Annotated in this window: 54 protein-coding genes (2 of these 54 only partly in view); 27 read left to right on the forward strand and 27 right to left on the reverse strand. The window is 71.4% G+C overall.

Annotation, left to right across the window (positions count from 1 at the left end):
* Both ACGFIO_RS03930 and ACGFIO_RS03935 read right to left on the reverse strand, forming a co-directional pair.
* On the reverse strand, window positions 1-1,255 hold the 5' portion of the coding sequence (locus tag ACGFIO_RS03930; protein WP_392821634.1) for a VWD domain-containing protein. The gene continues 545 nt to the left of window position 1, outside the view; the window shows 1,255 of its 1,800 coding nt (coding positions 1-1,255); the start codon lies at window positions 1,253-1,255; its stop codon lies off the left edge, out of view.
* Window positions 1,256-1,335: 80 nt separating this feature from the next.
* Window positions 1,336-3,489 (reverse strand): NB-ARC domain-containing protein, encoded by a 2,154-nt coding sequence (locus ACGFIO_RS03935; protein ID WP_392821636.1) that lies wholly within the window; start codon window positions 3,487-3,489, stop codon window positions 1,336-1,338.
* 84 nt (window positions 3,490-3,573) lie between these two features.
* On the opposite strand from ACGFIO_RS03935, the gene ACGFIO_RS03940 reads away from it, so the two are divergent.
* From ACGFIO_RS03940 to ACGFIO_RS03955, 4 genes are read left to right on the forward strand one after another with little or no spacing between them, the layout of a single operon-like run.
* Entirely contained in the window at window positions 3,574-4,239 is a 666-nt protein-coding gene (locus ACGFIO_RS03940) for a BTAD domain-containing putative transcriptional regulator (protein WP_392821638.1), read from the forward strand.
* Complete coding sequence (locus ACGFIO_RS03945; RefSeq protein WP_392821640.1) at window positions 4,236-5,492, forward strand: hypothetical protein; 1,257 nt, start codon at window positions 4,236-4,238, stop codon at window positions 5,490-5,492. The genes ACGFIO_RS03940 and ACGFIO_RS03945 overlap by 4 nt, the downstream gene beginning before the upstream one ends.
* Window positions 5,493-5,499: 7 nt before the next feature.
* The gene (locus ACGFIO_RS03950; protein WP_392821642.1) at window positions 5,500-6,210 is read left to right on the forward strand and encodes a VOC family protein; all 711 of its coding nucleotides are present in this window, start codon (window positions 5,500-5,502) and stop codon (window positions 6,208-6,210) included.
* Window positions 6,211-6,268: 58 nt separating this feature from the next.
* A complete protein-coding gene (locus ACGFIO_RS03955) occupies window positions 6,269-6,433 on the forward strand; it encodes a hypothetical protein (RefSeq protein WP_392821645.1) in 165 nt (54 codons plus the stop codon).
* 255 nt (window positions 6,434-6,688) lie between these two features.
* Here the strand turns inward: ACGFIO_RS03955 and ACGFIO_RS03960 are convergent, their stop codons facing one another.
* The gene (locus ACGFIO_RS03960; RefSeq protein WP_392821648.1) at window positions 6,689-7,492 is read right to left on the reverse strand and encodes an alpha/beta fold hydrolase; all 804 of its coding nucleotides are present in this window, start codon (window positions 7,490-7,492) and stop codon (window positions 6,689-6,691) included.
* Between the two features lie 303 nt (window positions 7,493-7,795).
* Here ACGFIO_RS03960 and ACGFIO_RS03965 point away from each other — a divergent pair, with 303 nt between their 5' ends.
* Window positions 7,796-8,683, forward strand: coding sequence for an NmrA/HSCARG family protein (locus tag ACGFIO_RS03965; RefSeq protein WP_392821651.1), 888 nt, complete (start codon window positions 7,796-7,798; stop codon window positions 8,681-8,683).
* Here ACGFIO_RS03965 and ACGFIO_RS03970 read toward each other — a convergent pair.
* Entirely contained in the window at window positions 8,578-9,279 is a 702-nt protein-coding gene (locus tag ACGFIO_RS03970) for a hypothetical protein (RefSeq protein WP_392821654.1), read from the reverse strand. The genes ACGFIO_RS03965 and ACGFIO_RS03970 overlap by 106 nt on opposite strands.
* Before the next feature lie 111 nt (window positions 9,280-9,390).
* Between ACGFIO_RS03970 and ACGFIO_RS03975 the strand changes: the two genes are divergently transcribed.
* Window positions 9,391-9,849, forward strand: a complete 459-nt coding sequence (locus ACGFIO_RS03975; RefSeq protein ID WP_392821656.1) for a MarR family winged helix-turn-helix transcriptional regulator — start codon at window positions 9,391-9,393, stop codon at window positions 9,847-9,849.
* Window positions 9,850-10,322: 473 nt separating this feature from the next.
* Here the strand turns inward: ACGFIO_RS03975 and ACGFIO_RS03980 are convergent, their stop codons facing one another.
* From ACGFIO_RS03980 to ACGFIO_RS04030, 11 genes are read right to left on the reverse strand one after another with little or no spacing between them, the layout of a single operon-like run.
* Window positions 10,323-10,808, reverse strand: coding sequence for a hypothetical protein (locus ACGFIO_RS03980; protein ID WP_392821658.1), 486 nt, complete (start codon window positions 10,806-10,808; stop codon window positions 10,323-10,325).
* A 4-nt stretch (window positions 10,809-10,812) separates the two neighbouring features.
* Complete coding sequence (locus tag ACGFIO_RS03985) at window positions 10,813-11,805, reverse strand: hypothetical protein (RefSeq protein WP_392821661.1); 993 nt, start codon at window positions 11,803-11,805, stop codon at window positions 10,813-10,815.
* The gene (locus ACGFIO_RS03990) at window positions 11,802-13,106 is read right to left on the reverse strand and encodes an MCE family protein (protein WP_392821663.1); all 1,305 of its coding nucleotides are present in this window, start codon (window positions 13,104-13,106) and stop codon (window positions 11,802-11,804) included. Before ACGFIO_RS03990 ends, ACGFIO_RS03985 begins: the two co-directional genes overlap by 4 nt.
* Window positions 13,103-14,314, reverse strand: a complete 1,212-nt coding sequence (locus ACGFIO_RS03995) for an MCE family protein (RefSeq protein ID WP_392821665.1) — start codon at window positions 14,312-14,314, stop codon at window positions 13,103-13,105. Before ACGFIO_RS03995 ends, ACGFIO_RS03990 begins: the two co-directional genes overlap by 4 nt.
* Entirely contained in the window at window positions 14,314-15,504 is a 1,191-nt protein-coding gene (locus tag ACGFIO_RS04000; protein ID WP_392821667.1) for an MCE family protein, read from the reverse strand. The genes ACGFIO_RS03995 and ACGFIO_RS04000 overlap by 1 nt, the downstream gene beginning before the upstream one ends.
* Window positions 15,501-16,463 (reverse strand): MCE family protein, encoded by a 963-nt coding sequence (locus tag ACGFIO_RS04005; protein ID WP_392821669.1) that lies wholly within the window; start codon window positions 16,461-16,463, stop codon window positions 15,501-15,503. The genes ACGFIO_RS04000 and ACGFIO_RS04005 overlap by 4 nt, the downstream gene beginning before the upstream one ends.
* On the reverse strand, window positions 16,460-17,494 hold the full coding sequence (locus tag ACGFIO_RS04010) for an MCE family protein (RefSeq protein ID WP_392821671.1): 1,035 nt from the start codon (window positions 17,492-17,494) through the stop codon (window positions 16,460-16,462). The genes ACGFIO_RS04005 and ACGFIO_RS04010 overlap by 4 nt, the downstream gene beginning before the upstream one ends.
* A complete protein-coding gene (locus ACGFIO_RS04015) occupies window positions 17,491-18,741 on the reverse strand; it encodes an MCE family protein (RefSeq protein WP_392821673.1) in 1,251 nt (416 codons plus the stop codon). Before ACGFIO_RS04015 ends, ACGFIO_RS04010 begins: the two co-directional genes overlap by 4 nt.
* Complete coding sequence (locus ACGFIO_RS04020; RefSeq protein WP_392821676.1) at window positions 18,738-19,529, reverse strand: MlaE family ABC transporter permease; 792 nt, start codon at window positions 19,527-19,529, stop codon at window positions 18,738-18,740. Before ACGFIO_RS04020 ends, ACGFIO_RS04015 begins: the two co-directional genes overlap by 4 nt.
* A gap of 3 nt (window positions 19,530-19,532) precedes the next feature.
* On the reverse strand, window positions 19,533-20,291 hold the full coding sequence (locus tag ACGFIO_RS04025) for an MlaE family ABC transporter permease (protein ID WP_392821679.1): 759 nt from the start codon (window positions 20,289-20,291) through the stop codon (window positions 19,533-19,535).
* Window positions 20,288-21,220: an ABC transporter ATP-binding protein gene (locus ACGFIO_RS04030; protein ID WP_392821682.1), complete on the reverse strand. Its 933-nt coding sequence runs from the start codon at window positions 21,218-21,220 to the stop codon at window positions 20,288-20,290. The genes ACGFIO_RS04025 and ACGFIO_RS04030 overlap by 4 nt, the downstream gene beginning before the upstream one ends.
* A 246-nt stretch (window positions 21,221-21,466) precedes the next feature.
* On the opposite strand from ACGFIO_RS04030, the gene ACGFIO_RS04035 reads away from it, so the two are divergent.
* On the forward strand, window positions 21,467-22,057 hold the full coding sequence (locus ACGFIO_RS04035) for a GrpB family protein (RefSeq protein ID WP_392821684.1): 591 nt from the start codon (window positions 21,467-21,469) through the stop codon (window positions 22,055-22,057).
* Between the two features lie 48 nt (window positions 22,058-22,105).
* Window positions 22,106-24,331, forward strand: a complete 2,226-nt coding sequence (locus ACGFIO_RS04040) for a putative bifunctional diguanylate cyclase/phosphodiesterase (protein ID WP_392821686.1) — start codon at window positions 22,106-22,108, stop codon at window positions 24,329-24,331.
* A gap of 110 nt (window positions 24,332-24,441) precedes the next feature.
* On the opposite strand, the gene ACGFIO_RS04045 is transcribed toward ACGFIO_RS04040, so the two are convergent.
* Together ACGFIO_RS04045 and ACGFIO_RS04050 are read right to left on the reverse strand one after the other, a co-directional pair.
* Window positions 24,442-25,155 (reverse strand): SDR family NAD(P)-dependent oxidoreductase, encoded by a 714-nt coding sequence (locus tag ACGFIO_RS04045; protein WP_392821688.1) that lies wholly within the window; start codon window positions 25,153-25,155, stop codon window positions 24,442-24,444.
* Window positions 25,156-25,257: 102 nt separating this feature from the next.
* On the reverse strand, window positions 25,258-26,193 hold the full coding sequence (locus ACGFIO_RS04050; RefSeq protein ID WP_392821689.1) for a helix-turn-helix transcriptional regulator: 936 nt from the start codon (window positions 26,191-26,193) through the stop codon (window positions 25,258-25,260).
* 63 nt (window positions 26,194-26,256) lie between these two features.
* Between ACGFIO_RS04050 and ACGFIO_RS04055 the strand changes: the two genes are divergently transcribed.
* Window positions 26,257-26,616, forward strand: coding sequence for a VOC family protein (locus ACGFIO_RS04055; RefSeq protein ID WP_392821692.1), 360 nt, complete (start codon window positions 26,257-26,259; stop codon window positions 26,614-26,616).
* Here ACGFIO_RS04055 and ACGFIO_RS04060 read toward each other — a convergent pair.
* Complete coding sequence (locus ACGFIO_RS04060; RefSeq protein ID WP_392821695.1) at window positions 26,613-27,245, reverse strand: DNA mismatch repair protein MutL; 633 nt, start codon at window positions 27,243-27,245, stop codon at window positions 26,613-26,615. The genes ACGFIO_RS04055 and ACGFIO_RS04060 overlap by 4 nt on opposite strands.
* Before the next feature lie 36 nt (window positions 27,246-27,281).
* Here ACGFIO_RS04060 and ACGFIO_RS04065 point away from each other — a divergent pair, with 36 nt between their 5' ends.
* The 4 genes from ACGFIO_RS04065 to ACGFIO_RS04080 all read left to right on the forward strand — a co-directional run bounded on the left by ACGFIO_RS04065 (window position 27,282) and on the right by ACGFIO_RS04080 (window position 30,714).
* Window positions 27,282-27,968 carry a response regulator transcription factor gene (locus ACGFIO_RS04065; RefSeq protein WP_392821698.1) on the forward strand — a complete coding sequence of 229 codons (687 nt, stop codon included), beginning with the start codon at window positions 27,282-27,284 and terminating at the stop codon, window positions 27,966-27,968.
* A 31-nt stretch (window positions 27,969-27,999) separates the two neighbouring features.
* Window positions 28,000-29,271 carry a sensor histidine kinase gene (locus ACGFIO_RS04070; protein ID WP_392821700.1) on the forward strand — a complete coding sequence of 424 codons (1,272 nt, stop codon included), beginning with the start codon at window positions 28,000-28,002 and terminating at the stop codon, window positions 29,269-29,271.
* Window positions 29,272-29,350: 79 nt separating this feature from the next.
* Window positions 29,351-30,142: a lytic polysaccharide monooxygenase gene (locus ACGFIO_RS04075; protein ID WP_392821702.1), complete on the forward strand. Its 792-nt coding sequence runs from the start codon at window positions 29,351-29,353 to the stop codon at window positions 30,140-30,142.
* A 35-nt stretch (window positions 30,143-30,177) separates the two neighbouring features.
* Window positions 30,178-30,714: a DUF305 domain-containing protein gene (locus ACGFIO_RS04080; RefSeq protein WP_392822583.1), complete on the forward strand. Its 537-nt coding sequence runs from the start codon at window positions 30,178-30,180 to the stop codon at window positions 30,712-30,714.
* Window positions 30,715-30,771: 57 nt separating this feature from the next.
* Here ACGFIO_RS04080 and ACGFIO_RS04085 read toward each other — a convergent pair whose 3' ends face one another.
* Both ACGFIO_RS04085 and asnB read right to left on the reverse strand, forming a co-directional pair.
* The gene (locus tag ACGFIO_RS04085) at window positions 30,772-32,304 is read right to left on the reverse strand and encodes a diguanylate cyclase (RefSeq protein WP_392821704.1); all 1,533 of its coding nucleotides are present in this window, start codon (window positions 32,302-32,304) and stop codon (window positions 30,772-30,774) included.
* A gap of 70 nt (window positions 32,305-32,374) precedes the next feature.
* Window positions 32,375-34,273 (reverse strand): asparagine synthase (glutamine-hydrolyzing), encoded by a 1,899-nt coding sequence (gene asnB / locus ACGFIO_RS04090; RefSeq protein WP_392821706.1) that lies wholly within the window; start codon window positions 34,271-34,273, stop codon window positions 32,375-32,377.
* 163 nt (window positions 34,274-34,436) lie between these two features.
* Between asnB and ACGFIO_RS04095 the strand changes: the two genes are divergently transcribed.
* The 6 genes from ACGFIO_RS04095 (at window position 34,437) to ACGFIO_RS04120 (ending at window position 40,779) form a co-directional block, all read left to right on the forward strand.
* A complete protein-coding gene (locus ACGFIO_RS04095) occupies window positions 34,437-35,129 on the forward strand; it encodes a response regulator transcription factor (protein WP_392822585.1) in 693 nt (230 codons plus the stop codon).
* Window positions 35,126-36,862: a sensor histidine kinase gene (locus ACGFIO_RS04100; RefSeq protein WP_392821709.1), complete on the forward strand. Its 1,737-nt coding sequence runs from the start codon at window positions 35,126-35,128 to the stop codon at window positions 36,860-36,862. Before ACGFIO_RS04095 ends, ACGFIO_RS04100 begins: the two co-directional genes overlap by 4 nt.
* Before the next feature lie 150 nt (window positions 36,863-37,012).
* Window positions 37,013-37,843, forward strand: a complete 831-nt coding sequence (locus tag ACGFIO_RS04105; RefSeq protein ID WP_392821712.1) for a patatin-like phospholipase family protein — start codon at window positions 37,013-37,015, stop codon at window positions 37,841-37,843.
* On the forward strand, window positions 37,836-38,858 hold the full coding sequence (locus ACGFIO_RS04110) for a zinc-binding dehydrogenase (protein WP_392821714.1): 1,023 nt from the start codon (window positions 37,836-37,838) through the stop codon (window positions 38,856-38,858). Before ACGFIO_RS04105 ends, ACGFIO_RS04110 begins: the two co-directional genes overlap by 8 nt.
* A 593-nt stretch (window positions 38,859-39,451) precedes the next feature.
* Complete coding sequence (locus ACGFIO_RS04115) at window positions 39,452-40,180, forward strand: hypothetical protein (RefSeq protein WP_392821716.1); 729 nt, start codon at window positions 39,452-39,454, stop codon at window positions 40,178-40,180.
* Window positions 40,177-40,779: a hypothetical protein gene (locus tag ACGFIO_RS04120; RefSeq protein WP_392821719.1), complete on the forward strand. Its 603-nt coding sequence runs from the start codon at window positions 40,177-40,179 to the stop codon at window positions 40,777-40,779. The genes ACGFIO_RS04115 and ACGFIO_RS04120 overlap by 4 nt, the downstream gene beginning before the upstream one ends.
* 369 nt (window positions 40,780-41,148) lie before the next feature.
* Here the strand turns inward: ACGFIO_RS04120 and ACGFIO_RS04125 are convergent, their stop codons facing one another.
* Entirely contained in the window at window positions 41,149-42,459 is a 1,311-nt protein-coding gene (locus ACGFIO_RS04125) for a GH1 family beta-glucosidase (RefSeq protein WP_392821721.1), read from the reverse strand.
* 84 nt (window positions 42,460-42,543) lie between these two features.
* Between ACGFIO_RS04125 and trpB the strand changes: the two genes are divergently transcribed.
* From trpB to ACGFIO_RS04150, 5 genes are all read left to right on the forward strand, one after another.
* Complete coding sequence (trpB, locus tag ACGFIO_RS04130; RefSeq protein WP_392821724.1) at window positions 42,544-43,701, forward strand: tryptophan synthase subunit beta; 1,158 nt, start codon at window positions 42,544-42,546, stop codon at window positions 43,699-43,701.
* Entirely contained in the window at window positions 43,698-44,474 is a 777-nt protein-coding gene (gene trpA, locus ACGFIO_RS04135; protein ID WP_392821727.1) for a tryptophan synthase subunit alpha, read from the forward strand. The genes trpB and trpA overlap by 4 nt, the downstream gene beginning before the upstream one ends.
* 11 nt (window positions 44,475-44,485) lie before the next feature.
* Window positions 44,486-45,247 carry a GntR family transcriptional regulator gene (locus tag ACGFIO_RS04140; protein WP_392821730.1) on the forward strand — a complete coding sequence of 254 codons (762 nt, stop codon included), beginning with the start codon at window positions 44,486-44,488 and terminating at the stop codon, window positions 45,245-45,247.
* Window positions 45,248-45,709: 462 nt separating this feature from the next.
* On the forward strand, window positions 45,710-46,408 hold the full coding sequence (locus ACGFIO_RS04145; RefSeq protein ID WP_392821731.1) for a GNAT family N-acetyltransferase: 699 nt from the start codon (window positions 45,710-45,712) through the stop codon (window positions 46,406-46,408).
* Window positions 46,409-46,579: 171 nt separating this feature from the next.
* Window positions 46,580-46,774, forward strand: coding sequence for a hypothetical protein (locus ACGFIO_RS04150; protein ID WP_392821733.1), 195 nt, complete (start codon window positions 46,580-46,582; stop codon window positions 46,772-46,774).
* 120 nt (window positions 46,775-46,894) lie between these two features.
* Here ACGFIO_RS04150 and ACGFIO_RS04155 read toward each other — a convergent pair whose 3' ends face one another.
* The gene (locus ACGFIO_RS04155) at window positions 46,895-47,815 is read right to left on the reverse strand and encodes a LysR family transcriptional regulator (RefSeq protein WP_392821736.1); all 921 of its coding nucleotides are present in this window, start codon (window positions 47,813-47,815) and stop codon (window positions 46,895-46,897) included.
* Window positions 47,816-47,885: 70 nt separating this feature from the next.
* Here ACGFIO_RS04155 and ACGFIO_RS04160 point away from each other — a divergent pair, with 70 nt between their 5' ends.
* Window positions 47,886-48,809 (forward strand): DMT family transporter, encoded by a 924-nt coding sequence (locus ACGFIO_RS04160; protein WP_392821739.1) that lies wholly within the window; start codon window positions 47,886-47,888, stop codon window positions 48,807-48,809.
* Here ACGFIO_RS04160 and ACGFIO_RS04165 read toward each other — a convergent pair.
* From ACGFIO_RS04165 to ACGFIO_RS04180, 4 genes are read right to left on the reverse strand one after another with little or no spacing between them, the layout of a single operon-like run.
* The gene (locus ACGFIO_RS04165; protein ID WP_392821741.1) at window positions 48,740-49,039 is read right to left on the reverse strand and encodes a hypothetical protein; all 300 of its coding nucleotides are present in this window, start codon (window positions 49,037-49,039) and stop codon (window positions 48,740-48,742) included. The two genes, ACGFIO_RS04160 and ACGFIO_RS04165, sit on opposite strands and share 70 nt — an antisense overlap.
* A gap of 10 nt (window positions 49,040-49,049) precedes the next feature.
* Window positions 49,050-49,874, reverse strand: coding sequence for an ABC transporter ATP-binding protein (locus ACGFIO_RS04170; RefSeq protein WP_392821744.1), 825 nt, complete (start codon window positions 49,872-49,874; stop codon window positions 49,050-49,052).
* The gene (locus ACGFIO_RS04175) at window positions 49,871-50,902 is read right to left on the reverse strand and encodes a FecCD family ABC transporter permease (protein WP_392821746.1); all 1,032 of its coding nucleotides are present in this window, start codon (window positions 50,900-50,902) and stop codon (window positions 49,871-49,873) included. The genes ACGFIO_RS04170 and ACGFIO_RS04175 overlap by 4 nt, the downstream gene beginning before the upstream one ends.
* The gene (locus ACGFIO_RS04180) at window positions 50,899-51,942 is read right to left on the reverse strand and encodes a FecCD family ABC transporter permease (RefSeq protein WP_392821748.1); all 1,044 of its coding nucleotides are present in this window, start codon (window positions 51,940-51,942) and stop codon (window positions 50,899-50,901) included. The genes ACGFIO_RS04175 and ACGFIO_RS04180 overlap by 4 nt, the downstream gene beginning before the upstream one ends.
* A 144-nt stretch (window positions 51,943-52,086) precedes the next feature.
* Between ACGFIO_RS04180 and ACGFIO_RS04185 the strand changes: the two genes are divergently transcribed.
* Window positions 52,087-55,260 carry a penicillin acylase family protein gene (locus ACGFIO_RS04185; RefSeq protein WP_392821751.1) on the forward strand — a complete coding sequence of 1,058 codons (3,174 nt, stop codon included), beginning with the start codon at window positions 52,087-52,089 and terminating at the stop codon, window positions 55,258-55,260.
* 1 nt (window position 55,261) lies between these two features.
* Here the strand turns inward: ACGFIO_RS04185 and ACGFIO_RS04190 are convergent, their stop codons facing one another.
* A complete protein-coding gene (locus tag ACGFIO_RS04190) occupies window positions 55,262-55,939 on the reverse strand; it encodes a TetR/AcrR family transcriptional regulator (protein ID WP_392821753.1) in 678 nt (225 codons plus the stop codon).
* Window positions 55,940-56,048: 109 nt separating this feature from the next.
* On the opposite strand from ACGFIO_RS04190, the gene ACGFIO_RS04195 reads away from it, so the two are divergent.
* Window positions 56,049-56,907, forward strand: the 5' portion of a protein-coding gene (locus ACGFIO_RS04195; RefSeq protein WP_392821756.1) for a cytochrome P450. The gene runs 347 nt beyond the window's last position; the window shows 859 of its 1,206 coding nt (coding positions 1-859); its start codon is at window positions 56,049-56,051; its stop codon lies off the right edge, out of view.

A 56,907-nucleotide genomic window follows, 5' to 3' on the forward strand; every position in this document is an offset into this window, starting at 1 on the left:
CGACGACCGTGTCGCCGCCGCAGACCGCGACCTGGGTCTTGCCCATGCGGGTGCCGATGGCCTGGTTGACCGAGGCGTAGGGCCAGGTGGGTGCGCCGGAGATGTGCCGGGCCTGCACCTCGAAGTCGGGTCCGACCTCGGCCAGGGTGTAGTCGCCGACGCCCTGGAAGTCGTAGCCGAGGCCGGCGACGGTGAGCGCGTGGACGTCCCCGGCGGTGACCGCGGCCGCGCAGTTGGCCACGCTCGCGCCGGTGTGCTGGTTGAAGGTCAGGGCCGGGCCGGGCTGGGACGCCACTGGCGCGGTGGGGCCGAAGCTGAGGTTGTTGGTCTCACCCGTGAAGCCGGTGGCCACGCAGGTGGGTGCGGCGCGGCCGCCGTAGAGGACACGGTTGCGTACGGTCATGGCGGCGCCGGCGTTGAAGCTGAACATGCCACCGCCGTCCTCGTTGCCGCCGTAGCCGAAGACGTTGAACTCGGAGGTGTCCCAGCCGGCGGCCGCGTTGACCGAGTTGTCGCCGGTGCGGGTGTACGCGGTGGACCCGTTGAACAGGGTGACGCTGTCCGAGCCGGCGCTCACCTGACCGGAGAGGCTCAGGTTGGCCAGGTTGGTGATCGGCTGGTTGGGTACGGCCACCGCGCCGCCGCTGTTGTTGCGGTAACAGTAGATATCGCCGACGCCGCCGAACTGGAACTGGCCCCAGCCGCCCGGGCAGGCGGTGTTGTAGTGGAGCAGCCAGTACTGGATGAAGGCGGCCCCCGAGCCGCCGTCGTTGGCGTAGACGAACTGCTCCCAGCCCCGGCAGCCGGCGTTGGGTGAGCCCGCGCAGGCCGTACTGCTGAAGTAGTTGGTGTTCATCTGCAGCGTGTACGCGTTGGCGACGGGCGGCCCGGCGTTGCCGATCGGGCCGCTGCCGCTGGTCACATTGGTGACGTTCTCGAAGGACCCGATGGCGGTCTGGATGAAGCTGCCGGCCGGCACCCGGGCCGCGACGTCGGATCCGTTGCCGACGACCAGCGGGCGGGCGCCGTCCTTGGGCGGCATCGGCAGCTTGGGCGCGGCCACGCACGCCGTCGGCTGCCAGGCGGTGTTCGGGTAGACGGCGGTGTAACAGCCGGTCGATGCCGGCCGGTTCACCTTGGCGACCTGGTTCTGCCAGGCGTTCAGCCCGGGTTTGGCCGGGTCGGCGGCGTGGGCTACGCCCGCCAGACCCAATGTCAGTAGTACGGCGCCCAACGCGCCGAGGATTCTTCGCATGGCCGTTCCTCCCCAAAAAAGCGGTCAGGGAAAGGGGACGGCGGCGGTTGCTTCCGAAACAACGGCCGAAGTGCTGCCGCCTATGTCAGGTATCCGAAACGCCGCATGAGGAGCCGCACCTTGGCCTCGCGTTGCGACTGGCCGAGCCGCCCGTACAGCCGCAGGGCCTCGGCGAAGTGGGCTCGCGCGGCCGGGAAGTTCTCCTGGGCGTGCCGGTCGGCGCCGAGGCAGCGGTTGGTCAGGGCGAGGATGTGCTCGTTGCCGGTCTCGGTGGCGATCGCCATCGCGGCGTGGTGGTGTTCGAGGGCCGCGGCCACGCCGATCTCGAACTTGGCCGAGCCCAGGTTGTTGAGGAAGATCGCCTCGGTGGCGCGGTCGCCGAGAGCACGGCTGAGGGCGGCGCCGCGCTCGGTCAGGGCGACGACGCGTTCGTAGTCGTGGCGCCGGAACGCGGCCACGCTCTGCGCCTCCAGGGTGCGCATCGTGCCGACGTCGTCGTCGGTGGCGGTGGCCAGCGCGTACGCCTGCTCGAAGGTCTTCTCGGCCTGGTCGTGCCGGCCGTCCTCGGCCAGCGCCTTGGCGATCACGCTGAGCAGGATGATCCGGCGGCGCGGGGTGGGCGCGAGTTCGAGGGCGGCCGTGTACAAGCTCACCGCCTCCGCGTACTCGTCGGCGTTGAAGCTGGCGTTGCCGCGCTTGCTCAGCAGCAGGTGCCGGTCCCCGGCGCCGTCGGCGATGGCCCGATCGAGCAGTCGCAGCAGGGGCAGCGTGTGCCCGTGGGTGTCGAGGTAGCCGCAGGCGGCCAGGTCCTCGACGACGGCCGGGTCGCCGGCCGCCGCCGCCACGATGTTGTCCAGCTCGCGGGCGAGCAGATCATGGTCGTCGGCGTACGCGCGGACGAACTCCCGGACGCGCGGCAGCACCGGGTCGAGCACCGACCGCGCGTACCCGACGGTGAGGTCGTGCAGCACGTAGACGCCCGCCGCGCGTTTGGCGAAACTGACGTCGACCAGCGCGTTCAGGGCGGCGCGGGCCCGGTTGAGGCTGATCTGCAAACAGCACGCCAGCAGCTCCGGGGTGATCGTGCCGCTGGCCAGCGACCCGATCGCGGCCAGGGCGGTCCGGGCATCGGCGTGCGGCACCGCGTCGATGGTGGTGTCGAGCAGCCGCCGCGCGTTCTCCCGGCCGGGCGCGGCGAACCCGGCCGGCATGGCCAGGTCGTGCGGTGCGCCGTCGACCTCCTTGCGCAGGTCGGCCGGGCTGAGCGCGTACTGGCGCAGGCGGTGCCCGGCGATCTCGATCAGGTACGGGTGGTGCCGCAGGTCGTGGCAGAGGGCGGCGGCGTCGGGATGTGCGGCGTACCCGTCGTCGTGGGCGTGGTGGGCCAGCAGCCGGGCCGCGTCGTCCGGTTCCAACCCGTCCACCTCGATCTGGTGGTCGACGCCGAGCTTGAGCCGGGAGGTGATCAGGACGGCGACGCCGGCCGGGATGGCGCGCAGGACTGTGTGCAGGGCGGCGGCGTTCCACACATCGTCCAGCACGCACAGGCGCACGCCGAGGTCGAGCAGCTGGCGGCCGATCTCCAGGAGGCGGGCGTCGCCGCCGGCCGGCCGGCCGGGGCCGAGCCCGAGCGCGGTGGCCAGGCAGCGGGCCAGGCCGTCGAGCAACACGTCGGGTTCGGCGTCGCCGGTGCGCAGCCACAGGTAGGGACCTTTACGGGCGTCGACCTGCCGGTCGGCCACGGTGGCGGCGATCGCGGTCTTCCCGGCGCCGCCGAGCCCGTGCAGCAGCACCCGGCCGCCCGCGTCGAGGCGGGTGCTGACCGCCTCGATGACGTGCTGCCGCCCGACCATCAGCTCGGGCCGGTTGAGCCGGTTGGCCGCCGTGTCGAACAGGATCACATCCAGGCGGGTGGTGCTGTCCGCGGTGACCGTCCAGCCCGGTGCTTCCCGCGGTGCGCGACGATCGTTGCGCACGGTCGCAGCGGCGCGCCGCAACGACTCGGCCCGGGCGGTGTCGCCGTCCAGATAGGCGACGATCGACCGCAGACGTTCCGGGCCGATCGGCCGGGCCCCGGTGAAGAACGCCGACACCGTGCCCGCGACCAGCCCGACCGCCTTACCGACACGCGCCATCGACGGCTGGCCGTGAGCCCGGTGCAGTTCGTCGAGATATTCCAGCAGATCGCGCTCGGGACCCGCGGCCGGCCACCGGTGCTTGCTGAACCCGGCCACGGTGCCTCCACTTTCTCAGCAGAACCTCAGCAGTTCCGCAGCAGCCCTGTTCCGGTTGTACCGGCTCGGCGCACGCTGGCGGTCATGCAGACACGATTACGACTCCGCGGCTTCGGGATGTTCATCGCCGAAGTGGACGGAACACCCGCCGACCTGCCCCCGATCACCCGCACCGTACTGGCCCGCCTGGTGCTGGCCCGGGGCAGCCTGGTCTACGCCGACGACCTGCACCGCGACGCCTGGCCCGAACCGGCCACGGTGATCCGGCGCGAGCAGCGCGTCGGCGTCCACAAGCGGATCGGCGAACTGCGCCGGGTCCTGCCGCCCGGCCTGCTGGTCACCGAACGGTCCGCGCGCACCGGCTACCGGCTGCTGCTCGACGGCGGCGAGGTCGACCTGTACGTCTTCGCCGACCTGGTGTTCCGGGCCGCGGTCGCGCACGACGAGATCGGCGTCGACCTGCTGATCGCGGCGCTGGCCATGTGGACCGAGCCGCCGTTGCTGGGCCTGCCGGACAAGCCGTTCGTCGCCGACCACGTCGCGCATCTGGTCCGGTTGCGCGACCGGGCCTGCCGGGCGCTGGTCGCCGGTTGCCGGGCCCAGGGCCGGACCCGGGACGCGATCGCCGCCCTGGACCGGCTGCACACCCGCAATCCGGACGACATCGGACTTCGCGAGCTGGCCGGGGATCCGCTTTCCGTCACTTCCGTTGTGCCGGGCCCGCGGGCCCGGGAGGCTGCGTTGCCATGAGACGTGCGTACGCGATCGTGCTCGCTCTGCTCCTCGTCGCCGGACCCGCCTCGGCGGCACAGGCGAAAGTGCCGTCCCGGCCGGTGCCGGGCAATGTCGCCGTGCTCGTGGTCGACGATTTCGGCCTGGGCAAGAACCCCCGGGCCAAGACGGGTACGCGAACCGACAACTGCACGATCGGCGCCAACGAGGTCGGCTCGAACGGGGCCGGCGACGACCTCCCGCCGTCCGGCTGGTCGCACGGTGAGCTCGTCTACCGCGTACTCAAGGACGATCTCGACGTGGTGGCCGGCGGACCACCCGACGTCGACACGGCGGCCCTGACCCAGTGGACCTACGTGATCGGCGGCCAGAAGTACGCGCTGCGCGCCGAACCCGTGCACGCCGACCGGTACCGCGTCGACGAACTGCTGGCCGGGCTGCGCGACCGGATCGACGCGCTGCGCAAGGACGGCTTCGAGCGCATCGTGCTCAACCTCAGCTTCGTCGTCGTGCCCTGCGACGTGGTCGGCTGGCTCGACGACCGGTCCCTGGACGAGCTGCTGACCAGCTACGACGAGATGATCGGCCACGATCCCACCGGCGACCTGAAGGACGCGCTGAGGGCGTACCTGGACGGCTCGGGCCGGCTCGACCCCGCCCTGGTCCGCGCGGGCGGCTTCACCACCACCCTGCTGCGCGACAAGCGGCTCACCCCGCTGCACGCGACCCTGACCGGCGCCTACTACCGCACCATCGACGTACGCGCGTTCAACGCCGACAAGCAGCCGCTGTCCACGCTCATCCACGACCCGGCCTGGACCAGCTTCCGCCGCGACCTGCTCGAGCCGGGCGGCACCCCGACGGTCGTCCCGGTCGGCGCGGCCGGCAACGGCGTCCGCGACGCCAAGGGCAACAAGGTCGGCCTGCCGTTCCCGTTCGCGCCGGCCCTGTGGGACTTCGTGGCCAGCGCCAGCGTCGACGCCGACCCGCAGATCGCCGCCCGGTTCAATTCCGGCGAGGTCAAACTGGACGGTACCGGCCCGGCGGCGCTGCTTCCCGGCAGCTACGGCAGCTCGTTCGCGGCGCCGCGGCTGTCCGCGCTGCAGGCCAAGTATCTGGCCGAGACCGGGCACACCGGCTGCGGCGGCACCCCGTCGATGGGCTACGTCGACCTGACCGGGATGCCGACCCTCGACCTGGAGACCAGCTCGCCCTGGAAGAACATCGGAAAGGTGTCGTGGCCGGGCATCTGCGCCGACTTCCCGGCATGATGGTCCGATGATCGGCACACTGCGCACCGTCGTGCTGGACGCACCCGACATCCGGCGGCTGGCCGCGTTCTACACCGCCCTGGGCGGCTGGACCGAGTCGTACGCCGACGACGAGTGGATCACGCTGCGGGCACCGGGCGGCTGGCGGGTGGCCGTGCAGCTCAGCCCCGGCCTGGTGCCGCCGCGGTGGCCCGACCCGGCGTACCCGCAGCAGGCCCACCTCGACCTGCGCGTGCCCGACCTGGCCGCCGGCACGGCCCGGGCGACCGGGCTGGGCGCCACGGTGCTGCGCGAGAACGAGACCTGGCACACCCTGGCCGACCCGGCCGGGCACCCGTTCGACCTGGTCCTGTTCCCCGACAGCGGCGAGACCACGTTGATGGGCGTGATGCTCGACTGCCCCGACGCCAAGCAACTCGGCACCTTCTACGCCGAACTGCTCGGCAAGCCCATCACCTACTCCGGTGATGACGCCGTCATGATCGGCGAGGACGGCGCCCAGCCGGTGATGTTCCAGCAGATCGCCGACTACCGAGCCCCGCGCTGGCCCGACCCGGCACACCCCCAGCAGTTCCACCTCGACGTCACCGTCGACGATATCGACACGGCCGAGGCGGCGACCCTCGAACTCGGCGCCACCTCACTCGACCACCGCGGCGACAATTGGCGCGTCTACGCCGACCCGGCCGGCAAGCCGTTCTGCCTCTGCTGGGACTGACCCGCGCGGCCCTTTCTCGGAGACGACCCGCCCGGACCGTGCGCTGTGTGCTGACGAGGTGCAGGGCTTGGCCGACGCCGCCGCGATGGTGGTGGCCATGGCGATCGTCGTCCCGGGCCACCTCGGTGGCCGGCACGCATCCGCGGATGGTACGACTATCCGCTCCGGGGGCGAGGAGGTCGTGGCGCTGCTGCCGGACGTCCGCGAGACGGCGGTGGCGTAACGCATCCGGCCGGCGGCACCTGAAGAACCGCGCGTCGGAACCGTGCCCGACCGCCGACCTGCCCGGCCTCTTCCTGGGTGCTTGCCCGGGCGGCGCCTGGACGCTTCCGGTCCGGGCCCGGGCGCGCCGGGAGGGCGCCGCGACGCGCAGCGCTCTCCCGGCGCGGACCCCTCACCTCCCGCCGTCGCGCCGGACCGCGTGGCGCACGCTCACGGATGCCTCCGCGGTCGGTATGGGTGCTCAGGCCCGCGGTGTCTAGTCAAGGTCGCTGATGAATCGCGACAGCAGGGCGGCGAACTGCTGCGGCGCTTCCTGGTGTGGTGCGTGGCCGGCGTCGGCCAGCACTTGGATCTCGCCCCGCCATAGCGCGGGGATCGGCAGCTTTCGCAGGTAGTCGAGCCTGACGAGTTGTTCTTCGGCCCCGTGCACGATGGCGAGGGGCTGGCGCAGGGCCGAGACGATCGCGATCTCGTCGGCGAAGCGGCCGGCTCCGGCGCTGGCTCCGAGTCCGGTCCGGGCGGCACCGTCGGTGGCCAGAATGTCGGTCACGAGTTCGGCGGTGTCCAGCGGCGAGCCGGGGGCGAGGAGGCATGCGGCGGCCAGCTTCGCCTCCTCGTCGCTCACCTGCTCGCGGAACAGGTAGCCGAGCGCGGGGTTGGGCCGGAAGGCTTCCGCCATCTGAGCGGGTGACGCGACTGGCGGCGCGCCGAAGATGACGAAACCGGACGCGTCCGGCAGTTGAGGGGCAGCCTCCATGACTATCTGACCGCCGAGGCTCCAGCCGACGACGATCGGACGGTCAAGGCCGAGTTCCCGTACGAAGCCGGTCAGCACCGCCGCATAGCCGGGCAGCGAGTAGCCGGCCGGGTCCGTGGCCGGCGGGGACTGTCCGTGGCCGGGCAGGTCCAGTGCGATACAGCGAAAGCGCCGACCGAAGTCGCCCGACATCAGCGGGTGCCAGGTCGTGGCGGACGACGAGTTGCCGTGAACGAGGACAACCGCGCGGCCGCTGTCGGCGGCACTCTCCAGGTAGGCGATCCGTTGCCCGTCGATCTCCATAGTCGGTTGATTCACTCGATGCCTTTCCTGGTCGGCAATGGGATGGACTGGCGAAGCATCGGATCGGATGTATCACCGGTTCCTCGATCGATGACGGGAAACGTCCATCGTCGATCAGGCTTTGTAACGACGATCACAGTATTTCCTTGAAGGGAGACTCTCTTGCTGAGGTTCCTGTCGTGAACTACATTAGTTCACGACAGGAACTACTAACATGCGGCGGGTGAGTGATCGCCCGGAGGCGCCGGGCTGTGTCTCGGCCCAGCACGCGTCCACCGCCGGCACGGGAAGAGAGAAGCAGACATGGGCACAGAGCAATCCGGCACGATCGCTGTCTTCGGCGGCACGGGGCAGCAGGGCGGGTCGGTCATCGACGCGTTGCTGTCGCGGGGCGCGCACGTACGGGCCCTGGTTCGGAACCCGGAGTCGGAGAAGTCGCGGGCGCTCGGTGACCGCGGGGCCGAACTCGCCCGCATCGACATCGGGGACGCGGCGTCGCTGTCGGCCGCGCTGCGCGGGGTGGACGGGTTCTTCCTGATGACCACGCCCGAGGGGCACACCCTGGCCGACATCGAGGGCGAGACCCGGCAGGGTGTCGCCCTGGTCGACGCGTCGGTCGCGGCGGCCGTGCCGCACCTGGTGTTCAGTTCGGTCGGCGGCGCCGAGCGTGACTCGGGTGTGCCGCATTTCGAGTCGAAGCGGCGGGTGGAGGAGCACCTGGAGAAGTCGGGTCTGCCGGCGACGATCGTTCGCCCGGTGGCCTTCATGGAGAACTTCTCGTTCCTGGCCCCGGCGGTCGAGAACGGGGAGATCGTGCTGCGGATGCCGCTGCCCGACGGCATTCCGCTGCAGCTGGTCGCCGTCCGTGACATCGGGCGGGTCAGTGCCGCGTTGTTGCTCGGTTCGGCGCAGGTGCCGGGTGGGGCGATCGAGATCGCCGGTGACGAGCGGACCGGAAGCCAGATAGCCGCCGCGTTCGGTCAGCACGCTGGCCTGCCGGCTCGGTATGAGGCGTTGCCGCTGCGGGTGCTCGGGGACAGCGGCGACGCGCAGGCGATGTTCCGCTGGTTCGCGGAGACCCCGGCTTACCAGGCCGACCTCGCGGCGGTCAAGGCGATCGAACCGACCGTGTGGGACCTGCCGACCTGGATCCGCTCCACCGGCTGGACGGCGCCGCCCGCGGGTGAGTAGCAGCCCCACCGCGGGCGGGGCGCCTCCGGTGTCCACCGTGACGCGGGTGTCCGCGTCCGCCTGCGAAGCGAGGGCGGGCGCGGGCCACGCGGCTGGGTCGCGGGAGGCCGTCGCGGAGGCGACTCCTTCGAGCAACGGTCGTTTCCGGCGCTTCGGTGCGGCGTGTCGCGATGCCTCAGGAGTCCGTCGATCCGTGACGTTCCCCGGGTCCGCCGGATCCCCTCCGCGGTTGTGGCACCGGGCCGGTGCCGCTCCGGCCGAGCCAGGCCGCCGTGCCCAGCAGGACGACGCCATCGTCTGCCCGTTGTGGAACTTGGCGTGGTGCGGCCAGTCGGTTGTAGATGTGGGTGTTGTTTGTCAGGTTGCGGTCGGGGCTCTCGAGCAGGTGCAGGTAGGCCAGACCGCCCGGCGGCCGACGACTGGGTGCTCTCGGTGATGATCAGGCCCGCGCTCGCCCGCTGGGCGTAATAGGAGGCCATCAGTGGGGTCGGGCTGGCCCCGGGGCCGTAGGCGCGGCTGCGGGTCGTCGGCGACATCGCGATCCGGTTGGCCAGTTTCGTGCCGCTCAGGTCGTACCCGTCAAAAGCGGTCGTCATCGTTGGTCTGGCCCCGAGAGGGAATATTCATGGCGTGAACAATATGGTTCATGGCTTGAACATGATTGAAGTAGGATGGCCGGGGTCGGGTATTGGCAAGGGGTGGCGGGCGTGGCGGTTCGGGCGTACGGGGACAAGCTGGTCTGGCTGTCGACGTTGATTCAGCGCCGATATGCGCAGATCTGCGCGGAGCATGATCTGACGCCGGCGCAGGCCACGTTGTTGTGTGCGGTCAAGGACGGCCCGCAGCGGATGGGTGATCTGGCGGCTTCGCTCGGGATCACCAAGAACGCGTTGAGCCAGCTTGTCGATCGGACGGAGCAGCGGGGCCTGGTGCGGCGGGAGAGCCCGGAGGCGGACCGCCGGGTGATCGCGTTGTTCGTGACAGGTACGGGCAAGGGATTGGCGGAGGCGGTGTACGCCGATGTGACGCGCCGGATGCCCGAGATCGCCGATGGCCTCGACGAGGACGACCAGCGTCACCTCGAACGCGTCGCCACGATGATCGTGGATGCCTCGGGCGGTCCCGCCCAAAGCGGTTCCGTGCCCTACGAGCGCGCCGGCGCCTGACCTGACCGGGCGCACCCCGTGCGCATCTACTGGTCGGCTGCCCCGAACCGCGGCGCGCAGGCCCCCGGCGTCGATGGCCGGGTCACCGGCCCAGCCGACGTAGCCGTCCGGGCGCGGTGGACGGCTGGGTGCTCATGAAGCCTTCTTCCGAGGAACGACCTCGCGCATTAGTTCCTGAGGTGAACCAAACTAGTTCATTGCCAGAACTTCCGCAAATGTGGGTGAACGAGCACACCTCGCCGGACGAGGACGACAGGCAGCGACGCAAACGCTGCCCCGGATGCCTCTCCGGTGGATCGGCGCTGGGCGGACCGACGCATCCGAAATGATGGCCGACCGCGCGCCTCAAGGCGAAGCAACGAGGACTGCCGGAGCTGCGCGGTGATGGACGCAGAAAAACTTGATACGGCGGACAACAGCACCATCGCCGGACCCGGCAGTGCCTCGCACCGGGCCCATGTCGCGAACACCGGTCACACCGCTGCTGCGGCGGCCACCTTCCAGCTGCCGTCGGCGCGGCGCATGGTCAGGACGACGCGGTTCTGGTCGACCTTCTCGCCGCTGATCTTCGCGTTGCGGCGGTACTGGTTGAGGTAGACCAGCACGGTCACGGTGTCGCCGGTGATCTCCTCGACGCCGGCCGCCGAGACCTGGGCCTGGACGATCGCCTTCTCGGTGGTGGCCAGCGGTTTGAGGCCGGCCGTCATCTTGACGTACTCACCGCTGAAGCCGCCGGTGGTGTAGCGGCTGCCGTTGGCGACACCGGCCTCCCAGCTGCGGTAGTCGTACGAGAAGATCGCCTGCGCCGCCGTGCTCGCGTCGGCCACCGACGCCTTGGCCGCCGTGGCCCGGGACGCGGCCGCGTCCCGCTGCCACCACAGGTAGCCGCCCACGCCCGCGGCGATCAGGGTCACGGCGGCGAGGATCAGCGCCACCCGGCGTGCTTTTCGCTGAGTCATCGGCTCATCCCACGAACTGCAGTTGGGAGACGAGCCACCGGCTGCTCGCCTCGTCCTTGGCCAGGCCGACGCGGACCCGGTAGTGCGAGAGCCGCCCGTCGGGTGCCCCCTTGTTCTTCACCGTCGCATCCACCGCGACCAGCACCACCGCGTTGCGCGCGTCGCCGGAGACCAGCCCGGTACGCAGCACCGTGCCCTTGGAGTCGACCTTGTTCTCCAGCACGGCCTTGCGCACCTGGGCGGCGCCGCGCGTGAACTCGTCCCGGAAGTCCCCGGTGGCCCGCCCGGTGATCCGCTCGATGTCGGCGTCCACGGTGGCCGCGCTGATCGACATGAAGTCGACGGCCGCCTGCCGCGCCGCCGCGGTCGCCTGCTGGTGCGCGTCCTCGACGCGGCGCTGGTCGTAGAGATCGCGCCCGATCAAACCACCTCCGACGAGTACGCCCACCAGCACGACGACAAGCGCGACAACCACGTACCGCCACCGGCCGGCGGGCCCGTCCGCTGCGGCATCCGAGGTGGCGGCGTCACCGGGTGGCGAGACCGCCCGCACGGTCAGCCGCCGGCGCCCGGAACGCGCCGCGTTCGTGCCGGGCTTCTCCGGCGCAGCTGCTGTGTCCCGCGCGGGTGCCGTCGCGGAGGCGGCGACCGTTTCAGTGGCTGTCTCGGGGGCGGTGACAGTCTCATCGGCTGTCTCGGGGGCGGTGACAGTCTCATCGGCTGTCTCGGGGGCGGTGACAGTCTCATCGGCTGTCTCGGGGGCGGTGACAGTCTCATCGGCCGTCTCGGGGGCGGTGACAGTCTCATCGGCCGTCTCGGGGGCGGTGACAGTCTCATCGGCCGTGGCCGGCGTGTGGTCCCTCGTCGGCTCGGGTTTCGTGGCCGGCTCGGCGGCGGACTCGAGGGCGGCGGGCTCGCGCGGCTTCGGCGGGCGCAGGGTGCGGGAGCGTGGCACCTGCCGGCGGCGGACGCTGCGGGACGGGGTCGGCTGGTTCACGAGGTGACTCCCGACAGGAGAAGCTGTTTCCAGGACTGGGCGCCCGCCGTGGCCTCCTGCCCGCCGGTGCCGCCGAACCGCATCGGCAGACCGTCGGGACCGGTCACCACGCCGCTCGCCGGGTCGTAACCGGCCACCGGCGGCGGCTCGGCGCCGGTGGCGGAAGCGTCGGAGGGCGAGGCGCCGGAGGCGGAGCGGGAGGACGAATCGGATGGGGCGCTGCCGCCGTCCGGGGCGGGAGCGACTCGGGTGCCGGGGCGGGGCGCGTTGCGTTCGCTGCGGACCCCGGAGCCGGCCGCCAGTTCCGCGTCGGTGCAGGTGTGGGCGCCGGTCTCGGTGTACTGGCAGGGCGGAGGGTCGTTGAGGTTCACCACCAGCCCGAAGTGGGCCGTGCCGTCGCCGGGTACGACGGTGTAGCCCCCGGCGATGACCAGCGGGTACGTGACCAGGGCCTGTTCCAGGCCGGGCAGCCGGCGTACCGCGATGCCATTGACCGTGATCAGGTTGCCCAGCAGCGTGCCGATCGTCGGGTCGAGCCCGCGCAGCAGGGCGGTCAGCTCGGTCGCGGCGGGCGGCCCGTTGGCCAGCAGCCGGCGCAGGTCGGGGTCGGATTTGCGCAGGGTGCCGCTGAGCGAGGCCAGCCCGGCCGCCCACCGGCGCAGCTGGGCCGACTGTTCCGCCTGGGTGGTGAGCACGGTCGACGCGTCGTCGATCAGCCGGGTGGTCTGCGGCAGGTACGTCTGGCCGCTGTCGAGCAGGCTGCCGGACGAGTCGAGCAGCACCTGCAGGGCGGCGGCGTTGCCTTCGAAGGCGGTGCCCAGCTCGGTGATGACCACGTTGAGTTTGTCGCCGTCGACCGAGCGGACCAGCTGGTCCAGGTTGGTCAGCAGGATCTCGACCGGCAGGGGGGTGGTGGTCCGGGCGGCGGGGATGACCGAGCCCGCCCCCAGGTACGGGCCGCCGTCGCGGCTGGGGCGCAGGTCGACGTACTGCTCACCGACGGCCGACCGCAACCCGACCACCGCGCGCAGGTCGGCCGGCACCTTCACGTCCCGGGGCAGCGACAGGTCGGCCCGCGCCCCGCCGGGCGTCAGCGTCACCGACGTGACCCGCCCGACCGGCACCCCGCGGTAGGTGACGGGCGCGTTGGTGAAGATCCCGCCGCCGCGGGCGAGATCGAGGTGCACCACGTAATCGCGGCGGGCGATGCCCACGTACTCGAGCCCCACATAGCTGATGCCGATGGCGCTGATCACCAGGAACGTCAGCACCTGGAGTTTGGCCAGCCGGGTCAGGATCATGGCTGATCACATCCGGTGAGCAGGCCGAGTGGCCCGCAGTCGCGGGTCGGCAGCGGCAGCGGCGGCAACGGCAAACCCGGAATGCTGACGGAAATGCTGGGCAACGGCAGACCAGGGACGCCGGGAACGTTGGGACCGCCCGGGTTTCGCGGGGCTGGAGCGGTGGTGCGGCCCGGCCGGGGCGTGCCCGACGGCCGCGGCCGGGAGGACGATGACGACGAGGGAGGGGCGGGCGTCGACGGCGCCATCGCCCCGGTGTCGGGGTTGACCAGCAGGTTGGACAGGATCACGGCGGCGTCCAGATCGAGGGTCGCGTACAGGTTGACGAACCGCGCCTTGATCGCCCCCTGCACGTTGGGCGGGAACGGGTAGGTCAGCATGAAGTTGAGTGCCTTGGGCAGGTCGTCACCGGCCTTGACCAGCTGGGTCAGGATCGGTCGCAGCGCCGCCAGGCTGGCCAGCGTCGCGTCCCGGCTCTGGTTGACCACCTTCGTTCCCACGGTCGACAGTTCGCTCAGCGAGTCGAGGGCCTCGGTCAGCTGTGCCCGCTGGTCGGCCAGCACCTTCAGGCCGGGGTCGAGCGCGTCCAGCGCCGTGGCGATGGTCTGCTTGTCGTCGGCGAGTTTGCCCGACAGCGCGTCCAGGGCGTCGATCGCCCGGGTGATGTCGGCCTTCTGCGCGTCGAGCCCGCCGATCAGCGTGTCCAGCTGCGCCAGCAGGTCCTTGACGGCGGGCGAGCGGCCCTTCAGCGCCCGGCCCAGCTCCACGTTGATGGTCCGCAGTTGCGCCAGCCCGCCCCCGTTGAGCAGCAACCCGAGCGCGGCCAGAACTTCTTCGACCTCGGCGGTACGCCCGGTGCGGTCGATCGGGATCACCGAGCCGTCGGCCAGGGTGCCGGTGCCGGGCTCGCCGACCGGGGGCGCCAGTGACACGAACTTCTCGCCCAGCAGGCTGCTCTGCCGCAGCTCGGCCGTGGCGTTGGCGGGCAGGTGTACGCGAGCGTCGATGGACATCCGCACCCGCGCCTGCCACCCGTCGAGCCAGATCTTGTCGACCGATCCGACGGTCACGTCGTTGACCCGGACGGCCGAGCGCGGCACCAGGTCGAGCACGTCGGCGAACGACGCCGTGACCACGTAGGATCCGTCGTCCCGCGAGCATCCGCCGAGGCTGACGGCCACCAGCAACAACACCAGGAAGCGTCGCATCAGCGCCTCCCCGGCCGCGGAAGAATGCCGCCCAGCGTGGGATCACTGGTGACCTCAGTGGGTGAGATGTCGGGCTTGGACCCGCGAGTCGACGGCAGCGGGGGCAGGCCGAGGAGTTTGCGCAGCGGCTCCGGCAGCGGCAGCCCGCGGTTCAGGAGCTCCTGCGCCAGGGCGGTGCACACCGGAGGGATCTGCGCGACCGGCAGCAGGCCGGCCAGCAGCGAGCACACGTAGGTGGCGGGCCCGCCCGGACCGAGCAGGTCGTCGCGGGTGTCCAGGGTGCCCGACCGCGGGTTGTAGACCAGATTGAGGTTGGACAGGGCCAGCGGGGCCACGTCGAGCACCTCGGTCAGCGCCTGCTGCTGCCGCACCAGCACGGTGGTGATGTCGGTGAGGGCCGCGACGTCCTGGCTCAGCAGCTCCCGGTTGTCCCGGACGAACGTGCTGATCTGCGCCAGCGCCACCGACAGACTCTGCAGGGTCGCCTCGAGCTCGGGTCCCTCACCGGCCAGCTGCTCGCTCGCGGTGGCCAGCCGGTCGTTGAACTGCCGGACCAGCCGGTCGCTCGCGGCCAGCGTGGTGGTGAAGTCCTGCAGGTCGGCGACCGTGCCGAAGAGGTCGTTGCGTCCGTCGGAGAGCGTACGCAACGTCTTGCTGGCGCCGTCGATGGTGTCGTGCAGGTTCTGGCCGTTGCCGTCGAGGTTGGCCGCGCCGGTGTCGACGAGGTCGCTGAGCGCGCCGCCGGAGTTCGCCCCCGACGGCCCGAGCGCCTGGTTGAACTGGTCGAGCGCCCGGTAGACCTCGTCGAGTTCGAGCGGCACCGCCGTGCGCGAGGTGGGCAGGTCGGCGTCGTCGTTCAGGACCGGGCCCGTGGTGTACGCCGGGGAGAGCTGCACGTACCGATCGCTGACCACACTCGGCGGGATGATGACGGCTTGCACATCCGCCGGGACGGGCTGCTCGGCGTCGTACTCCATGACGACCCGTACCGTGCCACCCTGAGGGACCACCTCGGTGACCGTGCCCACCGCCACCCCCAGCACCCGCACGCTCGACCCGGCGCTGATCCCGACCGCGCTGGTGAAGTGCGCGACCAGCCGCTTGTCGCCGGACCGCCCGCCGAACACGACGAACGCCGCCACCCCGGCCAGCACCACGACCAGCCCACCGGCGAGAATGCGCTTCCTCATTTAACCGCCCCCGGTTGGAAGGGCTGGATCAGACCGTCCAGATACGAGTCGAACCAGCGCCCGTTGCCCAGCACGTTGGTGAACGCGTCCAGGAACGGCGCGAACGTGGCGATCGTGTCGCTCAGGTTGTCCCGGTTGCGTTGCAGCACCGCCAGCGCCGCCCGCAGCTCGGTCAGCGCCGGCGCCAGCCGGGCCCGGTTGTCCTTGACCAGCCCGGACAGCTGCCCGGCCAGGGCCGTGGTGGTGACCAGCAGCTGATGGATCGCGTCCCGGCGCTTGATCACCTCGGCCAGCAGCAGGTCGCCGTCGGCGATGAGTTCGCGGAACTCGTCGTCCCGCTCGGCCAGCACACCGCTCACCCCGTGCGCGTGTTTCAGCAGCTCCCTCAGCTGCGCGTCGCGGTCGGAGAGGGTCCGGGTGAGCCGGGACAACCCGTCCAGTGAGGTCCGTACGCTGTCCGGGGTGTCGGCGAACGCCGTCGACAGCGTGTCGAACGCGGTGGCCAGCTGCTTGGTGTCGATCTGCTGGAACCGGTCGGCCAGCCCGGTGACCGCCTGCACCACGTCGAACGGTGACGCCGTCCGGTCCAGCGGGATCTCACCGTCGCCGGGCAGCCTGCCGTCCCCGGCCGGGGCCAGGGCCAGGTACTTCTGCCCGAGCACGGTCTTGATCCGGATCGTCGCGGACGTCCGGTCGCCCAGCCGCACGTCGTCGTCCTCGACGGCGAACGACACCCGCACGTACGTCTGGTTCGCCGCCCGGGCCAGCCCCACCGCGGTCACCTTGCCGACCTTGACGCCGGCGACGCGTACCTCGTTGCCCTCGGCCAGACCGCTCGCGTCCCGGAACGCCGCGTGGTAGGTCGCCCCGCCGAACAGCCGCAGGAGGTCCTCGAGGTGGAAGGCGCCGTACATCAGCAGCACCGCCGCCACCAGGAACGCCGCACCCAGCTTCTTCACTGCGCACCACCGCTCGTGCAGCGGGCCTGGTCCGAGCTGAACGGCCCGACCGTGGTGTCGCCGACCACCGGCAGCCCCAGGTGCCCGTCGAAGTCGCACAGGAAGAAGTTGAACCAGGAGCCGTCCGACGCGGTCGTGGTCAGATCGCGGTACTGGCCGGGCAGCCGGTTGAGCGTCGCGTCGAGCACGTCGCCGTGGCCGGCCAGGGTGCCGCTGAGGGTGCCGAGCTTGTCGATGTCGGCCCGCAGGTCGGGGCGGGCGTCGCGGAGCAGGCCGGCGGTGGCGCTGGTGACGCCGGAGATGTTGGTGACCGCGTCGCCGATGGCCTCGCGGTCGGCGGCCAGCCCGGAGACGAACTGCTGCAGGGCGGCCACGCTGCCGGAGAGCTGGACGCGGTGGTCGTCCAGGGTGGCCAGCACGGTGTTCAGGTTGTCGATCACGCGGGTGATCACGGCCTCGCGGTCGGCCAGCGTGGAGGTCAGCGAGGCGGTGTGCTCCAGCAGCCCGGAGACGGTCCCGGCCTCGCCCTGGAAGACCTGGATGATCTCGTACGCCAGGGTGTTGACGTCGTTCGGGCTCAGCGCCGTGAACAGCGGCCCGAAGCCGTTGAACAGCACCGTGAGATCGAGAGCGGGGGAGGTCTGGGCCAGCGGGATCAGCCCGTCCTCCTTCAGCGCCGGGGCCGAGCCGGGCTCGTTGGTCAGGGCCACGTAGCGCTGCCCGACCAGGTTGCGGTAGCGGATGGTGGCGTGCACGTTGGCCGGGACCTCGATGTCCTCGTCGACCGTGAAGGCGAGCTCGGCCGTGGCCGCGCCGACCAGGCGTACCTCGCTGACCTGCCCGACCTTGACCCCGGCGATGCGGATGTCGTCGCCCGGCAGCACACCGGTGACGTCGGTGAAGCGGGCCCGGTAGCCGGTGCCGTCCGGTGCGAACGCGCCCAGCGAGCCGGCCAGCAGCCCGGTCAGCACCAGCGTGACCGCGGCGAAGACGGTCAGCTTGGTCAGCGGCGCGGCGATGCTGCGGCTCATTGCTCCGACACCACCGTTCCGCGCAGGATCGGGCCCCACAGCAGCGGCGCCGAGTCCGGTACCCGCTCGGGGGCGGTGCCGGTGGCCTGCCCGGCCAGCACGTCGATGACCCCGCGCTCCTCGGCCGTGCCGGAGTAGCCCATCGCGGCCGTCCGGTCGGCCGGGACGGGAATCGGCAGGGCGTCGTCGTGGCTGGTGCCGTCGTCCAGATCGGGCGGTTTCAGGGGTACGGGCGGATGCGGCAGCCCGTAGCATTTCGGGCCGCCCGACGCGTCGTACCGCGGATTGTCCCTGCCCTTGACGTATTTGCCCTGGTCCCGGGTGGCCTCCAGGGTGATGTGCATGCGGCCGTGGCCGAACACCTTCTCGACGCGCGGCTGGAGCGTGACCAGACCGTCCAGGACGCAGGGGTACTCCGGCGCGTACGCGGCCAGCAGCGCGAGCACCGGCTCACTGACCTTGCCGACCTGGATGATCCGGTCGCCGTGCCGGTCGAGGAAGCCGGTCGCGTACTCGGCCGCGTCGGTGGTGTCGGCCAGCAGCGCGGCCAGCTGCGCGCGCTGGTCGTACACCGTGGTCATCGTGACCGTGGCGTTGCGCAGCAGGGTGAGCAGGTCGTCGGCCGCGCCGTGATAGGCCTCCAGCGTGTCGGCCAGGCGTGCGATGTCGGTGCGCAGCGTCGGCACGTGCGGGTTGAGCCGGACCAGGTAGTCGTCGAGCTCGGCCAGGTTGGCGCCGAGCTGGTCGCCGCGCCCCCGCAACGCCTGCGCCAGCACCCCGAGCGTGGTCGCCAGCTGCTCCGGGGCGATCGTGCGCAGTAGCGGCAGCACGTCGTCGAGCACCCGTTCCAGTTCCAGGGCGCTGCTGCTGCGGTCCTGCCCGATGACGGCGCCGTCGGCGATCGGCCGGCCCGGCGCGGCGGGCACCTCCAGGGACACGTACCGCTCGCCGAAGAGGGTCTTGGGCAGCAGCCGCGCGGTCACGTCGGCCGGCACCCACCGGGTGCTGTCCGGTTGCAGGGCCAGCTTCAGCGTGGCGTTCCCGCCGTCGGCGGTGACGTCCCGGACCTCGCCCACGACGACGTCGCGCACCTTCACGTCGGCGCCGGGGTTGAGCTGCAGCCCGGTGTGGTCGGTCTTCAGCAGCACGTCGACCACGGGCGTGAAGGCCTTGCGGTAGACCAGCACGCTCATCGTGGCCGCGGCCAGCAGCAGGACTACGAAACCCAGACCCAGGAGCCGTCTCATCCCGCGATCCTGACCGTCGTGGTGGCGCCCCAGATGGCCAGGGACAGGAAGAAGTCGATGATGTTGACCGCGACGATCGCCAGCCGTACGGCCCGGCCGACCGCCACACCCACCCCGGCCGGTCCGCCGCTGGCCGTGTAGCCGTAGTAACAGTGCACCAGCACGACGACCACGCTGAAGACCAGCGTCTTGCCGAACGACCAGAGCACGTCGCCGGGCGGCAGGAACAGGTGGAAGTAGTAGTCGTAGGTGCCGGGGGACTGGCCGAAGTAGGCGGTGGCCATCGTGCGGGTGGCCAGATAGCTGGACAGCAGCCCGATCACGTACAGCGGGACGACCGCGACGAACCCGGCGATCATCCGGGTGGTGACCAGGAACGGCAGCGACGGCACGGCCATCACCTCGAGCGCGTCGACCTCGTCGCTGATCCGCATCGCGCCCAGCTGCGCGGTGAAACCACAGCCCACGGTGGCCGACAGGGCGATGGCGGCGACCAGCGGGGAGATCTCCCGGGTGTTGAAGTACGCCGAGACGAAGCCGGTGAACGCGCTGCTGCCGAGCTGGTTGAGCGCCTGGTAGCCCTGCAGTCCCACCTCGGTGCCGGTGAAGAAGGTCATGAACGCGATCACGCCGACCGTGCCGCCGACCACGGCCAGGGCGCCCGACCCGAAGCTGACCTCGGCCAGCAGCCGGAGCACCTCTTTCTTGTAGTTCTTCAGAACCCGGGGTACGGCGGCGAACGCCCTGGCGTGGAAGGCCAGCTGCGCGCCGAGATCGTCGAGGATCACTCGTCAGGTGCCCTTCTGGGGTACGACCTGGAAGTAGATCGCCGTGATCAGGAAGTTCAGGGCGAACAGCAGCATGAACGTGATCACCACGCTCTGGTTGACCGCGTCGCCGACCCCCTTCGGCCCGCCGCCCGCGTTCAGTCCCTTGTACGACGCCACCAGCGCCGCCGCCGCCCCGAAGACCAGCGCCTTGAGCTCGCCCGCGACCAGGTCCGGTAACTGGCCCAGGGCCTGGAAGCTGGCGATGTACGCGCCCGTCGTCCCGCCTTGCACGAGCACGTTGAACACGTACCCGCCGGCCACCCCGACCACGCTGACCAGCCCGTTCAGCAGCACCGCGACAAGCATCGAGGCGATCACCCGGGGCACCACCAGCCGCTGCACCGGGTCGATGCCCAGCACCCGCATCGCGTCGATCTCTTCCCGGATCTTCCGGGCGCCCAGGTCCGCGCAGATCGCCGACCCGCCCGCACCGGCGATGATCAGGGCGGTCACGATCGGCCCGGACTCCCGGACCACGGCCAGCACCGACGCCGCCCCGGTGAACGACTGGGCGCCGAGCTGCCGGACCAGCGAACCGAGCTGCAGGGCGATCACCGCGCCGAACGGGATCGACACCAGCGCGGCCGGCAGGATCGACACCGAGCTGATGAACCACGCCTGCTGGATCAGCTCCCGCACCTGGAACGGCCGCCGCGGCAGCGCCTTCACCGTCTGCCCGATGAAGGCGGCGAACTGGCCGGTGCTCTCCAACACGTTCATGGCTTCGCTCCCGCGAACGACCCGGCCGGCGCCTCCACGTCGTTCTCCCGGCACCACTGACCGGGTGGCCGCTCGGCCTTCCGCGGCTCCCGGTTGGACGGTTGCAGCTGCATCGGGATCGGCGGCAGCGGCCCGAGTTCCTCACCCGACTCCCGCTCGGCGGCCAGGTCGGCCTCGTCCTTCTCCTCGGACATCCCGATCGGCCCGACCCGCTGGGCGTTCAGGAACTGGCGTACCGCCGGCTCGTTGCTCGACAGCAGCATCTCGCGCGGCCCGAACATGGCCAGATGCTGCCGGTAGAGCAGGCCGATGTTGTCCGGCACGGTCCGCGCGGTGTTGATGTCGTGGGTCACGATCAGGAAGGTGGCCCCCGTCGACTGGTTCAAATCGATGATCAACTGATTGAGGTACGCCGTACGCACCGGATCCAGCCCCGAATCCGGCTCGTCGAACAGGATGATCTCCGGGTCGAGGACCAGCGCCCGGGCCAGCCCCGCCCGCTTGCGCATGCCACCGGAGATCTCACCCGGCAGCTTGTCCTCGGCGCCGGTCAGCCCGACCATCTCCAGCTTCTCGCCGACGATGGCCCGCACCTCGGACTCGGACTTGCGCGTGTGCTCCCGCAGCGGGAACGCCACGTTGTCGAAGATGTTCATCGACCCGAACAGCGCGCCGTCCTGGAACAAGACGCCAAAAAGCCGTCGTACGGCGTACAAATCACGGTCTTTGAGCTTTGGCAGATCCTGATCTTCGATCCAGATCGACCCGCGGTCCGGCCGCAGCAGCCCCACCAGCGTCTTGAGGAACACCGACTTACCGGTCCCCGACGGTCCGAGCAGGACCGATATCTCGCCCGCGGGCAGCGTGAGGGTGACGTCCTCCCAGATCGTCTGCCGGCCGAACCTCTTGGTCAGCCCTTCGACGGTCACCGCCACACCCACCGAGCACCTCCACGCCCGGCGAACAACCGGTTGCAGAGATATAACACGCGTGTAGCCCGGCCGCATGTCCACATTGCAGTTCGCTGTCCAGCTGTGACCTGCACATGTACCCTGACCTGCTTGATCACCTCCCCGCCGCCGGCCGCCCCGCTGTGCGGGTCGGGCCCCCGTCCTGGCGTATACGCGCATCGGTTGTCGTACGCTGAGCGACTTTGTTCCTGAAGGAGGCCGCGAGTGACCGAGTATCCGCGCGAGGTGCGCGAGCGTTTCAACGGCGATCCCGAACTGGTCGGGGACGGGCTGGTCGGGGAGTGGCCGCGCGGAGTGCGGCCGATCGTCATCGAGGAGTACGACCCGGCGTGGCCGCGGCGGTTCGAGGAGTTCCGGGCGGTGATCGTGGGCGCGCTGGGCGAGCAGGTGCTGGGAATCGAGCACGTCGGGTCGACCTCGGTGCCGGGACTGCCGGCCAAGCCGATCATCGACATCGACGTGCTGGTCGCGGACACCGGCGACGAGTCGCGCTACCTGCCCCCGCTGGAGGCGGCCGGGTTCCGCCTGCTGCTGCGGGAACCGTGGTGGTACGGCCATCGGATGCTGATCGACGACGTCGAGGACCTGCATCTGCACGTGTGGCCACCGGACTCGCCCGAGGCGGTCCGGCATCGGCTCTTCCGGGACTGGCTGCGCACCCATCCGGAAGACCGCGACCGGTACGCCGAGACCAAGCGGCGCGTGTCGCACGAGACGGCCGAGCGCCCGGGCGACTACACCCTGGCCAAGAACGAGGTCATCGACCAGATCTTCGACCGCGTCTTCGCGTCGTGACGGGTCGCACTCAGTAGCGGGACGGGAACGGCCGATAGGTAGGACGTGGTGGTCAAGTGGCGTCCGGCGATCGTACTGGTCTGTCTGGTCGTCACCACCCAGCTGGCCGCGCTGATCGACGCCGACCTGCGCCGGCCCGTCCTGTTCACGTCGCTGCTGCTGCTCGACGTGATCGGCGCGGTGTGCAGCTTCCGCGCGGCCCGGCACAGCCCGTACCCGTGGGCCTGGCGCCTGATCGGCCTGGGCCGGGTCAGCGCGGTGGCGGCGTTCGTCAACCTCCTCTGGTACGTGCAGCAGGGCGCCGCCGTGGGCTACTGGCTCGGCATCGGGCTGCGGTCGGGGATGTTCGCCCTGCTCGCGGCGGCCACCTTCACGTCCCGGCTGACCGAGATCCGCGGGCGGGGCCGGGCGCCGTACATCGCCGAGATCCTCATGGTGGTGGCCGCGGGCGCCATGCCGGCCTGGTACTTCGTGCTCGGCCCGGCGTTCGGCAGCGGCGCCCCGGCGCCGGAACTGGCGCGGATCCTCGCGTACGTGGTGGGTGATCTGCTCCTGCTCACCGCCGTCTGCGCGCTGCTGCTCGGCGGCTCCGTCCGCCACCTGCTCCATCCGGCCACCGGGATGGTCTCCGGCCTGGCGCTGATCCTGGTCACCGACATCGTGTGGAACGGTTTCGACGTGCGCGGCGGCATCGACCCGGCCGCGGTCTGGCTGCTCGGCCTGGCCATGGTCAGCGGCAGCCTGCTGATCACGCTGGCCCCGATCGCGCTGACCATCCGCGGCCGCGACCTGGCCCGGCACAACGTGCGGCCGGCCTGGTCCCAGCGGCTGGTGCTGGTGTCGCTGCTCGCCGGCGCGGGGACGATGATCGCGGTGGCGATCCGTGAGGACGCCATGTACCCGTGGGGCGGCCTGGTCATCTGCCTGTTCGTGATGGTCGCGGCGGTGATGGTGCACATGACCGCCTCACTGCGGTCGACCCAGGCGCTGGTCGTCGCCGACCCGCTGACCGGCCTGGCCAACCGCACCGGCCTGGAGGAGGCGATCGCGGCGGCACTCCGGCGCGACGGAACCGTCGCGCTGCTGCTGATCGACCTGGACGACTTCAAACTGATCAACGACGCGTACGGGCACGCGGCCGGCGACACCGTGCTCACCGAGTTCGGCCACCATCTGCGCTCGTCGGTGCGGGCCGGCGACACCTGCGCCCGGATCGGCGGCGACGAGTTCGCGGTGCTGCTCCTGGACGCCCGCGCCCCCGAACTGGTGGCCCAGCGCATCCTCGGGGTGGCCGCCGCCAACCCCGTCCGGCTGGCCGACGACCAGGTGGTCATCCACGCCAGCATCGGCCTGACCGACAGCCGCCCCGGCGACGCCGCCAAGGATCTGCTGCGCCGGGCCGACCTGGCGATGTACGCGGCCAAACGGGCCGGCACGCACACCTGGACGCGGCACGACCCGTCCATGGTCGACCGCCGCGCCCTCGACGCGGCGCTGGCCGACGAACTGGCCGGTGCCGCCGGCCGGGGCGAGCTGGTCGTCTTCTACCAGCCGATCGTGTCCCTGCCGACCGGTGCCTACGCCGGCGTCGAGGCGCTGATCCGCTGGAACCACCCGGCCCGCGGCATGGTCCCGCCGGTCGACTTCATCCCCGCCGCCGAGCGCACCGGGCTGATCTACGACATCGGCCTCTGGGTGCTGGCCCGCGCCTGCGAGGAGCTGGCCCCGCACCAGGCGTACGTGTCGGTCAACCTCTCACCCCGCCAGCTGCAGAGGAAATCCCTGGTCCACGACGTCTTGTCGGTGATCCGCCGTACCGGCCTGGAACCGTCCCGGCTGGTCCTGGAGATCACCGAGTCGGCCATCGTGGACGAGTCGGCCGTCGGGGTGCTCACCGAGCTGCGCGACCACGGCATCCGGATCGCCGTCGACGACTTCGGCACCGGATACTCCTCGCTGCACTACCTGACCCGGCTGCCCGTCGACATCCTCAAGATCGACCGCAGTTTCGTGGCCGAACTCGACGGCACCGCCACGGGTTCGGCGATCGCCTCGGCGGTGATCCGGCTGGCCCAGGTGCTGCACCTGAACACCATCGCCGAGGGCATCGAGACGCCGGCCCAGGCGGCCGAACTGCTGAACTTGGGCTGTCACACCGGCCAGGGCTTCCTCTACTCCCCGCCCCGGCCCGCCGGCGAGGTGCTGAACACCCTCCGGAACCGTTCCGGCGCGACCTCCCCGGCCCACGCCTCCAGCCCGACCACCCCGTCGTAGCCGCACTCCCGCAGAACGGCCGCCATCGCCGGTTGGTGGCGCCGCCGCCCGTGGTCAGCTGGCCGGCAGGCTCGGCTCGCGACGGGGCGGGCTGACGGCGGCGGCGGTGGTCAGCTGGGTAGCATGCTGCGCTCGCCGCCGTGCACGCTGACGACGGCGCCGTTGACGTAGCTGCTGCGGTCCTCGACCAGGAACAGGACGACGTCGGCGATTTCCTCGGGGACACCGATCCGGCCGCGGGCCGTGGAGCGGTCCATCGCCTCGGGGAAGGCGGAGAACATCGGCTCGGTGCCGGGGGTGCGGACCGGGCCGGACGCGACGCTGTTGACGCGGATGCCGGCGGCGCCGAACTCGGTGGCCCAGTAGCGGGTCAACGTCTCCAAGGCCGCCTTGGAAGCGCCGTAGGCGGCGCCGATCGGGGCGACCATGCTGCTGGCGGTCGAGCTGATGTTGACGATGGTGCCGTGGCCGCGGGTCACCATGCCGGGGGCCAGAGCCGCGACCAGCTGGAACGGTGCCCGGGTGTTGACGGCCAAGTGGCGGTCGACGCTGTCCGCGCTGGTGGCGGGGGTGGGCGTCAGGTCGTACACACCGGCGTTGTTGACCAGGATGTCGATCTCGCCGGCCTCGGCGGCCAGGCGTTCGACGTCGGGGGCCGAGGCCAGGTCGGCGGCGACGAAGCGGGCCTGGCCGCCCTGCGCGGCGATCGCGGACACCAGGTCGGTGCCGCGGCGCTCGTCGCGGCCGTGCACCACGATCTGGGCGCCGTGGCCGGCGAGGCGGGTCGCGACGGCCCGGCCGATCCCGGCCGTGGCACCGGTCACCAAAGCCGTCTTTCCCTCGAGTTGTGACACTTCGACTCCGTTCTGGGTTAGCGACCCCAATTTGTAGCCGACAGTTCTGGGTTGTGCAACCCACTCTGTGGGTCAGGGCAGGAGCGTACGGCCGGCCGACTCGGTCAGGCGGGCGGCCAGGGATCGGACCAGGTCGCGGAGCTCGGCCGGGCGCTCGATGGCGAACGGCAGGTCGAGCGCGGCCAGCACCGGCGGGATCCAGTCGAGGCGCTCGGCCCGGATCTCGACGCGGTGCCACGGGTCTCCCTTGTGGATGATCGCGACACTGGCAGGCAGGCGGGAGCGGATCTGCTCGACGCTGCCCTGGACGCGCACGGTCACCTCGTGCCGGTACGGGGCCGAGGCCAGCGAGTCGACCAGGAGCTGGGCCGGGTCCACGCCCGGCGGCGGGGTGAACGAACCGGGCCGGGTGCGGGCGTCCTCGATCCGGTCGAGGCGGAAGGTGCGGTCGGCGGTCACGACGTACCACTTGCCGGAGTGGGCGACCAGACCGAACGGGTGGACCGTGCGATCGCGGGCGGCGTAGCGGATCGCCACCGGCCGGTGGTTCCTGACCGCGTCGGCGATCGTCAGCAGCACACCGGTCTCGGGGGCCGGGAGCTCATCCGCCGGCGCGGTGAAGGCGATCGACTCGAGCAAGGCGTCGAGGCGGGACGCGAGCCGCTGGGGAAGGACGCGGCGGATCTTGGCGGTGGCGGTCTCCCCGGCCGTACCCGTCGCGGTGGTCAAACCGGTCCGGCGGCCGGCGATCAGGCCGAGGAGCACGGCCACCGCCTCGTCGTCACCGAGCATGAGCGGGGGCAGCCGGTAGCCGCCGGCGAGTCTGTACCCGCCGTGGCGGCCGCGGACCGACTCGACCGGGACGTCCAGGTCGATCAGGTGGTCGATGTAGCGGCGGACGGTACGCGGGTCGACGCCGAGGCGGTCGGCGAGCTCGGTCATCGTCCGGATGCCGCCCGACTGGAGCAGCTCCAGCAAGGTGAGCACCTGCGCGGTCGGGCGGGCCATGGACGAAAACTTACATGGAATACTGGGCCGAATCTGTCCAGTATTTCTTTTAGCGTACGCGTCATGAACCTTGTTTCGATCCGCCTCATCACCGACGACGTCAACCGCCTGGTCGGCTTCTACGAGAAGGCCACCGGCCTCACCGCGCACTGGTTCACCGAGGACTTCGCCGAACTGAACACCGCCCGGGGCACGCTGGCCATCGGCAGCGCCCGCACCGCCCCGGGCATCACGCCGGCCGCCAACCGCAGCGCCATCATCGAGTTCCTGGTCGACGACGTGGACGCACTCGAACTGCCGGGCCGGCCGAACACCATGCCGTGGGGCAACCGCTCGCTGCTGACCCCCGACCCCGACGGCAACGTGGTCAACTTCTTCACCCCGGTCACCGAGGTGGCCAAGGCGAAGTTCGGCCTGAGCTAGCTGCCGATCTCGTCGATCCGCACGTTCGGCCGGTCCACGTTCCAGACCGCGTGGACGATGAAGCTGTGATTGGTCTCGTTGAAATAGACCGCCAGGTCCTCCGGCCGGTCCTGCACCACCGCCACCTCGAAGCCGTTGTTCGGCGTGGCGCTGACCAGCTGCACCTTGCCGCTCCGGATGCGCACCACGGCCTGCCCGCCGTCGACCCGGAACGCCTGCGTGTAGGTGTCCACGCCGCCGCCGTCGGTGGTCACCGTCCAGCCGTCGACCACCCGTGACGGGCTGGTCGGCTTGGTCGCCGGCGGCTTGGGCGGCTTCGAGGTGGGCGGGGTGGTCGTCGGCGTCGAGTCGGGCTTCGCGCCGTCGTCGGCCCGCTCGTCCGGGGTCGCGCGGGCCGGGGGAGTGGTCGTGGCCGGCGCCGGAGAAGACGGCGACGCGGAGGGTACGGAGGGGAGCGGCAACGGGGCACGGTCGCCCGAGCGGCGCAACTGGTCGGCCGAGATCAGCCCGCCGTCGTCCCCCGTGGCCGTCCGCAGCACCGGCAACATGGCCACCGAGGCCAGCACGATGCTGGTCAAGGTCGCGGCCAGCCAGCCGAGCAGCGGGAACCACGTCCGGGGACTACGCACGCGGCAATGATCGCACGCGCCTTAAGGTGTCTAGCCATGGCGCTGATCCTGCTGGTCGAGGACGACCGGTACATCACGGCCGCGCTCGTGCGGGCTCTCGGTGATGCCGGGCATGTCGTGCGGCCGGTCGGGCAGGCCGGCGCGGCGTTGAAGATCCTCACCGAGGACCAGCCTGATCTGGTCATTCTCGATCTCGGGCTGCCGGACATCGACGGCGCCGACGCGTTGCGGATGATGCGGCAGATCTCGTCCGTGCCGGTCATCGTCGCGACCGCGCGCCGCTCCGAGCAGAACATCATCACCCTGCTGGAGGCCGGCGCCGACGACTATGTGACCAAGCCGTTCTCGGCCGGGCACATCCTGGCCCGCATCTCGGCCGTGCTGCGCCGGGCACGCACCGCGCCCGAGGTCACACCCAGCGTGATTACGGTCGGTGGGCTGGAGATCAACCCGCGGCAGCGTCAGGCCACCCTCGACGGCAATCCGCTGCAGCTGACCCGGCGCGAGTTCGACGTGCTGACCTATCTGGCCGAGCGGGTCGGTGCGGTCGTCAGCCGCCGGGAGCTGCTGGCCGAGGTGTGGGATCAGGCCCGGGTCGGTGAGGAGCAGACGATCGACGTCCACATCTCTTGGCTGCGGCGCAAGCTGGGCGAGACGGCGGCGGCTCCGCGCTACCTGCACACGGTACGCGGCGTCGGCGTGATGATGATGGAGCCGAAATGAAGCGCGGGGCCGGCCTGACGATGGAGCCCAGGTGAGACGGGCGCTCAACTGGCTGGCGCTGGCCATCACCGGAATGGTGGCGCTGGCCTTCCTGGTGCCGCTGATCGTGGCGACCCGGCAGATCGCGCACGACCGGGCCATCGGCGAGGCCCGCCAGCAGGCGTCGGCCATGGTCGCGGCGCTGGCCGTACAGGCCGATCCGGGTCTGCTGTCGGTCGCCGTGGCCAGCACCCCGGCCGGCAGCGCCGGGCGGCTTGCCGTACACCTGCCCGGTCTGTCGCCGATCGGGACCACCCACGTCGCCGCGGCCGACGTCTCCCTGGCCGGCGATGCCCGCCGCCCGATCACCGCCCAGGCCGTCGGTGGGGTCGCCTACCTGCAGCCGAGCGTGCTCAGCGATGGGCGCGCGGTGGTGATCGAGGTGTACGTGCCGGACGCCGAGATGACCCGGGGGGTCTGGCCGGCCTGGCTGGCGCTGACCGGTCTCGCGGTCGTGCTGGTGGCCGGGTCGCTGCTGCTGTTCGACCGGCTCGGCGGGCGGCTGGTGCGCGTCACCCGGCAGCTGTCCGAGTCCAGCCGCAAGCTCGGCGCCGGTGACCTGTCGGTGCGGCTGGAACCGGCCGGCCCGCCGGAGTTCCAGGACGCGGCGCTCGCCTTCAACTCGATGGCGGCCGACCTGAAACGCCTGCTCGACAACGAGCGGGAGCTGGCCGCCGACCTGTCGCATCGGCTGCGTACACCGCTGACCGCGTTGCGCCTGGACGCCGACTCGATGCCACCAGGCCCGGTCGCCGACCGGATGCGGCAGGCCTGCGACATGCTCGACGAGGAACTGGAACAGATCATCTCGACCGCTCGCAAGGGTACCGGCGCGCGGATGCGGGCCGAGCACACCGACCTGGTCGAGGTGCTGGCCGACCGGCTCGCGTTCTGGTCCGCGCTGGCCGAGGACCAGGGGCGGCGGTACGACGTACGCGGCGGCGAACGGCCGGTCTGGGTGCCGGTGGCCCGCAGCGAGCTGATCCTGGCCGTGGACGCGATGCTGGGCAACGTCTTCGCGCACACCCCGGAGGGCACCGCCTTCCGGCTGAGCGTGTCGCCCGGCGGCGTCTACCTGGACGACGCCGGGCCCGGCATCGCCAACCCGGCCGAGGCGGTGCAGCGTGGCGTCAGCGGGGCCGGGTCGAGCGGCCTGGGCCTGGACATCGTGCGCCGGGTGGCCGAGCAGACCGGGGGACGGCTGGCCATCGGGCGAAGTCCACTCGGCGGCGCCCGGGTGGCGATGCTGTTGGGCAATTCATGAGCCTTTAAGGCTCCTTTATGGGAGGCGCTCGTACGTTCTTCCCCGTCGGTCACGGGACGAACGTCGGGAGAAGACAGCGATGCGCAGAGCGCTCACGTATCCGTTGGTGGCACTCGGGGCCGCCGCCTCGACCATCGTGGTCGCGTCGCCCGCCCTCGCGCACGGCTACGTCTCGTCCCCGCCGAGCCGGCAGGCGCTGTGTGCCACCGGCGCGGTCGCCGACTGTGGACAGATCCAGTTCGAGCCGCAGAGCGTCGAGGGCGGCAAAGGCCTGAAGAGCTGCGACGGAGGGCTGGGCCAGTTCTCGGTGCTGAACGACAACGGCCGCCGGTGGCCGGCCAAATCCGTGTCCGGCAAGGTCACCTTCACCTGGGTGATGACCGCCCGGCACCGCACCAGCAACTGGGAGTACTTCATCGGGGGCAAGAAGATCGCCACTGTGGACGGCGGCAACGCGCAGCCGGACGCGGTGGTCAACCACACGGTCGACGTCAGCGCCTTCCCCGGGCGCCAGACGGTGCTGGCGGTGTGGAACATCGGCGACACGGCGAACGCGTTCTACAGCTGTGTCGACCTGAACGTCGGAGGCGGCGGGGGGACGGCTCCTTCCACCCCGTCCTCACCGCCGCCTGCGACAAAGCCTCCGGCCACCAAGCCTCCCGCGCAGGAGACGACCAAGCCGCCCGCGCAGGAGACGACCAAGCCCGCGCAGCCTCCGGTCAAGAAGGGGGACTGGGCCGCCAACGTCACCTACAAGACCGGGGACAAGGTCACCTTCAAGGGCCAGACGTACCAGTGCCGCCAGGGTCACACCTCGCTGAGCAGCTGGGAGCCGTCGATCTACACGCTCGCGCTGTGGCTGCCGCTGTGAGGATCCGGGCGCTGATCCTTCTCGCCGCCCTCGCGCTGGCCGGCTGCGGCACCGACAAGGCGGACGACGGGAACACCAGAGTGACCGCGGCCGTCCAGGCCGGCGACAAGTACAACGACACCGACGTCATGTACCTGCAGATGATGGTCGCCCATCACGAGCAGGGCCTGGAGATGGTCCGGATCGCCGAGGGCCGGGCGACCAAGCCGGAACTGGCCACCCTGGTCAAGGCGGTCGACGTCACCCAGGCCGACGAGGTCACCATGATGAAGGAGTGGCTGACCAGCTGGTCCAGGCCGGCCACGGTCGACCACGCCCCGAGCGCGCACGCCGACCACGGCGGGCTGCCGGCCATCGGGCCCGAGGAGATGAAGGCGCTGCGCCAGGCCCAGGGCAGCGAGTTCGAGAGCACCTTCATCAACCTGTTCGTCGCCCACCAGCACAACGCGGTGGAGATGGCCAACATGGAGCGCACCGGCGGCGCCAACGAAGAGACCAAGGCCTTCGCGGAACGGGTACGGCAGTCGCGTACCGATCAGATCCGTCAGCTCCTGACCATGCTCAACAGCTGAACCAGCGGCCGGCGGAGCGGGCTCGTCCTTCCCATCCCCAAGGACGAGCCCGCTCCGTCAGTGCATGCAGACCCGGTTGCGGCCGCTCTTCTTGGCGCAATACAGATTGCGGTCGGCCAGAGCGATGAGCGCGGGTACGTCGGGGACCTTCGCCGCGTGGGCCACCCCGACGCTGATCGTGATCGCGAGCCCGTCGGCGACCGTACCCCAGTCGTAGGTCTCGACCGCCGCGCGCAACCGCTCGGCCGCGTCCATCGCGCCGTCGGCCTCCATCTGGTCCAGCACCACCGCGAACTCCTCGCCGCCGTACCGCGCGGCGGTGTCCGACGCCCGGCAGGCGATGCCCAGCAGCATCCCCAGCCGGCGCAGCACCTCGTCGCCCACCAGGTGCGAGAACGTGTCGTTGACCTGCTTGAACCGGTCGACGTCGACCAGCAGCACGGCCCGGTCGCCGGCCCACACGGCCAGCAGTTCGTCCAGGGCACGACGGTTGGGCAGCCCGGTCAGCGAGTCGTGCCGGCTCTCCCGGCGCAGCTGGGCCGTCTCGAACCGGACGGCGGCCACGCTGGCGTTGCGCTGGGCGGCCTCCGAGGCGATCCGCTCAAACAGCCCCCGCCACTGCTTGAAGTGGTCCAGCGCCTGGCGCAGGTCACCGGCCTTCTCGTACGCGTGGGCCAGGTGATCGTGCGTGATCATGGCGGCGGTCTCGCCCTCGGCCAGTTCGATCGCCTCGCTGAACACGGCGATCGCCTCGTCGTAGCGGCCCAGCTCGAGGTAGATGCAGCCGCGGCTGTCCAGGTGGTGGGTCACCACGGCCCGTGAGTCGCGTACGGGATCCAGGTAGAACGTCTCCATCAGTTCGAGGGCCTCGTCCGGCCGCCCGGCCAGCGCGACCGCCTCCCCGAGGTTGGCCACGGCCACCGCCTCGTACCGCCGATGGCCGTTCTTGCGGGCCATCATCATCGCCTCGCTCGACAGCTCGCTGCCCCGCTTGAGCTCGGCCTGCGCCGTCTCCTCGTCCCCGGCCGCCCGCGCGTGCTCGGCCAGCCCGATGTGCCCGCAGGCCATGGTGTCGAGCAGCGCGCCCACGGCCAGGTCGTCGGCGTGGCCGCGGGCCAGGTCGAGCCCGCGCAGGCAGTGCTCGACGCAGAGCTCGTACTGGGCGATGTGCACGCAGACGGCGCCCAGCGTGGTCCGCGCCTTGATCCGCGCGGCCCGGTCACCGGCCCCGTCGGCGGTGACCAGGGCCAGGTCGGCCTCGGCGATCGCCTCGTCACCCTGCCCGACGGCGACCAGCACCCGTGCCGCGGCACACCGGGCGATCGCCTCGCCGGCCTGGTCACCGATGCGCTGCCAGATCTCGATGGCCTCGAGCGCGGCCTTCATGCTCTCCGGATGTTCGTCCTGCCCGCGATGGGCCCAGGCCACGATGGTGAGGGCGCGGGCCAGCACGGGCTCGGGATGCACACCCGCCCGTGCCTCCTCAACGACCCGCCCAGCCACAGCCAGGGCGGTCGAGGTGTCGAACCAGTCCAGCCGCTCCTGGGCATGGTCCAGCGCCTCGCTCACGCCGATCTCGACCACAGCCACCACAGACCGGGTAATCGGCGCGGATGCTGCTGACCTGAGTGTTTCGGGTGTCTCGGGTGCCGCTCCAGTCTCAGATCCCCGCCGGGGCCGGCGTGGGGACGTGGTTGGCCGGTAAAGGTGTGGGGCTGATCGTCCGCTCGATGAAGATGGCATGCCACAGGCAGAACATCGCGACCGTCCAGACCTTGCGCGAGTGATCGGCCTCGCCGGCCCGATGCGCGGTGAGCAGCTGCTGCGCGTAGTTCAGGTCGAGCAGATAGCCGGCCTGTGACGTGGCGAACAACCAGCTCACCCAGTCGCCGATGCGGCCCTTCAGCCACAGCCTGGTCGGGGTCGGGAAGCCCAGCTTGCGGCGGTCCCGGACCGACTCGGGGACGATTCCGCGCATCGCCTCGCGCAGGGCGTGCTTGGTCTCCTTGCTGTGCGGCGGCAGCTTGAGCTCGGTCGGCAGCCCGGCCGCGGCGGCGTAGACGGCCTGGTCCAGGAACGGCACGCGCAGCTCGAGCGAGTGCGCCATCGACATCCGGTCGGCCTTGGCCAGGATGTTGCCGGGCAGCCAGGTGTGCAGGTCCACGTACTGCATCGAGGCCACGTCGTCGACGTCGGCGGTCTCCGCGTACAGATGCGCGGTCACCGTGGTGTGCGGCGGCGCGGTGAAACGCATCAGGGCCGGCTTCTCGGCCGGCGGGAAGATGCGCGCGTTGCCGTAGTAGCGCTCCTCGATCGGGGTGGTGCCCCGGTCCAGGAAACTGCGGCCCTTCATGCCCTCGGGCATCGCGTGCGAGAGCGTACGCAGGCCCTTCTTCATCCGATCCGGGAGCTTCTCGATGCCCGACAGCGAGGCCGGCTCCCGATAGATCGTGTAGCCACCGAACAACTCGTCCGACCCCTCGCCCGACAGCACCACCGTCACGTGCCGCGAGGCGGTCTGGGCCAGGAAATAGAGGGGTACGAGGGACGGATCGGCCACCGGATCGTCCAGCAGGTGCACGATACGTGGCAACTCACGCAACACGTCGTCCTCGGTGACGACCGTCGGGGTCATGCGTACGCCCAGCTGAGCGGCCGTGTCCGCGGCGATCTCGATCTCCGAGTAGCCCTCGTCGGCGAACCCGGCCGTGAACACGTGGATGTCCGGCTTCACCTCGTGGGCCAGCGCCACCACCGCCGACGAATCCACCCCGCTGGACAGGAACGCCCCGACCGGCACATCGGCGTGCAGATGCTTGCGCACACTGTCGCGCAGCGCGTCCTGGATCGCGTGGTAGGCCGCCCGCGGCTCCATGTTCAGCGGCCGCAGCGACGGCTGAAAGTAGCGCTCGATCCGCTGCCCACCCGCCGCCGTCCAGGTCATCCGGTGCCCCGGTTCGAGCCGCTTGACGTGCCGGTGCAGGGTGCTCGGCTCGGGCACGAACTGGAAGGTCAGGTAGTGCGCCAGCGCCTCGGTGTCCAGGGCCGCGCCCGCGTCCCCGGCGAACGGCGCCAGGGCCTTGCGCTCGCTGGCCAGGTGCAGGCCGTCGGTCGTCTCCAGCACGTACAGCGGCTTGATCCCGAACGGGTCGCGGGCGGCGTGAACGGTGCCGGTCCAGGTGTCGTAGGCGACGAAGGCGAACATCCCGCGCAGCCGGGGGATGGCCGCCACACCCCAGTGGTGGAATGCCGCCGCCAGCACCTCGCTGTCACCCTCGGTCCTGAACTCGGCGCCGTGCACCCGGATCAGCTCGGCCCGCAGCGTCCGGTAGTTGTAGATCTCGCCGTTGAACAACACGGTCCAGCGGTCGCCGTAGTGCACTGGCTGCACGCTCTCCTCGCGGTCGACGATCGCCAGCCGCTTGAAGCCGAACGCGCGCCCGTCGGCCAACTCGACCTGGGTGTCGTCCGGGCCCCGGTGGTGCATGGTCTCGCACGCGGCGGTGAAAGCTGCGGCGGTCGCCGGGTCGGGCGGGCCGGCGCCGGGGCGGCTGCTCACGAAGACACTGAGGCCACACATGGGCGTCACTCCTGTCGGTAGCGGCGAGATGCGTGGCGAACCGTACGGTCGTTCTTGTGAAGAACCTGTGGCCTCATCGGAACCCGGTGCCTTCTTCACCGGAATCCCATATTTCTGGTGTCGTTTGCGCTGGTGAGCGACAATCCTGCCCGTGACGGCACGTGTCCTGGTGGCTGACGACGATCCCAAGCACGCTCAGCTCATCCGCCTCTACCTGGAGCGGGAAGGGCACCAGGTCATGACCGTGGGTGATGGCCGGGCGGCGCTGGATGTGGCCCGGTCCCGGCGGCCCGACCTGATCGTGCTGGACGTGATGATGCCGCTGGTCGACGGCCTGGACGTGTGCCGCATCCTGCGGGCCGAGTCCAACGTCGCGATCCTGCTGGTCACCGCCCGCTCCTCGGAGAACGACATGCTCCTGGGGCTGGACATCGGCGCCGACGACTACCTGGCCAAGCCGGTCAGCCCGCGCGAGCTGACCGCCCGGGTCCGCGCCCTGCTGCGGCGCGTACGGGCCGGCGAGGAGCAGTCGTCGATCGTCCGGGTCGGCGACCTCGAGGTGGACACCGGCCGCTTCGAGGTACGGGTGTCCGGCGAGCCGGTCGCGCTGACCGCCAAGGAGTTCGGCATCCTCGAACTGCTGGCCCGCGAACCCGGCCGGGTCTTCACCCGCGGCCAGATCATCGACAAGACGTTCGGCTTCGAGCACGACGTGTCCGAGCGCACTGTCGACGCCCACGTGGTCAACCTCCGCCGCAAGATCGAGGCGAACCCGGCCGAGCCCAAGTACGTGCAGACCGTGTACGGCCGCGGCTACCGGATGGCCGAGCAGTGAGTTTCCGCCTGCGCGTCTTCGCGCTGGTGGTGCTCGTGGCGATCTCGGCCATCGTGGCCACCGCCTGGCTGACGCTCAGCCTGACCAGCCGCGAGGTGGCCCGCTCCCAGCAGGCGGAGGCGACCCATCAGGCCACGATCGTCCAGCGGGTACGCGACTACGGGCTGCGCAACGGCCGATGGCCCGGCGTCGACCAGGTCGTCGCCGAGCTGGCCGGCTCGACCGGACTGCACATCCAGCTGCGGACCGCGGACGGCACGGTGCTCACCGACTCGGACACCACCGAGGGCGCCCCGGCCAGCGTGCTGCGCGGCAGCGCCCTGACCATCGACCCGCAGCCCACCCTGGAGTGGACCCCCAGCGCCAGCAATCCGCAGGTCACCCGGGTCGGCGCGCCGCCGACCCTGCCCACCGACCTGTTCGCCGCCGCCGGATCCGCCCGTCCCGCACCGGCCGACCCCGCCGCGCGGGCCCTGCTGCAGGCCGCGCAGTATCGGGCCGCCCTGATCGCGGTCCGGTGCATCGCCGACCACAGCCCCGCCCGGCCCGCCCTCGACCTGGACCACGCGCCCTACCTGACCGCTAAGCAGATCAACGGCTTCCCGGCCTGTGTCACGGCCGCGGCCCACCAGGTCACCGCCGACACGTCCTGGGTCGCCGAGTTGCGTGGCACGCTGGTGCCCTGCGTCAGCAGCCGGTTCGGCACCGAGCGGGTCGAGAGCTGCCTGCAACAGGCCTACCTGCGCGGCGTCGCCGAGTTCTCGGCCGTGCCGTTGCGGCTCTACCTCGGCTTCCGCGACAACAGCTCGTTCACCGACCTGGGCCGCCCGGCGCTGATCGGTGTGGCCGGGCTGATCCTGATCGCGCTGGCCGGCACCGCCCTGATCGCCCGCCGCGTCACCCGTCCCGTCTGGCTGCTCACCGAGGCGTCGCTGCGCCTGGCCGACGGCAAACTCGACGTCCGGGTGCCGATCAAGGGGCGGGGCGAGCTGGCGCTGCTGTCGGCGTCGTTCAACGCGATGGCCGAGGCGGTGCAGAGCAGCGAGGAACGTCAGCGGCGGCTGATCGCCGACATCGCGCACGAGATGCGTACGCCGCTGTCGAACCTCCGCGGCTACCTGGAAGCCCTATCCGACGGTGTTGTCGACCCCAGCCGCGCCCTGTTCGTGTCCCTGCACGAGGAGACCCTGCTCCAGCGGCGCATCCTCGACGACCTGCAGGAACTCGCCCTGGCCGAGGCCGGTGACCTGACCTACTCGAAGGGGTCGTTCGACCTGGCCGACCTGGCCACGAACGCGGCCACCGCGCATCGGGCGGCCGCGGCCGAGGCGGGTGTGGAGCTGGAGGTCGTCGCCTCCGCGGAGACGTACGTCCGGGCCGACCCCGAACGGATCCGCCAGGTCATCGGCAACCTGCTCAGCAACGCCATCCGCTACACCGACCGGGACGGCCAGGTGACCCTGCGGGTCCGCCCCGACAAGTTCGAGGCGGTCCTGATCGTCGAGGACACCGGCGTCGGCATCACCCCCGACGACCTCCCGCGGGTGTTCGACCGCTTCTGGCGGGCCGACCCCGCCCGCCAGCGCGCCACCGGCGGCAGCGGTCTCGGCCTGACCATCGCCCACCGCATCGTCACCGACCACAACGGCCGCATCGCCGTGACCAGCGTGCCCGGCTCCGGCAGCACCTTCACCGTCCGCCTGCCCCTCGACCCCTGGGGCGGCGGCTCCTGACGCCGCCCTGCCCCGCCGCTCCCGCCTTCTCCTTCTCCACCTCGCGTTGCCGCGCGTTCCGGCCGTCTCCAGCTTGCGCGGGCGTCCCGTCCGGCCGTCCCTACCTTGTTTCGGGTGGATCAGACGGGCGGTTCGTGACACGGTGGCCTGGTGACCACCTCAGCCGAGCCGATCCGGATCGGGCTCGCCCTGGGCGGCGGCGCCGTCCGCGGAACCGCCCACATCGGCGTCCTCGAGGTGCTGGAAAAGGCCGGCCTGGAACCGGCCATCCTCACCGGGACCAGCGCCGGCGCTTTGGTTGGAGCCCTGTACGCGGCCGGCGCGACCGCCGCCGAGATCAGCGCCCACGCCCACTCCCTGCGCTGGGCCAGACTGGTCCGCCCCGCCCGCACCCGCAAGGCCCTCTTCGACACCCGGCACCTGGCCGCGTTCCTCGACGAGTTGCTCGACGGCCGTGACTTCGACCAACTGATTCGCCCCTTCGCCGCCGTGGCCTGCGACCTGACCACCGGCGCCCGGGTCGTCATGCGCGACGGCCCCGTGTCCACGGCGGTGCTGGCCAGCGCGGCCATCCCCGGCGTCTTCCCGCCGGTGATGCGGGACGACCGGATGCTCGTCGACGGCGGCCTGGTCGACATGGTCCCGGCCCGGCTGGCCCGCGACCTGGGCGCCGACATCGTGGTCGCGGTCGACGTGTCCGGGCCGCTTCCCCGCCGCCCGCCGACCACCCTGGTCCATGTGATGGTGGCGGTCAGCGCCCTGCAGCCCGGCGGCACGAGCCGGCTGTCCGAGGAGGCCGACCTGGTGCTCTCTCCCCAGGTGGACGGCTACGCCTTCTGGGAACTGTCCCGCATCACCGAGTTCGAACAGGCCGGCCGCGCCGCCGCCGAACACGCCCTGCCCCTGCTGACCGCCCTGACCAGCACCGCCGCCGTACGCCGCGAATGGGAACGCACCCGACCAGGAGATCCCCATGCCTGACGCCTCGCCCACCACCCCCTCGTCTCCCACCTCCGGCCGTTCCGTCGCGGCACGGTTGTTCGGTGCCCGGGACGTCCGGGTCCAGGATGAGGACGCTCCGGTGCCAGGCGCGGGGGAGTCGCTGGTCGAGGTGACGTCGGTGGGCCTGTGCGGGTCGGACCTGCACTGGTTCACCGAGGGGTCGATCGGCGACGCCACGCTCGCCCGCCCCCTGGTGCTGGGCCACGAGATGGCCGGCGTGATCCGGGGCGGCCCCTCGGACGGTACGCGGGTGGCGATCGACCCGGCCGTACCCTGCGAATCCTGCCCCCAATGCGCCCGCGGCGACGTCAACCTCTGTCCTGACGTGGTCTTCGCCGGCCACGGCACCTGCGACGGCGGCCTGCGCCGGCAGATGGCCTGGCCGACCGACCGCCTGGTGCCGCTGCCCGACTCCCTCTCCGACGACGAGGGCGCCCTGCTCGAACCGCTCGGCGTGGCCGTGCACGCGCTCGACCTCGGTCACCTGAGGGTGGCGAGCACGGTCGGCGTGGTCGGCTGCGGCCCGATCGGCCTGTTCCTGGTGCAGCTGGCCCGCCTGGCCGGCGCCACCCGGGTCCTGGCCGCCGACCCGCTGCCCCACCGACTCGACGCGGCTGTCAAGTTCGGCGCCGAGCCGGTCACCGAGCCGGACCGAAGCGCCGCCGACGTCGTCTTCGAGGTAGGCGGCAACGACACCTCCATCGACGCCTCGCTGCACCTGGCCCGCCCCGGCGCCCGCGTCGTCATCGTCGGCATCCCCGACGGCGACCGCACCTCGTTCCCGGCGTCGGTGGCCCGCCGCAAGGGTCTGACCTTGGTCATGTCCCGCCGGATGGGCGAGGTCTACCCCCGAACGATCGCCCTCGCCACCAGCGGGCGCCTCGACCTGTCCACGCTGGTCACCGCCGCGTTTCCCCTGACCGGCATCGACGAGGCCCTGTCCGTTGCGGTGGCCCGCGCCGGCCTCAAGGTGGTCGTCCACCCGCAAGCCTGAGCCGCCGCTCTTCCCCATCCGCGCTCCCGTTCCCCCTCGGTCCCGTTCCCGCGCTCCTGTTCCCCCCGCCCCCCGTCTCCCCGCGTCCCCGGTTCCCCTGCGTTCTCGTTTCCCTGCTCCCTCCGGTTCCCCCGGGCCCCCGTTCCCCTGCGCTTCTTAGTCCTACTTCGCGTCTCCTCCTCCGGGCTCCTGTCTCCCTGTGCGTTGTTCCCTCCGCGTGCTCTGTCCGCGTGCGTTTCCCGCGCTCCTTCACCCGTCCCGGCCAAGCCTTTCGGCCTGCGTCGAATGGCACGCCGCCCACCACCGGCGGCCGCGCACCATCGTTGCGTTGGCTCGACGGGAGGTGGCCGATGCGGATCATTCGGTGGGCGGCGATCATGCTGGTGGCATTGGCGGTCGTGGCGGGATGCGAACCGTCGCGACCGAATTCGACGCCATCCGGAGCCGCGCCTTCCAGTGCTGCGCCTCCCGCCGGCGCCCCTTCTCCGTCGGGCGGCCACTCAACCGCGGATCTCGCTCGCAGCCGGCGGGCGCTTTCCGCCGAGGAGCGGGCGCTGGTGCACCGGGCCGAGGAAAAGTTGATCGCGGCATGCATGCGCCGGCAGGGTTTCGCCTACACGGTGGTCGAGCCGGCGCCGGATCCCGGCGATTTTCCGTACGGCAACGACGACGCGCTTTTCGCGGCGCGGCATGGCTTCGGCATCGCGTACGCGAAAGAAGCCGTCGACGCCACCCGCGAGCGCGACCCCAACCGCCGTTACCTGGCCGGACTGAGCGCCGAGCGCCGCGAGGCGTACGGCGTGGCCCTCGACGGCGACCGCGCCGACCCGGTGAGGGTCGTGCTGCCCGACGGCGCGGCGCTGCACCAGAGCGGACGCGGTTGCACCTCCGACGCCCAGCGCCGGCTCTACGGCGACCTCGCCGCCTGGCTGCGCACTCGCACCCTGGTCGAACGCCTGGCCTTGGACGCCGGCCCCGGGGTGGCCGCGGACCCGCGTTACCGGGCCGCGCTGGCCACCTGGGCCGCATGCATGTCCCGCCGTGGCTACCGGGTCACTGACCCGCAGCACTTGCGCGAACTAGTGCCTCCGGCCACTCACGGCGGGCCCGGAGCGGCCGAGATCCGCGCGGCCACCGCCGAGGCCGGGTGCGCGTCCGGGGCCCGGCTGGTCACTACCGCGGGCGAGGTCGAGCGGTCCCTAGCCGACCGCGCCTACATCGAGAACAGGGAGGTGATCGAGGAATACCAGCGCCTGTCGGTACGGGCGCTGACCGTCGCACAACTGATCAACCGTCAACTCGAAGGGAACACGGGGAAATGAGCACACGAACCATCCGCGCCGCCTTCGCCATGCTTGTGGTGGCCGCGGCCGTCCTGATCGGCGCACCCCAGTCGGCACTGGCCGACCCGGGCGCGCCGCCGCCCACCCGCGCGGGCTTGGTGGCCGACTCCGCCCACGAGCCGGGCGCGTCATCGGCCACCCGCACGGGGAAGCTGGCCGCCGCCCACGATCCGAGCACGCCGTCGGGCAAGCGGGCGAGCCTCCTGGCCGACTCCTACTACGACCCGAACTGCGGCTACACCCACTTCTGCGTCTGGTACCTCAGCGGCTACATGACCCCTAAGTGGGAGACCGCCGGCAACGACGACAACTGGGGCGACGGCATCGCCGACAACCCCCAGGAGGTCGAGGACGACGACATGAGCTGGGCCAACAACGGCAGCCCATGCGGAGGCTGCGACCACGTCCGCGTCTACAACGGCCGCTCCCGAACCGGCGGCGTGACCCTCTGCGTCCACCGCGGCCAGTGGCTCGAGGAGCCCAGCGGCCAGGTAACCGTGAACGCCGCCAACAGGGGCGCCTCCCACCGTTGGGGCGGCGAGTGCGGATCAGGCGAGCCGCACATCCCGTTCGGCTGACCGTCGGGCGGCGCCGGAACCCAACCGGCGCCGCCCTCACGCCCGTCGTTCTTGGGCTGGTCGTTCTTGGGCTGGTCGTTCTTGGGCCGGTTGTTCTTGGGCCGGTTGTTCTTGGGCCGGTCGTCCTCGCGCCGGCCGTTCTCAGGCCCGCTGCTCTCAGGCTCTTTGCCCTCGGGCCCGCCGCCGTGTCGCTCGTGTCGCCATGTCACGCCACGCCTTGTCACTCACGCCGCGCTCACCCCGCCCCTTCGCGTTGTTCGCCTCGCGTTCTTGCCGCCGAGCATCCTCAGTGCCTGTCACACGCGCCCTACAACGCAGGCTGTGCCCGCGTCACCCGCCCCCCGTCCGCGATGTCACGAGCGCTGCCTTCTATCGCGCCGCCAAGGCGGATCGGAGCCAGTGGTAGGACTCCTTCGGCGTACGTTGCTGGGTCTCGAAATCCATTCGCACCAGGCCGAAGCGCTGGCTGTAGCCCTCCCGCCACTCGAAGTTGTCCATCAGCGACCAGATGTAGTAGCCGCGCACATCCACCCCGGCCTCGATCGCGCCGCGCAGGGCATCGAGGTGGCCGCGCAGGTAGTCGATGCGGAACGTGTCGTCGGTGCCGTCGGGTGTCGAGCAACCATTCTCGGTGATGTAGACCGGCGGCAGCGCGTCGCCATAGGTGTCCTTCAGCCCGACCAACAGGTCGCGCAGGCCACCGGGCACGACCGGCCAGCCGAAAGCGGTGGTCGGCACACCCTCGATCGGACGCGGGTCGAACGGCAGGTCGGCGTCGGCCGCCGCGGCCGCGATGCGGGTCGGGTTGTAGTAGTTGATGCCGAGCGCGTCCAGGGGCGTGTGGATGGTCGCCAGGTCGCCGTCGCGAATCAGGTCGCCGAGGAACTCGCCGAGCATCTCGGGGTAGGTGCCGAGCAGGATCGGGTCGTTGAAGAGCCGGTTGTGGAAGCTGTCGTAGACCGCCGCGGCCATCACGTCGGCCTCGTCGTCAGTGGCCGGCAGAACCGGGCTGCAGTTGTTGGTGATCATCACCTCGGTGGCGCCGCGCTCGCGCAGTACGGTCGTCGCGAGCCCGTGCCCGAGCAACTGGTGGTGTGCCACCGGAAGCGCGCCGAACATCAGCGATTTGCCTGGGGCGCCGCCACCCCACGCGTACCCCTCGGCCATGTGAACGACCGGCTCGTTGAGTGTGATCCAGCGGTGCACCCGGTCGCCGAGCCGATCGGCGACGAGCCCGGCGTACTCGGCGAAGCGCTCCGCCGTCGACCGGCTCAGCCAACCGCCCTGGTCCTCCAGCGCCTGGGGCAGGTCCCAGTGGAACAGCGTCGGCAGCGGGGCGATCCCACGCTGCAGCAACGCATCGACCAACCGCTCGTAGAAGTCGAGCCCCGCCGCGTTCGGCGCACCGCTTCCGGTGGGTTGGACCCGCGGCCAGGCGATCGAGAAACGGTACGCGTCGACCCCCAGGTCGGCCATCAGAGCCACGTCCTCGGGCCAGCGGTGATAGTGATCGCACGCCACATCACCGGTGTCACCGTTTTTCACCCGCCCCGGCGTGTGCGCGAACGTGTCCCACACCGAGGGGCCGCGGCCGTCCTCGGCGACCGCCCCCTCGATCTGATAGGCGGCCGTCGACACGCCGATCTCGAACCCGTCCGGAAACCCCGCCAGCGCATTCACGCCGCCGACGATACCAACGGACCGTCTCAACGGCCGTCGAACCAGTTCTAGAACTCCCGCTCATCATGTGCTACAACTTAGCGCATGAGTTCTAGAACTGTCGACCCGCCGATCGGAGCGGGGCGCTTCGGGGAGTACGGCGGTCGCTTCGTCCCCGAGTCGCTGGTGCCGGCCTGCGAGGACGTCGAGCGGGCGTTCCGCGACGCCTGGGGCGACGCCGGCTTCCGGGCCCATCTCGACCACCTCCTTCGTGTCTACGCCGGACGGCCGACGCCGGTCACGCCCGCCCTGCGGTTGTCTGAGGAACTGCGCGTCACCGTCCTGCTCAAGCGCGAGGATCTGGCGCACACCGGCTCACACAAGATCAACAATGTCCTGGGTCAGGCACTGCTGGCCCAGCGGATGGGCAAGAGGCGGCTGATCGCCGAGACCGGCGCCGGCTCGCACGGTGTGGCCACGGCGACCGCCGGGGCGCTGCTCGGCATGCCCACCACCGTCTTCATGGGAGAGCGCGACATCGAGCGGCAGGCGCTCAACGTCTTCCGCATGCGGACTCTGGGGGCCGAGGTCGTGCCGGTCAGCACCGGCAGCCGCACACTCAAGGACGCCTGCACCGAGGCGTTGCGCCACTGGGTGACGGCCGTGGACGACAGTCATTACTGCCTCGGCTCGGTCATGGGCCCACACCCCTACCCGTGGATGGTCCGCGAGTTCCAGCGGGTGATCGGCGATGAGGCGCGCGGCCAGCTCGAGATGATCCCCGACTTCGTCGTCGCCTGTGTGGGTGGAGGATCCAATGCGGCGGGTACGTTCGCAGCCTTCCTGGACACGCCGGCCCGGCTGATCGGGGTCGAAGCCGAGGACGGCGCGGCCGTGACGGCGGGGTCCGACGGCATCCTCCACGGGTTCCGCACCAGGGTTCTGCAGGATGCCGAGGGCCAGATTGCCGAGGCGCACTCGATCGCTCCCGGGCTCGACTACCCGGGCGTCGGTCCCGAGCACGCCTGGCTCGCGGGCACCGGCCAGGCGCGATACGTCACCGCGGGCGACGCCGACGTGGTGGCGGCCGTCCACCGGCTGGCCAGGGCCGAGGGCATCATCTGCGCCCTCGAGTCGGCGCACGCGGTGGCCTGGCTGGTCAACGCCGTCGCCACGGGTGAGATCCGGCGTGGCGCGACGGTGCTGCTGACCCTGTCCGGCCGTGGTGACAAAGACATGGCAACTCTGATGGAGGCGACGTGAACACACTGGAGGCGCACACCCGCCACGTGCGGGATGCGGGGCGCAAGCTGCTTGTTCCGTACGTGACCGGCGGCGTGACCAGCAACTGGACCGACTATCCGCGCGCCGCGGCCGACGCGGGCGCCGACGTCATCGAGATCGGGCTGCCGTTCTCCGACCCGATGCTCGACGGACCGGCCATCCAGCGGGCCTCCGACGCCGCGCTGGCGGGCGGCGCCTCGGTTGACGGCATCCTCGACGACATCGCCCGCCTCGACCTGCGATTGCCGCTGGTCGCGATGACTTACGCCAACCTGGTCTTCCGTCGCGGCGCGGCCTGGTTCTGCGAGGCGTTGCGGGCGGCCGGCGTCTCCGGGCTCATCGTCCCCGACGTTCCGGTCGACGAGGTGGACGAGTTGTCGACCGCCGCCACCGGCCTCGACGTGGTTTTGCTGGTGTCGCCGGCGACGACTCCCGGGCGGCTGCGCGAGATCGCCAGGCGGAGCAGCGGCTTCGTGTACGCCGTGAGCCTGATGGGCACCACCGGCGCCCGGGATGCGCTACCGGCGACCGCCGGTGACCTCGCGCAGCAGGTAAAGGCGGCCACCGACCTGCCCGTACTGCTCGGGTTCGGCGTGTCCACGCCGGCCTCCGCGCGTGCCGCGGCTGCTCGTGCCGACGGTGTTATCGTGGGCTCGGCCTTGATGCAGCAGGTGCTCGACGGCGCCTCACCCGGAGCCGTCGGGGTCGGCCTCGCGCGGATGCGCGCGGCGCTGGACGGCCCCGATGACTGACGGAGTGTCCCGTGGCGGTGAGGGATGGCGAGCGGCGCGAGCCGAAATACGCCACGATCGCCGCCGACCTTCAGCACCGCATCGCGATCGGCGAGTTCCGGCCCGGGCAGGCACTGCCGCCGCAGCGGGAGCTGAGCACGTCCTACGGCGTCACGCTGATGACCCTGCGGCAGGCGCTCGGTCAGCTCGCCGACCAGGGCCTGGTGAGCCAGGAGCCGGGGCGCGGGACTTTCGTCTCCGGTCCCAAGGCGGCCCACACGATGGGCCCGCTGCGGAGCCTCTCCGACGACCTGCGGGCGCAGGGACACACGGTGGACACGGTGGTCCTGGCCCGCGAGGAGGTCACCCTGCCCGACTGGGTGGCCGAGCGGCTCGGTCGCCCGGCCGGCTCGCCCGGTCTGCGCATCGAGCGCCTGCGCCGCCTCGGGACCACCCCGGCGATCCACCAGACGTCCTGGGTCCCGGGGGAGTTCACGCGCCAGATGGCGGGGGTCGACCTCTCGGTGACGTCGCTCTACGACGCGCTCGCCGCCGTCGGCACCACAGTGGTACGTGCCGACGAACGGCTCGCACCGGCGCTGCTGGAGGACGCCCTCGCAGCGATGCTCAACCGTCCGGCGGGCGCGCCGGTCCTGCACAGCGACCGCACGACCTACGCCGAGAACGACATCGCGGTGGTGTTCGACCGCGCGACCATCCTGGGCGACCTGATCGAAGTCCGGGCGGTCCATACCCGAGGGGCGACGGCTTCCGCCTTCCCGGCACTCCGGTAGGCCGGTCCGCGCGGTGGAGGCGCACGGTGGGGTTGAGTGCGACAGGAGCCGGTGTTGCGGGAGCCGGGCGCGGTGGCGTGGGCGCTGCGAGGACGGACGTGGACGGCGCGATCCGGCTGCAGGCGGGGGTGTCGCTGGGGTCGGGCCTCTGATCTTCGAGACGTCGGGGCTCTACCTGGACCTGGGCTCGGGCCAGATCCACGCGTATTCGGGCCGAACCCGACCTGCGCCCACCACGTCGCGGTGGTGGGGGAGACCGAGATCATAGGCGCCGACGCCGGCCCGCAGGGCAAGATCGCATTAACTACAAAGAAGGACAACGGCCTGTTCAAGGCGGCTCGCGGCGGCTCTCGGCGGGCTGGTCGAGTCGGGCGGCTACGGGAAGATCGTGGCCCGCTGGAACCTGACCAACGAGGCGAGCGAGATCAACCCGCCGGGCCTGCCGATCGACGGGAAGTGACGATGAGCATCGCGGAGACGGTCGGGCCGGGGGTGCTGGACAACCCCGCGTGGGCCGCGCTGTGTGGTCCGCATGCACGGTTCGCCGAGGTTCGCGGGCAGGCCGGGCGCTACCACCCGGACGTCGCGCCCTGGCACGGGCTGGCCGATCCGGCTGACCCGGCGGCCTGGTCCGACCTGGCCGCTCTGGTCGGGCCGGGCGTCGAGATCACTCTGGCCGGTGTGCCCGAGGCCGACCGGCCGGGCTGGGAACGCGGCCTGACGGTCGAGGGCGTGCAGCTGATCGACGTGGCGTTGCGGGCCGAACCCGACCCGGACGCGGTAGTGCTGGGTGCCGACGACGTTCCGGAGATGCTGGATCTGGTCCGGCGTACCCAGCCCGGCCCGTTCCTGCAGCGGACCGTGGAGATGGGCACCTACCTGGGCCTGCGCAGCGGCGGACGGCTGGTGGCGATGGCGGGCGAGCGGCTGCACCCGCCAGGCTGGACCGAGATCAGCGCGGTGTGCACGGATCCCGCCTTCCGCGGCCGCGGATACGCCACCCGCCTGGTCCGCGCCGTGGCGGCGGGGATCCGGGGCCGTGGCGAGACGCCGTTCCTGCACGCCTCGGCCAGTAACGTGGCGGCGATCCGGCTCTACGAGTCGATCGGTTTCACGCTGCGCAAGCGGTTGAGCTTCACGGCTTACCGAACGAGCCGCTGACCCCCCAGCAAACCGGCCACCGCCAAGGGCCACTACCGCAGCCGTCGGTGGTAGCCAGGGGTGGCTTCCGCGAGGCGGTCACTGCCGAGGGCTACTACCGCAGCGGTCGGTGGTAGCCAGGGGCGGCGTGCGCGAGGCGGTCACTGCCGAGGGCTACTACCGCAGCGGTCGGTGGTAGCCGGGGGCGGCTTCCGCGAGGCGGTCACCGCCGAGGGCTACCACCGGGGTTGGGCGGTGGTCGTCATGGGCGGCGTGCGCGAGGCGGTCACTGCCGAGGGCTACCACTGGGGTTGGGCGGTGGTCGTCATGGGCGGCGTGCGCGAGGCGATCACCGCCAGGGGCTGCCGCCGCAGCGGTCAGTGGTAGTCAGGGGTGGCATTCGCGAGGCGGATGCCGCGGAGGGCTAACCACTGGGTGGCGGTGGTAGGCGGGGCGGCGTTGGAGGGGCGGATGCCGCGGAGGGCTACCACTGGGGTTGGCGGGGGATTAGGGGGCGGAGACGGGGAGGGCGGCGACGGTGTCGCGGAGGGAACGGAGGAGGGCGTCCGTCAGCGGGTCGGGGCGGCGCCGCCGGGCTGTCACCACGCCGACGTGGCGGCACGGACCAGGCGGCGTCAGCGGCACGGCGACCAGGCCGCCCTGGTCGGCCACCAGCGCCACCTGCGGGATCATGCTGATGCCGACCCCGGCCCGGACCAGCGACTGCGCGAAGACGTAATCGGTCCCACGGCAGGCCACGTCGGGCTCGTACCCGGCCAGCGCCGTGTAGCGGTCGAGCATGTCGCCCATCTCCAGGCAGCCGTGCACCCAGCGCTCCCCGGCCAGGTCGGCGATCCGCAGCGTGTCCCGTTCGGCGAAGCGGTGCCCGGCCGGCAGGACCACGAACATCGGGTCCTCCATCAGCGGCGTCCAGATCAGCCCGGACCGGTCGCCCGGCCGGACCGGCGGCGGCCCGTCGAAGTGGTAGACCAGCGCCAGGTCGGCCTCGCCCGAGCGGACCTGCGGAAGGCTGTCCTCGGGGTCGCGTTCGAGCACGGTGAACTCGACGCCGGGCCGGTCGGCGGCCAGCCGGCGCAGCGCGGCGGGCAGCAGGCGCTGGCCACCGCTGGTGAACGTGGCGACGGTCATCCGGTCGGTCGGGGCGTGGGCGAGGCGGTCCAGCTCCTTCTCGGTACGCGCCAGCTCCGCGGTCACCGCCTCCGCCGTGGCCACGAGCAGCCGCCCGGCCTCGGTCAGCTCGACCCCGCGGGTGCTGCGCTCGACGACCGCCGCGCCGACGGCTCGTTCGAGGGCGCTGATCTGTTGCGACACCGCCGACGGGGTGAGCCGCAGCTCGGCCGCCGCCCGGTTGAAGCTGCCGTGCCGGGCGACCTCGGCCAGCACCTGGAGCCTGCGTACATCGATCATAAGTTTTCCTTAACACCTGACCAGCAAGTCGCCACTACCGCTTAACACCCTACGCCGAGAGGCTGGGGGTGTGAATCGTCGAGCGTGGTCCCTCTTCGTCCTGGTCTCCGTGCTGTGGGGCATCCCGTACCTGCTCATCAAGGTCGCCATCGAGGACCTGTCGCCGGGCCTGGTGGTAGCCGGCCGGGTCTTGATCGCCGCCCTGGTGCTCGTGCCATTCGCCGCGCGGCGGGGCACGCTCGTGGCCCTGCGCGGGCGCTACGGCACCGTGGCGACCATCGCGGTGATCCACGTGGTGATCCCGTTCCTGCTCATCACCTACGGGGAAACGCACATCACCTCCTCGCTGACCGGCCTGCTCATCGCCATCGAGCCGGCGGCCATCGCGCTGCTCATGCTGCGCCGCGAGCCGCTCACCCGGGGGCGGGCGGCGGGTCTGGTGGTCGGCTTCGCCGGTGTGGGGCTGCTGGTCGGGCTGGACGTCTCCGGCGACCGGCTGGGCCTGCTCGGCGCGGGCATGGTGCTGCTGGCCGCGCTCAGCTATGCCGTGGCGACGATCCTGGTGCAGCGCCGGGCCGCCGGTCTGCCTCCGGAGGCGCTGGCCGCCGGCACCACCTCGGTCGCCGCGGTGCTGCTGGCGCCGGTCGGCCTGCTCACGTTGCCCACCGCGCCGGTGCACGCGCTGTCCTGGGCCGCCCTGATCGGGCTGGGTCTGCTCTGCACGGCTCTGGCCATGCTCGCCTTCTACGAGCTGATCGGGCTGGCCGGTTCGGGCCGGGCGGGGCTGGTCACCTACGCCAACCCGGTGGTGGCGGTGCTGCTCGGAGTGATGCTGCTCAACGAGCCGTTCGGCGTACCCACCGCGGTCGGGTTCGCTCTGGTCGCCGCCGGTTGCTGGCTGTCGACGAGACGGCCGCGGCCGGGTCAGGAGGGGCGGTCGGTGACCGTCGAGCGCATGGTGCCGGCCGGCCAGGCACCGGCGAACGTCAGGTAGCCGACACCGGGGAACTGGGCCCGGCCCTGGTCGCGCGACGAGACCCAGCGGTTCGTGACCGCCCACGCCGATGAACTCGCCGCCGCCGCCGATGCCGCCGCCACCGGGGCCACCGCCACCGGGGCCGGGCCGACCGCGATGGTCGTGGTGCGGCGCCGCGTCCCGAGGGAGTTGAAGAGGCTCAGGCCGTTGGCCGTGATGGTCTCGCGCCGCCGGAGGAGGGCCACCACCCGGGCATGGTTACAGGGCGTCCGTTGTGGACGGAAGCGCGTGGGCGCGGCGGCGGGCCCGCCCGGCCGGCACCACCAGCGGCGTGTCGGTCTCGGGGTCGGCGATCACCCGGCACGGCATGCCGAACACCGACTCGACCAGGTCCGCGGTCATCACCTCGGCCGGCGCCCCCTGGGCCAGCACCTGCCCGCCGCGCATCACGATCAGCTCGGTGGCGTACCGGCAGGCGTGGTTGAGGTCGTGCAGCACGGCCACGATGGTGCGGCCCTGCTCGTGCAGGTCGGCGCAGAGGTCGAGCACCTCGAACTGGTGGGACAGGTCGAGGAAGGTGGTCGGTTCGTCGAGCAGCAGGATCGGGGTCTGCTGGGCCAGCGCCATGGCCAGCCAGACGCGCTGCCGCTGCCCGCCGGAGAGCTCGTCGACGAACCGGTCGGCCAGGTCGGTCACCTCGGTCTGCCGCATGGCGTCGCGGACGGCGGCCTCGTCCTCGGCCGACCACTGCCGCAGTACACGCTGGTGCGCGAACCGGCCGCGGGCGACCAGTTCCTCGACGACCACGCCGGACGGCACCACCGGGGACTGCGGGAGCATGCCGAGCTGCTTGGCGACCTGCTTCGACGGGTACGACGCGATCGCCTGCCCGTCCAGGTAGACGGCGCCGGACTGCGGTTTGAGCACCCGGGCGAGCGAGCGCAGCAGCGTCGACTTGCCGCAGGCGTTGGGTCCGACGATCACCGTGAACGAGCCGTCGGTGACGGTGACGTCGAGGTTCTCGGCCACCACCCGCCGGTCGTACGCCAGGGTCAGCTGGGAGGCCTGCAGACGAGCGGTCACCGGGCACCTCTCTCACGGAACAGCAACCAGGTCAGGTAGACGCCGCCGAGCGCCGCCGTGACGACGCCGACGGGAACGTCGTTGCCCGGCAGCGCGTGCTGGGCCAGCCAGTCGCCGGCGCTGAGCAGGGCGGCGCCCATCATCGCGGCGGGCAGCACCCCGGCGTGCGGTGATCGGGTCAGCTTCGCGGCCAGGGGAGGGGCGGCCAGCGCGACGAAGGCGACCGGTCCGGCCGCGGCGGTCGCCCCGGCCGACAGGCCGACGGCGGCGAGGGCGAGGATGGCCCGGCTTCGTTCGACGGGTACGCCGTGCAGCACCGCCGTCTCGTCGCCGAGCGCGAGCATGTCCAGATGCCGCGCCTGGTGCAGCACCACCGGCAGGAGCAGGGCCAGCGTGGCGGCGATCAGCCACACCTCGGTCCAGCCGCGCCCGTTCACGCTGCCGATCAGCCACACCTGCGCCGCGAGGGCCTCGTCCAGCCGCGCCCGGTAGATCAGGAACGAGTTGACCGAGTCGAGCAGCGCCGACACCCCGACGCCCATCAGCACCAGCCGGAACGGTTGCACTCCGCGGCGGAAGGCGAGCAGGTAGATGCCGGCCGCGGTGGCCAGGCAGCCGATGATGGCGCCGGCCGCGACCAGGTAGCCGCCGGCGTTCAGGATCAGGATGGTGATCAGCGCGCCGGTGGCCGCGCCGACGGTCAGGCCGACGAAGTCGGGGCTGCCCAGCGGGTTGCGGGTCAGGCCCTGGAAGATCGTGCCGCTGGCCCCGAGCGCCGCGCCGACCAGCAGTGTGACCAGCACCCGGGGCAGCCGCAGTTGGTAGACGATGAAGTCGGTGCCCGCGTCGCCCCGCCCGGCCAGGCTGCGCAGCACGTCGGCGACCGGCACCGGGAAGTCGCCGACGGACAGGTTGACCAGGGCGATGGCCAGGGCGACGAGGAGCAGGCCGGCGCCCACGACCAGGGCGCGGGTGTGCAGCCGCAGGGAGAGGCCACCGGCCCGGACGGTCAGGTGCGTGGTGGTCACAGCGAGCTCAGCTTCCGGCGGCGGCACAGGGCGATGAACAGCGGCGCGCCGAGGAAGGCGGTGACCACGCCGACGGGCAGTTCGGCCGGGGCCACCAGCACCCGGCCCAGCACGTCGGAGCCGAGGACCAGGACCGGACCGAGGAGCACGGAGTACGCGAGGATCCAGCGGTTGTCGGCGCCGGTGAACATGCGGGCGGCGTACGGCACGGCCAGCCCGACGAAGTAGAGCGGCCCGGCCGCGGCGGTGGCGGCGCCGCACAGCAGCGTGACCGCGGCGATCCCGAGCGCCCGGATCCGCGCCGGGTGCGCGCCCAGCGCGGTGGCCGCCTCGTCGCCCATGCTGAGCGCGTTGAGCTGCCGGCCGAGCGCCAGCGCGAGTGCGATGCCGGCCAGCAGGAACGGCCCGACCTGAGCGATCACGGCGTTGTCGCGGTCGGACAGCGATCCGATGTCCCAGTGCCGGTAGCGGTCGAACGTCTCGCGCCGGGTGACCAGTACGGCCCAGATCAGCGCGCCGAGCACGGCCGAGAACGCCACCCCGGCGAGCACCTGCCGCTCGGGGGTCGGTGCCCGGCCCGACCCGCCCAGCGCGAAGACGACGACCGAGGTGAGCGCCGCGCCGAGAAACGCGAACCACACGTAGCCGGTGACGCTGCCGATGCCCAGGAACGCGATGGCCACGACGACGCCGGTGGCGGCGCCGAGGTTGACGCCGAGCAGGCCGGGCTCGGCCAGCGGGTTGCGGGTGAGCGCCTGCATGACCGCGCCGGCCAGGCCGAGGGCGGCGCCGACACCGACCGCGAGGACGGTCCGGGGCAGCCGGATCTGGTGCACGATGACCGCTGCGGCGGAGCCGTCGTCGTGCCAGAGCACCTGCCAGACGGTGGCCGGCCCGAGGGAGCGGCTGCCGACGGCGACGCTCAGCACGACGGCGACGACCAGGGCCAAGGTTCCGGCGGCGAGGCCGGTCCAGCGGGTACGGCGGCGGGACGGCCGCACCGCGACCTGGGTCGATGCCTCTTCCGTCCCCGCGCTCATAAGGTGAGGCTAACCTACGCTGCCGTTGCCGGGTGACGGAGGCGCCGGCAGGCATCGATGAGGATCAAGACAGACCTCTGGTGTAACAGTCGACACGGACTTAATCTTCGTGAAACAAGTTCGTGTTTCGCGAGGGGGTCCCCCATGCTCCGACGCTCGCTCCTCGTCCTCCTGCTGGCCTCGGCCGGGCTCGTGCCGATCCAGGCGCAGCCGGCCGAAGCCGCCTTCAGCGCCGACGACTACTGCCTGGGCGAGTGCTCGGACATCCTGCCGCCGGGTGAGAACGGCGACGCCGACCTCGTCCAGATCCTCGCCAACCAGGCCTTCGGCACCCAGCCGCCACACGCCGACGACCAGCTCACGCCGTACGCCGACCTCGGCTACCGATACACCGGCCTGACCGGCGACCAGATCAACGCGTTCTTCAACGACAGCTCGTTCGGCGTGGCCGCCGCCGATGTGGAACGCAGCTACTCGCCGCGCTCCGACGTCACGATCGTCCGCGACCGGAAGGCCGGCATCCCGCACATCACCGGGACCACGCGGGCCGGCACGATGTTCGGCGCCGGGTACGCGGGCGCGCAGGACCGGCTCTTCCTGATGGACCTGATGCGCCACGTCGGGCGGGGCACGCTCACCCCGTTCGCCGGCGGCGCCGAGGGCAACCGGGAACTCGAGCAGAGCGTGTGGCGTACCTCGCCGTACCTCGAATCGGATCTGACCGCGCAGATCAACGCCCTGCGCGCGTCCGGGCCGCGGGGGCAGCAGCTCTACGACGACGTGCAGAGCTACCTGGCCGGGATCAACAAGTACGAGGCCGACTGCATGGCCGCCCGGGACTGTCCCGGCGAGTACGTGCTGACCGGGCACCTGGACGCGATCACCAACCAGGGCGGGCCGGAGCCGTTCGTACCCGAGGACCTGATCGCGATCGGCGGCGTCATCGGCGGCCTGTTCGGTGGGGGCGGCGGGCACGAGATGCAGTCCGCGCTGGTGCGCATCGCCGCCCGGGCCAAGTACGGAACCACCGCGGGCGATCAGGTGTGGCAGCAGTTCCGCGCCCAGAACGACCCGGAGACCGTGCTGACCCTGCACAACGGACAGTCCTTCCCGTACGGCGGAGGCGACCCGAACGCCGCCGGGGTCGCCATGCCGGACGCCGGGACCGCGACGCCGGCCCCGATCGTGTTCGACCGGACCGGCTCGGCGGCCACCGGCGCCTCCGGCGACAGCGCGATCGCGGACTCCCTGCGTACCCTCGAATTCGATTCTCACAAGGGCATGTCCAACGCGGCCGTGGTCTCCGCGGCCCACAGCGCCACCGGCCACCCGGTCGCGGTCTTCGGCCCGCAGACCGGCTACTTCGCGCCGCAGCTGCTGATGCTCCAGGAGCTGACCGGCCCCGGCATCCGCACCCGCGGCATCGCCTTCAGCGGACTCAACCTCTACACGCTGATCGGCCGCGGCCCGGACTACGCGTGGAGCGCCACCTCGTCACTGCAGGACATCACCGACACCTTCGCCGTGCGGCTGTGCGAGCCGGGCGGGGGCACGCCCACCGTCAACTCGGGCGGCTACCTCTACCACGGCCAGTGCCTGGCCATGGAGAACCTGACCCGCGCCAACGCCTGGAAGCCGACCACCGCCGACAGCACCGCGGCCGGCTCCTACCGGCTGACCGTCCAGCGCACCCGCTACGGCCTGGTCACCTGGCGCGGGCTGTCCGGCGGAACGCCGACCGCGTTCACCAACCTGCGCTCGACCTACCGGCACGAGGCCGATTCGGCCATCGGGTTCCAGATGTTCAACGAGACCGATCAGATGGGTACGCCGGCCGCGTTCCGCGCCAGCGCCTCGAACATCTCCTTCGCCTTCAACTGGTTCTACGTCAACTCCGCCGACGCGGCCATGTTCACCTCCGGCGCCCAGCCGGTCCGGGCCACCGGCGCCGACCCCAACCTGCCGACCCGCGCCGAACCGGCCTACGAGTGGCCGGGCTGGGATCCGCTGACCAACGTGGCGACCTACCAGCCGGCGTCCGCGCACCCGCAGGCGACCAACCAGGACTACTTCGTCAGCTGGAACAACAAGCAGGCGGCGGGCTACGGCGCGGCCGACGGCAACTTCAGCTTCGGCTCGGTGCACCGGGGCGAGCTGCTGGACAAGCCCCTGAAGGCGGGCATCGCGGCCGGGACCAAGTATGACCGGGCCGCCCTGGTCAAGGTCGTGCAGTCGGCCGCCACGGTCGACCTGCGCGGCTCCGAGGTGCTGCCGGTCCTGCTCCGGGTGATCGACACCGCCCCGGTCACGGACGCGACCCAGGCCGCCGCCGTGGCCAAGCTGCGGGCCTGGCTGGCCGCTGGGGCGCACCGACAGGAGACCGCGGCCGGTTCGAAGGCCTACGCCGACGCCGACGCGATCCGCATCTTCGACGCGTGGTGGCCGCGGCTGGCGCAGGCCGCCTTCCGCACCGGCCTCGGCGAGGACTTGTTCACCGCGCTGCTCGACACCCTGCAGATCAACGAGTCGCCGTCGGGTGGCCAGACCGGCCCGGTGTCCACGCTGCCCACCTCGGCCAACGAGTCCCAGGCGCACAAGGGCTCGTCCTTCCAGTACGGCTGGTGGGGCTGGGTCGACAAGGACCTGCGCGCCACCCTGGGCGACAGCGTCCCGCAGTGGAACACGAAGTACTGCGGCGGGGGAGCCGTCGGCGCCTGCCGGACCGCCCTGCTGACCAGCCTGTCGGCGGCCCTGGCGGAACCGGCCACCACCACCTATCCGGGCGACGACCTGTGCTCGGCCGGCGACCAGTGGTGCGCTGACGCGATCGTGCAGTCGCCGCTCGGCGGCATCAAGCATCGCCTGATCGCCTGGCAGAACCGCCCCACCTACCAGCAGGTCATTTCGTTCCCGGCCGGCCGCGGCGACGACGTCGGCAATTTGGCCGCCGACCGGCCGGTCACCGCCTCCAGCGTGCAGAGCGGCAACCCGGCGGCCAACGCGGTCGACGGCAGCCTCAGCACCCGGTGGGCCAGCTCGTGGTCCGACAACCAGTGGCTGCGGGTCGATCTGGGCAGCTCCCGGCCGGTCGCGCGGGCGCTGATCCGGTGGGAGTCGGCGTTCGCGTCCACGTACCGCGTCGAAACCTCACCCGACGGCACCACCTGGACCACGGTGGCCACCGTGGCCGGGGGCGACGGTGGCCTGGACACCGTCACCTTCCCGACCCGCACCGCCCGCTACCTGCGGGTCTTCGGGCAGAGCCGGGCCACGTCGTACGGCTTCTCGATCTACGAGCTGGAGGTGTACGGCCGGTAGGTCAGGGCGCCGGCGTGACCGGGGCGCGGAACAGTCCCTCGATGGCGTCGATGAGGCCGGCGGCCGTCGCCGACCAGACCTCGGCGGCGGCCGCCGGATCGGCCGGCAGGATGCGTTCGCGCTGGGCGCACAGGTGCACGAGGAGGGTGTGGGCCATCTCGGCGCGGGCGGTGCGGACGTCGGGCGGCAGATCGGGCAGGCAGCGGTTCAGGCCGGCGTAAACCGTCTGCAGGGCCGGGGCGTCGTGCATCTCGGCGCTGGCCAGTTCGCGCAGCCGCGGCTCGGTCAGGAGTTGGGCGGCGAAGCGGGCGTACCAGGTCGGCGGGTCGAGGGCGGCGAGGTGGCCGGTGAACGGGCGGACGATGCATGTGACCCAGTCGCGCAGGTCGTCGCTGTCCCCGTACCTCCGCAGCAGTTCCTCGCTCAGCCGTTCCGTCGGCCCGGCGTGGCGCCGGATGATGGCCCGGACCAGGTCGGCCTTGGTGCCGAAGTGGTAGCCGACGGCGGTGTTGTTGCCCTGGCCGGCGGCCTCGCTGATCTGCCGGTTGGAGACCGAGTTGACGCCGTGCTCGGCGAAGAGCCGCTCGGCGGTGGCCAGGATTCGGGCGCGGGTGTGCTCGACCTGCTCGGAGCGGGTGGCCCGCCCGAGGCGCTGAGGATCGGTCGTCGTCCGGCTCATGGTGAAGGTCAGAATAGGCCCTCTACGCCTAAGTCAATCACTTGATTTATAAGTGCCCATGCGATTGGCTGATTCGCGGTGATACGTCCGCACTGTGGAAGGACGCTCCATGACCAGCGTTGATGCCCCAGAATTTCCGATGCCGCGAGCCGCCGGATGCCCGTTCGACCCGCCGCCGGGCCTCCGCGAGCTCCAGGAGGAGACCCCGCTCGCCCCGGTGCGGCTTCCCGACGGCAGCACCGCGTGGGTGGTGACGCGGTACGCCGACCAGCGCGCCGTGCTGGCCGACAGCCGGGTCAGCTCCGACGTGACCAAACCGGGCTACCCGTCCGGCACCCCGGGCCGGGTCGTCGGCGCCGGCAACATCGGCTTCATCCTGATGGACGACCCCGAACACGCCCGGCTGCGCAAGATGGTCACCGCCCCGTTCATGATCAAGCGGGTCGAGCAGATGCGTCCGGCCATCCAGCGGATCGTCGACGAACGGATCGACACCCTGCTCGCCGGCCCGAACCCGGCCGACCTGGTCGAGTCGTTCGCGCTGCCCGTGCCCTCGCTGGTGATCTGTGAACTGCTCGGGGTCCCGTACACCGATCACGACTTCTTCCAGCACAGCAGCAAGAACCTGATCAGTCGCTCGGCCAGTCCCGAGGAACGCGGGGCGGCGTTCCAGAAGCTGCACGACTACCTCGACGATCTGCTGATCGAAAAGACCGAACGACCGCAGGACGACCTGCTGTCCACGCTGACCGAGCGGGTGCGCAACGGCGAACTGACCCGAGCCGACGCGGCCGGCATCGGGGTGCTGCTGCTGATCGCCGGGCACGAGACGACCGCCAACATGATCGCCCTGGGCACGATGGCGCTGCTGGAGAACCCCGAGCAACTCGCCCTGATCCGGGACACCGGCGACCCGAAGGTCATCGCCGGCGCGGTCGAGGAACTGCTGCGCTACCTCAACATCACGC

Origin of the sequence: Actinoplanes sp. NPDC049265, from assembly GCF_043197135.1 — a bacterium.
Classification (GTDB): Bacteria; Actinomycetota; Actinomycetes; order Mycobacteriales; family Micromonosporaceae; genus Actinoplanes.

Coding starts and splice junctions, on each gene's coding strand:
- ACGFIO_RS03980 (WP_392821658.1), bottom strand. CDS start 10,808: ATGACTCAGCGAAAAGCACGCCGGGTGGCGCTGATCCTCGCCGCCGTG.
- trpB (WP_392821724.1), top strand. CDS start 42,544: ATGAGTTCTAGAACTGTCGACCCGCCGATCGGAGCGGGGCGCTTCGGG.
- ACGFIO_RS04120 (WP_392821719.1), top strand. CDS start 40,177: ATGAGCACACGAACCATCCGCGCCGCCTTCGCCATGCTTGTGGTGGCC.
- ACGFIO_RS04145 (WP_392821731.1), top strand. CDS start 45,710: ATGAGCATCGCGGAGACGGTCGGGCCGGGGGTGCTGGACAACCCCGCG.
- ACGFIO_RS03940 (WP_392821638.1), top strand. CDS start 3,574: ATGCAGACACGATTACGACTCCGCGGCTTCGGGATGTTCATCGCCGAA.
- ACGFIO_RS04180 (WP_392821748.1), bottom strand. CDS start 51,942: ATGAGCGCGGGGACGGAAGAGGCATCGACCCAGGTCGCGGTGCGGCCG.
- ACGFIO_RS04000 (WP_392821667.1), bottom strand. CDS start 15,504: ATGAGGAAGCGCATTCTCGCCGGTGGGCTGGTCGTGGTGCTGGCCGGG.
- ACGFIO_RS04190 (WP_392821753.1), bottom strand. CDS start 55,939: ATGAGCCGGACGACGACCGATCCTCAGCGCCTCGGGCGGGCCACCCGC.
- ACGFIO_RS03950 (WP_392821642.1), top strand. CDS start 5,500: ATGATCGGCACACTGCGCACCGTCGTGCTGGACGCACCCGACATCCGG.
- ACGFIO_RS04025 (WP_392821679.1), bottom strand. CDS start 20,291: ATGAACGTGTTGGAGAGCACCGGCCAGTTCGCCGCCTTCATCGGGCAG.
- ACGFIO_RS04115 (WP_392821716.1), top strand. CDS start 39,452: ATGCGCCGGCAGGGTTTCGCCTACACGGTGGTCGAGCCGGCGCCGGAT.
- ACGFIO_RS04155 (WP_392821736.1), bottom strand. CDS start 47,815: ATGATCGATGTACGCAGGCTCCAGGTGCTGGCCGAGGTCGCCCGGCAC.
- ACGFIO_RS03965 (WP_392821651.1), top strand. CDS start 7,796: ATGGGCACAGAGCAATCCGGCACGATCGCTGTCTTCGGCGGCACGGGG.
- ACGFIO_RS04015 (WP_392821673.1), bottom strand. CDS start 18,741: ATGAGACGGCTCCTGGGTCTGGGTTTCGTAGTCCTGCTGCTGGCCGCG.
- ACGFIO_RS04050 (WP_392821689.1), bottom strand. CDS start 26,193: ATGGCCCGCCCGACCGCGCAGGTGCTCACCTTGCTGGAGCTGCTCCAG.
- ACGFIO_RS04185 (WP_392821751.1), top strand. CDS start 52,087: ATGCTCCGACGCTCGCTCCTCGTCCTCCTGCTGGCCTCGGCCGGGCTC.
- ACGFIO_RS04075 (WP_392821702.1), top strand. CDS start 29,351: ATGCGCAGAGCGCTCACGTATCCGTTGGTGGCACTCGGGGCCGCCGCC.
- ACGFIO_RS04110 (WP_392821714.1), top strand. CDS start 37,836: ATGCCTGACGCCTCGCCCACCACCCCCTCGTCTCCCACCTCCGGCCGT.
- ACGFIO_RS03960 (WP_392821648.1), bottom strand. CDS start 7,492: ATGGAGATCGACGGGCAACGGATCGCCTACCTGGAGAGTGCCGCCGAC.
- ACGFIO_RS03990 (WP_392821663.1), bottom strand. CDS start 13,106: ATGATCCTGACCCGGCTGGCCAAACTCCAGGTGCTGACGTTCCTGGTG.
- ACGFIO_RS03995 (WP_392821665.1), bottom strand. CDS start 14,314: ATGCGACGCTTCCTGGTGTTGTTGCTGGTGGCCGTCAGCCTCGGCGGA.
- ACGFIO_RS04010 (WP_392821671.1), bottom strand. CDS start 17,494: ATGAGCCGCAGCATCGCCGCGCCGCTGACCAAGCTGACCGTCTTCGCC.
- ACGFIO_RS04055 (WP_392821692.1), top strand. CDS start 26,257: ATGAACCTTGTTTCGATCCGCCTCATCACCGACGACGTCAACCGCCTG.
- ACGFIO_RS03970 (WP_392821654.1), bottom strand. CDS start 9,279: ATGACGACCGCTTTTGACGGGTACGACCTGAGCGGCACGAAACTGGCC.
- ACGFIO_RS03945 (WP_392821640.1), top strand. CDS start 4,236: ATGAGACGTGCGTACGCGATCGTGCTCGCTCTGCTCCTCGTCGCCGGA.
- ACGFIO_RS04065 (WP_392821698.1), top strand. CDS start 27,282: ATGGCGCTGATCCTGCTGGTCGAGGACGACCGGTACATCACGGCCGCG.